58 protein-coding genes (2 of these 58 running past the window's edge) are annotated in these 53,710 nt (G+C 62.3%); 31 read left to right on the plus strand and 27 right to left on the minus strand.

Translation table 11 applies throughout. The annotated features are described in order from the left end of the window. Window positions 1-205: the 5' portion of a hypothetical protein gene (locus LOKVESSMR4R_RS13295; protein WP_157898227.1), read on the minus strand. It extends 59 nt beyond the left edge of the window; 205 of the gene's 264 nt are visible here — the first part of the coding sequence; its start codon is at window positions 203-205; the stop codon falls past the left edge of the window. A 25-nt stretch (window positions 206-230) separates the two neighbouring features. Beyond that, window positions 231-1,004 carry an alpha/beta hydrolase gene (locus LOKVESSMR4R_RS13300; protein ID WP_087209211.1) on the minus strand — a complete coding sequence of 258 codons (774 nt, stop codon included), beginning with the start codon at window positions 1,002-1,004 and terminating at the stop codon, window positions 231-233. Between the two features lie 67 nt (window positions 1,005-1,071). Here LOKVESSMR4R_RS13300 and LOKVESSMR4R_RS13305 point away from each other — a divergent pair, with 67 nt between their 5' ends. Beyond that, window positions 1,072-2,550: an NAD-dependent succinate-semialdehyde dehydrogenase gene (locus LOKVESSMR4R_RS13305; RefSeq protein WP_087209213.1), complete on the plus strand. Its 1,479-nt coding sequence runs from the start codon at window positions 1,072-1,074 to the stop codon at window positions 2,548-2,550. A gap of 82 nt (window positions 2,551-2,632) precedes the next feature. On the opposite strand, the gene LOKVESSMR4R_RS13310 is transcribed toward LOKVESSMR4R_RS13305, so the two are convergent. The 3 genes from LOKVESSMR4R_RS13310 to LOKVESSMR4R_RS13320 all read right to left on the minus strand — a co-directional run bounded on the left by LOKVESSMR4R_RS13310 (window position 2,633) and on the right by LOKVESSMR4R_RS13320 (window position 4,905). Further along, window positions 2,633-3,643: a serine hydrolase domain-containing protein gene (locus LOKVESSMR4R_RS13310; RefSeq protein ID WP_204248676.1), complete on the minus strand. Its 1,011-nt coding sequence runs from the start codon at window positions 3,641-3,643 to the stop codon at window positions 2,633-2,635. Window positions 3,644-3,804: 161 nt separating this feature from the next. Then, window positions 3,805-4,197: a VOC family protein gene (locus LOKVESSMR4R_RS13315; RefSeq protein ID WP_237331788.1), complete on the minus strand. Its 393-nt coding sequence runs from the start codon at window positions 4,195-4,197 to the stop codon at window positions 3,805-3,807. Between the two features lie 120 nt (window positions 4,198-4,317). Then, window positions 4,318-4,905, minus strand: a complete 588-nt coding sequence (locus LOKVESSMR4R_RS13320) for a DUF1285 domain-containing protein (protein WP_087209216.1) — start codon at window positions 4,903-4,905, stop codon at window positions 4,318-4,320. Window positions 4,906-4,974: 69 nt separating this feature from the next. On the opposite strand from LOKVESSMR4R_RS13320, the gene LOKVESSMR4R_RS13325 reads away from it, so the two are divergent. The 4 genes from LOKVESSMR4R_RS13325 to LOKVESSMR4R_RS13340 all read left to right on the plus strand — a co-directional run bounded on the left by LOKVESSMR4R_RS13325 (window position 4,975) and on the right by LOKVESSMR4R_RS13340 (window position 11,762). Continuing rightward, window positions 4,975-5,982: an AAA family ATPase gene (locus tag LOKVESSMR4R_RS13325; protein ID WP_087209218.1), complete on the plus strand. Its 1,008-nt coding sequence runs from the start codon at window positions 4,975-4,977 to the stop codon at window positions 5,980-5,982. Next, complete coding sequence (locus tag LOKVESSMR4R_RS13330; RefSeq protein WP_087209221.1) at window positions 5,979-6,848, plus strand: DUF58 domain-containing protein; 870 nt, start codon at window positions 5,979-5,981, stop codon at window positions 6,846-6,848. The genes LOKVESSMR4R_RS13325 and LOKVESSMR4R_RS13330 overlap by 4 nt, the downstream gene beginning before the upstream one ends. Beyond that, window positions 6,848-9,601 carry a DUF4159 domain-containing protein gene (locus tag LOKVESSMR4R_RS13335; RefSeq protein ID WP_087209224.1) on the plus strand — a complete coding sequence of 918 codons (2,754 nt, stop codon included), beginning with the start codon at window positions 6,848-6,850 and terminating at the stop codon, window positions 9,599-9,601. Before LOKVESSMR4R_RS13330 ends, LOKVESSMR4R_RS13335 begins: the two co-directional genes overlap by 1 nt. A 91-nt stretch (window positions 9,602-9,692) precedes the next feature. After that, window positions 9,693-11,762: a hypothetical protein gene (locus LOKVESSMR4R_RS13340; RefSeq protein WP_087209226.1), complete on the plus strand. Its 2,070-nt coding sequence runs from the start codon at window positions 9,693-9,695 to the stop codon at window positions 11,760-11,762. Between the two features lie 51 nt (window positions 11,763-11,813). Here the strand turns inward: LOKVESSMR4R_RS13340 and LOKVESSMR4R_RS13345 are convergent, their stop codons facing one another. Then, a complete protein-coding gene (locus tag LOKVESSMR4R_RS13345; RefSeq protein WP_087209230.1) occupies window positions 11,814-12,506 on the minus strand; it encodes a DUF599 domain-containing protein in 693 nt (230 codons plus the stop codon). Window positions 12,507-12,597: 91 nt separating this feature from the next. Here LOKVESSMR4R_RS13345 and LOKVESSMR4R_RS13350 point away from each other — a divergent pair, with 91 nt between their 5' ends. From LOKVESSMR4R_RS13350 to LOKVESSMR4R_RS13370, 5 genes are all read left to right on the plus strand, one after another. Next, window positions 12,598-14,031: an FAD-linked oxidase C-terminal domain-containing protein gene (locus tag LOKVESSMR4R_RS13350; protein ID WP_087209232.1), complete on the plus strand. Its 1,434-nt coding sequence runs from the start codon at window positions 12,598-12,600 to the stop codon at window positions 14,029-14,031. A gap of 67 nt (window positions 14,032-14,098) precedes the next feature. Then, window positions 14,099-15,193, plus strand: a complete 1,095-nt coding sequence (locus tag LOKVESSMR4R_RS13355) for an FAD-binding protein (RefSeq protein ID WP_087209235.1) — start codon at window positions 14,099-14,101, stop codon at window positions 15,191-15,193. Next, the gene (glcF, locus tag LOKVESSMR4R_RS13360; protein ID WP_087209238.1) at window positions 15,193-16,512 is read left to right on the plus strand and encodes a glycolate oxidase subunit GlcF; all 1,320 of its coding nucleotides are present in this window, start codon (window positions 15,193-15,195) and stop codon (window positions 16,510-16,512) included. Before LOKVESSMR4R_RS13355 ends, glcF begins: the two co-directional genes overlap by 1 nt. Before the next feature lie 55 nt (window positions 16,513-16,567). After that, window positions 16,568-17,374 carry a trypsin-like serine peptidase gene (locus LOKVESSMR4R_RS13365; protein WP_237331789.1) on the plus strand — a complete coding sequence of 269 codons (807 nt, stop codon included), beginning with the start codon at window positions 16,568-16,570 and terminating at the stop codon, window positions 17,372-17,374. A gap of 129 nt (window positions 17,375-17,503) precedes the next feature. After that, window positions 17,504-17,971, plus strand: coding sequence for an Hsp20 family protein (locus LOKVESSMR4R_RS13370; protein ID WP_087213217.1), 468 nt, complete (start codon window positions 17,504-17,506; stop codon window positions 17,969-17,971). Between the two features lie 88 nt (window positions 17,972-18,059). On the opposite strand, the gene polA is transcribed toward LOKVESSMR4R_RS13370, so the two are convergent. Further along, on the minus strand, window positions 18,060-20,870 hold the full coding sequence (polA, locus tag LOKVESSMR4R_RS13375) for a DNA polymerase I (protein ID WP_087209241.1): 2,811 nt from the start codon (window positions 20,868-20,870) through the stop codon (window positions 18,060-18,062). Window positions 20,871-20,906: 36 nt separating this feature from the next. Here polA and LOKVESSMR4R_RS13380 point away from each other — a divergent pair, with 36 nt between their 5' ends. Further along, window positions 20,907-21,365 carry a hypothetical protein gene (locus tag LOKVESSMR4R_RS13380; protein ID WP_157898228.1) on the plus strand — a complete coding sequence of 153 codons (459 nt, stop codon included), beginning with the start codon at window positions 20,907-20,909 and terminating at the stop codon, window positions 21,363-21,365. Here the strand turns inward: LOKVESSMR4R_RS13380 and LOKVESSMR4R_RS13385 are convergent. Beyond that, the gene (locus LOKVESSMR4R_RS13385; protein WP_087213220.1) at window positions 21,362-21,541 is read right to left on the minus strand and encodes a zinc-finger domain-containing protein; all 180 of its coding nucleotides are present in this window, start codon (window positions 21,539-21,541) and stop codon (window positions 21,362-21,364) included. The two genes, LOKVESSMR4R_RS13380 and LOKVESSMR4R_RS13385, sit on opposite strands and share 4 nt — an antisense overlap. 86 nt (window positions 21,542-21,627) lie before the next feature. Between LOKVESSMR4R_RS13385 and LOKVESSMR4R_RS13390 the strand changes: the two genes are divergently transcribed. Next, on the plus strand, window positions 21,628-22,551 hold the full coding sequence (locus LOKVESSMR4R_RS13390) for an ABC transporter ATP-binding protein (RefSeq protein WP_087209247.1): 924 nt from the start codon (window positions 21,628-21,630) through the stop codon (window positions 22,549-22,551). Window positions 22,552-22,605: 54 nt separating this feature from the next. Here LOKVESSMR4R_RS13390 and LOKVESSMR4R_RS13395 read toward each other — a convergent pair whose 3' ends face one another. Further along, a complete protein-coding gene (locus tag LOKVESSMR4R_RS13395) occupies window positions 22,606-22,968 on the minus strand; it encodes an HIT domain-containing protein (RefSeq protein ID WP_087209250.1) in 363 nt (120 codons plus the stop codon). 9 nt (window positions 22,969-22,977) lie between these two features. Beyond that, a complete protein-coding gene (locus LOKVESSMR4R_RS13400; protein ID WP_087213222.1) occupies window positions 22,978-24,555 on the minus strand; it encodes a DUF5928 domain-containing protein in 1,578 nt (525 codons plus the stop codon). Between the two features lie 144 nt (window positions 24,556-24,699). Here LOKVESSMR4R_RS13400 and LOKVESSMR4R_RS13405 point away from each other — a divergent pair, with 144 nt between their 5' ends. Both LOKVESSMR4R_RS13405 and LOKVESSMR4R_RS13410 read left to right on the plus strand, forming a co-directional pair. Further along, window positions 24,700-25,497, plus strand: coding sequence for a sulfotransferase family protein (locus LOKVESSMR4R_RS13405; RefSeq protein WP_087213225.1), 798 nt, complete (start codon window positions 24,700-24,702; stop codon window positions 25,495-25,497). Between the two features lie 302 nt (window positions 25,498-25,799). After that, a complete protein-coding gene (locus LOKVESSMR4R_RS13410) occupies window positions 25,800-26,525 on the plus strand; it encodes a hypothetical protein (RefSeq protein WP_087209253.1) in 726 nt (241 codons plus the stop codon). On the opposite strand, the gene LOKVESSMR4R_RS13415 is transcribed toward LOKVESSMR4R_RS13410, so the two are convergent. Beyond that, complete coding sequence (locus LOKVESSMR4R_RS13415) at window positions 26,491-27,483, minus strand: adenosine kinase (RefSeq protein WP_087209257.1); 993 nt, start codon at window positions 27,481-27,483, stop codon at window positions 26,491-26,493. The genes LOKVESSMR4R_RS13410 and LOKVESSMR4R_RS13415 overlap by 35 nt on opposite strands. Next, window positions 27,480-28,124 (minus strand): endonuclease III, encoded by a 645-nt coding sequence (nth, locus tag LOKVESSMR4R_RS13420; protein ID WP_087213229.1) that lies wholly within the window; start codon window positions 28,122-28,124, stop codon window positions 27,480-27,482. Before nth ends, LOKVESSMR4R_RS13415 begins: the two co-directional genes overlap by 4 nt. A gap of 94 nt (window positions 28,125-28,218) precedes the next feature. Between nth and LOKVESSMR4R_RS13425 the strand changes: the two genes are divergently transcribed. The 3 genes from LOKVESSMR4R_RS13425 (at window position 28,219) to LOKVESSMR4R_RS13435 (ending at window position 30,717) form a co-directional block, all read left to right on the plus strand. Continuing rightward, entirely contained in the window at window positions 28,219-29,094 is an 876-nt protein-coding gene (locus LOKVESSMR4R_RS13425; RefSeq protein ID WP_087209260.1) for a methylated-DNA--[protein]-cysteine S-methyltransferase, read from the plus strand. An 89-nt stretch (window positions 29,095-29,183) separates the two neighbouring features. Continuing rightward, the gene (locus LOKVESSMR4R_RS13430) at window positions 29,184-29,840 is read left to right on the plus strand and encodes an OmpA family protein (RefSeq protein WP_087209263.1); all 657 of its coding nucleotides are present in this window, start codon (window positions 29,184-29,186) and stop codon (window positions 29,838-29,840) included. A 109-nt stretch (window positions 29,841-29,949) separates the two neighbouring features. Further along, window positions 29,950-30,717 carry a FadR/GntR family transcriptional regulator gene (locus LOKVESSMR4R_RS13435; RefSeq protein WP_087209266.1) on the plus strand — a complete coding sequence of 256 codons (768 nt, stop codon included), beginning with the start codon at window positions 29,950-29,952 and terminating at the stop codon, window positions 30,715-30,717. A 102-nt stretch (window positions 30,718-30,819) separates the two neighbouring features. On the opposite strand, the gene LOKVESSMR4R_RS13440 is transcribed toward LOKVESSMR4R_RS13435, so the two are convergent. From LOKVESSMR4R_RS13440 to LOKVESSMR4R_RS13460, 5 genes are all read right to left on the minus strand, one after another. After that, window positions 30,820-31,377, minus strand: a complete 558-nt coding sequence (locus tag LOKVESSMR4R_RS13440; protein ID WP_087209269.1) for a F0F1 ATP synthase subunit B — start codon at window positions 31,375-31,377, stop codon at window positions 30,820-30,822. A 3-nt stretch (window positions 31,378-31,380) separates the two neighbouring features. Further along, on the minus strand, window positions 31,381-31,926 hold the full coding sequence (locus LOKVESSMR4R_RS13445) for a F0F1 ATP synthase subunit B' (RefSeq protein WP_087209272.1): 546 nt from the start codon (window positions 31,924-31,926) through the stop codon (window positions 31,381-31,383). An 81-nt stretch (window positions 31,927-32,007) separates the two neighbouring features. After that, a complete protein-coding gene (locus LOKVESSMR4R_RS13450) occupies window positions 32,008-32,232 on the minus strand; it encodes a F0F1 ATP synthase subunit C (RefSeq protein ID WP_007206947.1) in 225 nt (74 codons plus the stop codon). A gap of 60 nt (window positions 32,233-32,292) precedes the next feature. Then, window positions 32,293-33,045, minus strand: coding sequence for a F0F1 ATP synthase subunit A (locus LOKVESSMR4R_RS13455; protein ID WP_087213232.1), 753 nt, complete (start codon window positions 33,043-33,045; stop codon window positions 32,293-32,295). Beyond that, the gene (locus tag LOKVESSMR4R_RS13460) at window positions 33,035-33,370 is read right to left on the minus strand and encodes an AtpZ/AtpI family protein (protein ID WP_087209275.1); all 336 of its coding nucleotides are present in this window, start codon (window positions 33,368-33,370) and stop codon (window positions 33,035-33,037) included. The genes LOKVESSMR4R_RS13455 and LOKVESSMR4R_RS13460 overlap by 11 nt, the downstream gene beginning before the upstream one ends. 207 nt (window positions 33,371-33,577) lie before the next feature. Here LOKVESSMR4R_RS13460 and LOKVESSMR4R_RS13465 point away from each other — a divergent pair, with 207 nt between their 5' ends. Then, on the plus strand, window positions 33,578-33,934 hold the full coding sequence (locus tag LOKVESSMR4R_RS13465) for an ArsR/SmtB family transcription factor (RefSeq protein ID WP_087209278.1): 357 nt from the start codon (window positions 33,578-33,580) through the stop codon (window positions 33,932-33,934). On the opposite strand, the gene LOKVESSMR4R_RS13470 is transcribed toward LOKVESSMR4R_RS13465, so the two are convergent. Then, window positions 33,894-34,772 carry a DMT family transporter gene (locus LOKVESSMR4R_RS13470; protein WP_087209282.1) on the minus strand — a complete coding sequence of 293 codons (879 nt, stop codon included), beginning with the start codon at window positions 34,770-34,772 and terminating at the stop codon, window positions 33,894-33,896. The two genes, LOKVESSMR4R_RS13465 and LOKVESSMR4R_RS13470, sit on opposite strands and share 41 nt — an antisense overlap. Then, window positions 34,769-35,641 carry a LysR family transcriptional regulator gene (locus tag LOKVESSMR4R_RS13475; RefSeq protein ID WP_087209284.1) on the minus strand — a complete coding sequence of 291 codons (873 nt, stop codon included), beginning with the start codon at window positions 35,639-35,641 and terminating at the stop codon, window positions 34,769-34,771. Before LOKVESSMR4R_RS13475 ends, LOKVESSMR4R_RS13470 begins: the two co-directional genes overlap by 4 nt. Before the next feature lie 113 nt (window positions 35,642-35,754). Here LOKVESSMR4R_RS13475 and LOKVESSMR4R_RS13480 point away from each other — a divergent pair, with 113 nt between their 5' ends. The 11 genes from LOKVESSMR4R_RS13480 to LOKVESSMR4R_RS20790 all read left to right on the plus strand — a co-directional run bounded on the left by LOKVESSMR4R_RS13480 (window position 35,755) and on the right by LOKVESSMR4R_RS20790 (window position 43,947). Continuing rightward, on the plus strand, window positions 35,755-36,126 hold the full coding sequence (locus tag LOKVESSMR4R_RS13480) for a hypothetical protein (protein ID WP_087209287.1): 372 nt from the start codon (window positions 35,755-35,757) through the stop codon (window positions 36,124-36,126). 172 nt (window positions 36,127-36,298) lie between these two features. Continuing rightward, window positions 36,299-37,786, plus strand: coding sequence for a signal recognition particle protein (ffh, locus tag LOKVESSMR4R_RS13485; RefSeq protein WP_087209290.1), 1,488 nt, complete (start codon window positions 36,299-36,301; stop codon window positions 37,784-37,786). Continuing rightward, window positions 37,783-38,343 (plus strand): GNAT family N-acetyltransferase, encoded by a 561-nt coding sequence (locus LOKVESSMR4R_RS13490; RefSeq protein WP_087209293.1) that lies wholly within the window; start codon window positions 37,783-37,785, stop codon window positions 38,341-38,343. The genes ffh and LOKVESSMR4R_RS13490 overlap by 4 nt, the downstream gene beginning before the upstream one ends. After that, window positions 38,336-38,632 carry a chorismate mutase gene (locus LOKVESSMR4R_RS13495; RefSeq protein ID WP_087209296.1) on the plus strand — a complete coding sequence of 99 codons (297 nt, stop codon included), beginning with the start codon at window positions 38,336-38,338 and terminating at the stop codon, window positions 38,630-38,632. The genes LOKVESSMR4R_RS13490 and LOKVESSMR4R_RS13495 overlap by 8 nt, the downstream gene beginning before the upstream one ends. A 49-nt stretch (window positions 38,633-38,681) precedes the next feature. After that, complete coding sequence (gene rpsP / locus LOKVESSMR4R_RS13500; protein WP_204248677.1) at window positions 38,682-39,068, plus strand: 30S ribosomal protein S16; 387 nt, start codon at window positions 38,682-38,684, stop codon at window positions 39,066-39,068. Between the two features lie 192 nt (window positions 39,069-39,260). Beyond that, complete coding sequence (rimM, locus tag LOKVESSMR4R_RS13505; RefSeq protein WP_087209302.1) at window positions 39,261-39,776, plus strand: ribosome maturation factor RimM; 516 nt, start codon at window positions 39,261-39,263, stop codon at window positions 39,774-39,776. Beyond that, on the plus strand, window positions 39,769-40,569 hold the full coding sequence (trmD, locus tag LOKVESSMR4R_RS13510) for a tRNA (guanosine(37)-N1)-methyltransferase TrmD (protein WP_087209307.1): 801 nt from the start codon (window positions 39,769-39,771) through the stop codon (window positions 40,567-40,569). The genes rimM and trmD overlap by 8 nt, the downstream gene beginning before the upstream one ends. A 248-nt stretch (window positions 40,570-40,817) precedes the next feature. After that, window positions 40,818-41,201 carry a 50S ribosomal protein L19 gene (gene rplS, locus LOKVESSMR4R_RS13515; RefSeq protein ID WP_019954536.1) on the plus strand — a complete coding sequence of 128 codons (384 nt, stop codon included), beginning with the start codon at window positions 40,818-40,820 and terminating at the stop codon, window positions 41,199-41,201. Window positions 41,202-41,212: 11 nt separating this feature from the next. After that, on the plus strand, window positions 41,213-41,434 hold the full coding sequence (rpmE, locus tag LOKVESSMR4R_RS13520; RefSeq protein WP_087209310.1) for a 50S ribosomal protein L31: 222 nt from the start codon (window positions 41,213-41,215) through the stop codon (window positions 41,432-41,434). 133 nt (window positions 41,435-41,567) lie between these two features. Next, a complete protein-coding gene (locus tag LOKVESSMR4R_RS13525; protein WP_162290733.1) occupies window positions 41,568-43,370 on the plus strand; it encodes a methyl-accepting chemotaxis protein in 1,803 nt (600 codons plus the stop codon). A 298-nt stretch (window positions 43,371-43,668) separates the two neighbouring features. Next, window positions 43,669-43,947 (plus strand): DUF3291 domain-containing protein, encoded by a 279-nt coding sequence (locus tag LOKVESSMR4R_RS20790; RefSeq protein ID WP_087209320.1) that lies wholly within the window; start codon window positions 43,669-43,671, stop codon window positions 43,945-43,947. On the opposite strand, the gene LOKVESSMR4R_RS13535 is transcribed toward LOKVESSMR4R_RS20790, so the two are convergent. Further along, window positions 43,944-45,284: a DEAD/DEAH box helicase gene (locus LOKVESSMR4R_RS13535; protein WP_087209324.1), complete on the minus strand. Its 1,341-nt coding sequence runs from the start codon at window positions 45,282-45,284 to the stop codon at window positions 43,944-43,946. The genes LOKVESSMR4R_RS20790 and LOKVESSMR4R_RS13535 overlap by 4 nt on opposite strands. A gap of 398 nt (window positions 45,285-45,682) precedes the next feature. On the opposite strand from LOKVESSMR4R_RS13535, the gene LOKVESSMR4R_RS13540 reads away from it, so the two are divergent. After that, entirely contained in the window at window positions 45,683-46,492 is an 810-nt protein-coding gene (locus tag LOKVESSMR4R_RS13540) for a division plane positioning ATPase MipZ (RefSeq protein WP_087209328.1), read from the plus strand. Between the two features lie 3 nt (window positions 46,493-46,495). On the opposite strand, the gene LOKVESSMR4R_RS13545 is transcribed toward LOKVESSMR4R_RS13540, so the two are convergent. The 6 genes from LOKVESSMR4R_RS13545 to leuC all read right to left on the minus strand — a co-directional run bounded on the left by LOKVESSMR4R_RS13545 (window position 46,496) and on the right by leuC (window position 52,708). Continuing rightward, a complete protein-coding gene (locus LOKVESSMR4R_RS13545) occupies window positions 46,496-47,473 on the minus strand; it encodes a DMT family transporter (RefSeq protein ID WP_087209332.1) in 978 nt (325 codons plus the stop codon). Further along, window positions 47,473-48,576 carry a 3-isopropylmalate dehydrogenase gene (gene leuB, locus LOKVESSMR4R_RS13550; RefSeq protein ID WP_087209337.1) on the minus strand — a complete coding sequence of 368 codons (1,104 nt, stop codon included), beginning with the start codon at window positions 48,574-48,576 and terminating at the stop codon, window positions 47,473-47,475. The genes LOKVESSMR4R_RS13545 and leuB overlap by 1 nt, the downstream gene beginning before the upstream one ends. Before the next feature lie 84 nt (window positions 48,577-48,660). Beyond that, window positions 48,661-49,602 carry an endonuclease/exonuclease/phosphatase family protein gene (locus LOKVESSMR4R_RS13555; RefSeq protein WP_237331791.1) on the minus strand — a complete coding sequence of 314 codons (942 nt, stop codon included), beginning with the start codon at window positions 49,600-49,602 and terminating at the stop codon, window positions 48,661-48,663. 38 nt (window positions 49,603-49,640) lie between these two features. Next, the gene (locus LOKVESSMR4R_RS13560) at window positions 49,641-50,453 is read right to left on the minus strand and encodes a hypothetical protein (RefSeq protein WP_087213236.1); all 813 of its coding nucleotides are present in this window, start codon (window positions 50,451-50,453) and stop codon (window positions 49,641-49,643) included. Window positions 50,454-50,699: 246 nt separating this feature from the next. Further along, complete coding sequence (gene leuD / locus LOKVESSMR4R_RS13565; RefSeq protein ID WP_087209339.1) at window positions 50,700-51,305, minus strand: 3-isopropylmalate dehydratase small subunit; 606 nt, start codon at window positions 51,303-51,305, stop codon at window positions 50,700-50,702. Continuing rightward, complete coding sequence (gene leuC / locus LOKVESSMR4R_RS13570; RefSeq protein WP_087209343.1) at window positions 51,305-52,708, minus strand: 3-isopropylmalate dehydratase large subunit; 1,404 nt, start codon at window positions 52,706-52,708, stop codon at window positions 51,305-51,307. The genes leuD and leuC overlap by 1 nt, the downstream gene beginning before the upstream one ends. A gap of 296 nt (window positions 52,709-53,004) precedes the next feature. On the opposite strand from leuC, the gene LOKVESSMR4R_RS13580 reads away from it, so the two are divergent. Next, the gene (locus LOKVESSMR4R_RS13580) at window positions 53,005-53,319 is read left to right on the plus strand and encodes a hypothetical protein (RefSeq protein WP_087209349.1); all 315 of its coding nucleotides are present in this window, start codon (window positions 53,005-53,007) and stop codon (window positions 53,317-53,319) included. A gap of 69 nt (window positions 53,320-53,388) precedes the next feature. On the opposite strand, the gene ureG is transcribed toward LOKVESSMR4R_RS13580, so the two are convergent. Further along, window positions 53,389-53,710, minus strand: the 3' portion of a protein-coding gene (gene ureG, locus LOKVESSMR4R_RS13585; protein WP_237331792.1) for an urease accessory protein UreG. Its footprint extends 287 nt past the window's final position; only the last 322 of its 609 coding nucleotides appear in the window; the start codon falls outside the window, past its right edge; its stop codon occupies window positions 53,389-53,391.

Consider the following 53,710-nt stretch of genomic DNA (forward strand, 5'->3'; position numbering starts at 1 on the left):
AGACCGCATGGGCCGGGTTCACATTGTCGGGGAACTTGGGCCTCTTATAGGCGCGCCAGGCGCAAGAGGAAAGATCAAAAATCCGCGCCGCCACCATGTCGGCCATCGCCCTGACAAAGCATTGTCGGGCGGGCACTGTCAGGCGGGCGCTGCCGGCCTGGCTCTTGCGGCTTCTTTTTTCCAAAAATACTCCTGCCAGAGGCATTCGCATTCCAGCGGAATGTGAAGCGTCACGCCAGCACAGCGCGGGTCAGGTCGCTGTCGGGCAGCGCCAGCGCCTCAATCACGTCAAAATGATGCCGCCCCGGCTCCCTCACCAGCGGGGCCGCCCAAACCTGCGCCAACAGCGCGGCCTGTGCCAGAAAAACAGGCCGTTCCGCGCCGCCGACCCAGATGGTCGCAGGACAAGACGGCGCAGGCAGATGCACCGGGCTTTCGGTCTGCGCGATGGCCGGGGTGATCTGCAGCTGCGCATTCATCGAGGTGCGCATCAAAGGGGCCAGATCGGCGACCGGCGAAACCGGCACGACCGATGCAACGCGCTGCTGCCACGCCGCCTCGGGGCGCGGCGCCATGGCGCGGGCCACCAATTGCGCACCCGCCGAATGCCCGACCAGCCGGACAGGCCCCGGCACGCGGCGCGCGATCACATCGATGGCGCGCTGGATCTGCGCGCCGATCTGCGCAATACCGACCTTGGGGCAAAGATCATAAGACGGCATCGCCACCGCCCAGCCCTGCGCCAGCGGTCCCGCCGCCAGATGCGACCAGAAGGATTTGTCAAACCGCAGCCAATAGCCGCCATGCACAAAGATCACGACCCCGCGCGCCAACCTGTCGGGGTGGAACAAATCGAACCGCAGCCGGTCGGTCTCGCCATAATCCAGATCAAGCTCGCAGCGTGCAATGCTGCGAAAGGCGGCAGCCTGCGCCGCCCAGCGGTCGGGATAATCCGCGCCACCCGGAATATGCGCCGCATTCGCATAAGCATCGTCAAGATCCATCGGCCAGCCCCCCTTTACCTTTGCCCCATGCCAAGGCCACATTAGGCGAAAGTCAAAGGAGACTACCATGCGCGATGATACGACCAACCTGAAATCCTTGCTGCGCCGCCCCGATCTGGTTTGTGACGCGGCCTTCGTGGCCGGCGAATGGCGGCAGGCCGCCAGCGGCAAGACCTTTCGCGTGACCAATCCGGCACGCGGCGATGTGATCGCGGAATTGCCCGATCTCAGCCGCGCCGAAGTTGCCCAAGCCATTGATGCCGCACAAAAAGCCCAGAAACCATGGGCCGCGCTGGCGGCCAAGGAACGCGCGAAAGTGCTGCGCAAATGGTATGATCTGATGATCGAGAACCAGGAAGATCTGGCCATCATCATGACATCGGAACAGGGCAAACCCCTGACCGAGGCGCGCGGCGAAGTCGCCTATGGCGCATCCTTCGTGGAATGGTTCGGCGAAGAGGCCAAGCGCGTCTATGGCCAGACAATCCCCGGCCATATGGCCGATAAACGCATCACCGTCATCAAACAGCCCATCGGGGTGGCGGCGGGAATCACGCCCTGGAACTTCCCCAATGCGATGATTGCGCGGAAAGTCGCTCCTGCACTGGCTGCTGGCTGCGCTTTCGTGGTGCGGCCTGCCTCGCTGACGCCTTTGTCCGCGCTTGCCATGGCCAAACTGGCCGAAGAGGCGGGCGTGCCCAAGGGGCTGTTCTCGGTTGTGACCTCGACCTCGTCATCCGAGGTCGGCAAGGAATTCTGCGAAAACCCCATCGTGCGCAAACTGACCTTTACGGGATCCACCGAAGTGGGGCGCATCCTTTTGAAACAAGCCGCCGATCAGGTGATGAAATGTTCCATGGAACTGGGCGGCAACGCGCCTTTCATCGTGTTCGATGACGCCGATCTGGATGCCGCCGTCGAAGGGGCGATTGCCTGCAAATTCCGCAATAACGGGCAGACCTGCGTCTGCGCCAACCGGATCTATGTGCAAAAAGGGGTCTATGACGCCTTTGCCGCCAAGCTGAAAGTCGCGGTCGAAAAGCTGCGGGTGGGCGACGGGCTGTCCGAGGGCACCACATTGGGGCCGCTGATCGAACCGGCGGCGGTCAAGAAGGTGCAGGAACATCTCGACGATGCTTTGTCCAAAGGCGGCAAGGTTCTGACAGGCGGCAAGCCGCATGATCTGGGCGGGCAGTTCTTTGAACCGACCATCGTGACCCATGCGACCAAGGATATGCTGGTCAGCACGGATGAAACCTTTGGCCCCTTTGCGCCCTTGTTCATGTTCGAGGATGAAGACGACGTGATCTTTCAGGCCAATGACACGATCTTTGGTCTGGCGTCCTATTTCTATGCCAAGGACCTCAGCCGCGTGACCAAGGTGGCCGAGGCGTTGGAATATGGCATCGTCGGCGTGAATACCGGCATCATCTCGACCGAGGTGGCACCGTTTGGCGGCATCAAGCAATCGGGTCTGGGGCGCGAAGGATCATCGCATGGCATCGATGATTACATGGAGATGAAATATATCTGCACCAGCGTGTAAGACCGGGGGATGGGTGAAACCACCCATCCTACGCCAGCGGATCAACCGGTAGGATGGGTGATTTCACCCATCTTTCCCCGCATTACGCCATCTGACTGCGCGCAAGCAGGATTACATCGCCTTCGATCAACCGCATGATATCGCCGAAATGCCCACCGGACCGCGCGGGCTGCGTCGGATCCGAGGTCAGCGCCAGCGTCAGTTCCAGCGCGGGCATGGTGCAGATCACCTGCCCCCCATAGCCACGCGCCAGCGCGTAATCGACACCCTCTGCCTGCCCCAGAAACCAGCCATACCCATAGCCAAGGCCGGAAAACTGCGACCGCGTGCGCGGTTCCAGCGACCGCGCGACCCAATCGGCAGACAGCACCTGCGCGCCGCCGAACTGCCCGCCCATGCGGTACATCTCGCCGAACCGCGCCATAGCGTCCAAGCTCAGCGCCATCTCGTTGCCGCCCAGATACCGCCCCTGCGGATCGCGGGTCCAGGCGGGGATCTCGATCCCCAAAGGCTGGCCCAGCCGCGCGCGTGCAAGATCCAGCAAGGACCGCCCCGACACCTCGGACAACACCGCGCCAAGGATGTGAAACGACCCCGTGGAATAAAGCATCTGTGCGCCCGGTTCCGCCACGAAAGGCCGCGACAAAGCATTGGCAACCCAGTTACGGCTATTCACCCAAGCGCCGTAATTGCTGCCCGAGGTCCGCTCCAGCCCCGCCTGCATGGTCACGAGGTTTTCGATGGTGATGCCCGCCACACGCGGATCGGCGGCCGCAGGGATCAGCTTCGGCGCCACCTCGCCCAAACTCGCGTCCAGCGAAGGCAATTCACCGCGATCCAGCGCCGCCCCCGTCAAGGCCGCGACGATGGTCTTGGACACCGATTTGACAGGCACCGCAGCGCCCAACGACGGCCCGCGAAACGCCTGCGACAAAACCTCTGCCCCCGACTGGCGGATCACGATGGCACGGCACTGGTCCAAGCTGCGCACACGGTCAGCCACGGCGGCCCAAGGGTCCGATTGTGCAACCAGCGGCGTCCCCAACGTGGCCGCAGCCCCCAACAAAACAGCGCGGCGTCCCAGCATCGGCATGGCAAATCCTTTTGTTACTGAGTGCAAGGATAGGACAGCGCACGGAAGGTGACAGTTACATTTGCGTGTGTGGGGGGATGAGGCGACACCCCATCGCAGGATAGCCTTGGCCAAGGTCTGCTATGCGGGACTTTACCGATGTTGCACCAGCTTCGAAGCCCTCAATCATCTGGGTCGTAACAGACGGCTTGCAGCTTGTTGCCATCAGGATCGCGCACATAAGCGGCGTAGTAATTGTCGCCGTAATGCGGTCTCGGACCCGGCTTGCCCGCACAGCTTCCGCCTAAACGCAGGGCAGACTCATGAAAACGGTGCACGGCTTCCTTTGTCTGCGCGACAAATGCAACATGGGTGCCGTTCCCCCATGTTGCGGGAAGGCCGTTTTCCGGCGGGTATAGATAAATCGTTGGCATTTCGGCCTTTTGATAGGCTGGCGGTTTGCCTGCAGGCTTGGGCAGGCGCGCAAAACCAAGCACGCCCAGAACCTCGTCATAAAAGCGCCCGGCGCGCTCCACGTCATTGGTCCCGAGCGTGATGTGGCTGATGATGGACATGATTACCTCTCCGCATTCCGCGATGAGAATAAATCATGAACATGTAATCACCAACACTTTTCCAACCGATACGCCTGATACCTGCAAACTGAGCGCGCAGCAAAGATCAGGCCTCCGCCCCTACCCCAACTCCGCCGATGGAATAATCGCGAAGAAGGCCCCCCTAGACCGCACCCCGAACCAATGCTCGCCCGCGTGTTCGGCATGTTCGCCCAGATCGACCAGCCGGTAAAACGACTTGCGGTCGATCAGCGCTTCAAGGTTCGCGCGGACCAGCACATAGGGCGATGGCTCTCCGGTTTGCGGGTCACGCTCGACGCGGATCGGGTTGTCGGGGCCTGCGGTCACGGTATCGCCGACATTGGTGGTAAAGATCAGCCCGTCACCGTCGCGGTCCACATCCACCGCCACGAAAGGCGCGTCATCCACGGTGATGCCCACCTTTTCGACCGGCGTTACCAGCACATAATCATCCCCGTCGCGGCGCAGGATGGTGGAAAACAGCCGCACCAGCGCGGGCCGCCCGATGGGTGTGCCCATGTAAAACCACGTCCCGTCCCGCGCGATCCGCATGTCGATATCCCCGCAATGCGGCGGGTTCCACAGATGGACCGGCGGCAATCCGCCCTTGGGGCCGGTTTTTTGCGCAGCAAGCACGCTTTGGGCCAAACCTTCGGCGCTGGGGGCAACAATCTTTTGTGTGGTCATTCTTTTGCCATTGGGATCATCAGGATTATCTGTTCTCTTGCAGCATATAGGTAATCCAAGGGGAAAGTCATGGCCGACGACGCCGATCTTGTCGCACAGATAGACGCATTGGGTGCGAAACTGGGTGCCGCGCGCGACAGTATCGCGGCCCGTTTCATCGGCCAGCGCCGTGTCGTGGACCTGACCCTGTCGGCGCTGATCTGCGGTGGCCATGCGGTGCTGGTCGGCCTGCCCGGCCTTGGCAAGACGCGGCTGGTGGATGCTTTGTCCACGGTGATGGGGCTGGATGGCAACCGAATCCAGTTCACCCCCGATCTGATGCCTGCGGATATTCTGGGCTCCGAAGTGCTGGAAACCGCCGCCGATGGCAGCCGCGCGTTCCGGTTCATCGAAGGGCCGGTTTTCTGCCAGTTGCTGATGGCCGATGAGATCAACCGCGCCAGCCCGCGCACGCAATCGGCGCTGTTGCAGGCGATGCAGGAAAAAGAGGTCACAATCGCCGGCCAGCACCGCCCGCTTGGCCTGCCGTTCCATGTGCTGGCCACGCAAAACCCGCTGGAACAGGAAGGCACCTATCCGCTGCCAGAGGCGCAGCTGGACCGGTTTCTTGTGCAGATCGACGTGCCCTACCCCGACCGGCAGACCGAAAAGGACATCCTGATCGCCACCACCGGCACCGAGGATGCACAGTCTGTCGCCGTCTTCACCGCCGCCGAATTGCTGGCCGCCCAAGCGCTGCTGCGCCGGATGCCGGTGGGCGAAAACATCCTTGATATGATCCTTGATCTGGTGCGCGCCTGCCGCCCCGATGACGCCACCGCCCCCGAGGTGATCCGCCAGAACGTCAGCTGGGGCCCCGGCCCGCGCGCAGCGCAGGCGCTGATGCTGACGGTGCGGGCCTCGGCCTTGCTCGACGGACGCTTGGTCCCATCGGCCGAAGACGTGCGCAACATGGCCGTGCCGGTGCTGGAACACCGTATGGCGCTGTCCTTTGCCGCCCGCGCGCGGGGCGAGGATATCCAATCCGTCATCACCACAGTCGCAAGCCAGATCACGCAGGTCGCAGCGGCGGCATGACAACGCCGCTGACGCTCCGGTCGCAGGCGGAAACGCTTGCCGCGCATCTGCCGCCCCTGCTGGCCGAGGCAGAGCATCTGGCCGCGACCGTCCTGCTGGGCGAACATGGGCGCAGGCGGGCAGGCACCGGCGACACGTTCTGGCAATACCGCCCCGCCCAAAATCACGATGCCGCGCGCAACATTGATTGGCGCCGGTCCGCGCGGTCGGATGCGCGGTTCGTGCAGGACAAGGAATGGCAGATCGCGCAATCGGTGGTCTTTTGGGTCGATCAGGGCGCGGCGATGGGGTTCCATTCTGGCGATCATCCGACCAAGGGGGCGCGCGCGCGCATCCTTGCCATGGCGCTGGCGGTGCTGCTGATCCGGGGCGGTGAACGGGTCGGGCTGACCGGCCTGCGCCTGCCACCCCGGCGCGGCAGCGCGCAGCTGCAACAGATGGCGCAGATCCTGTCCGAACAGGCCACAACCGATCATGCAGCCCCCGCGCTGACCGGCATGCTGGCGCATTCCCGCGCGCTGTTTGTCAGCGATTTTCTGGGCGATCTCGACGGGCTGCGCGCAGCACTGACCCGCGCCGCAGATCGCGGCGTCAAAGGGGCGCTGCTGCAAGTCCTCGACCCGCAGGAAGAGGCGTTTCCGTTTGACGGGCGCACGATCTTTCAATCCATGACCGGCAGCGTCAGCCATGAAACCCTGCGCGCCCGCGATCTCAAATCGCGCTATCTGGACAGGCTGGCCGCGCGCAAGGATGCGCTGGCGCAACTGGCCCGCGTGACCGGCTGGCAGTTTCACACGCATCATACCGGGCAATCGGCGACACAGGCGCTGCTGTGGCTATATGGCGCGCTGGAAAGGCGGCGCTGATGTTCATGCTTGGACCCGTCGGATTTGCGGCCCCGATGCTGCTGCTTGGCCTGATCGCGCTGCCGATCCTGTGGATCTTGCTGCGCGCGGTCCCGCCTGCCCCGGTACGGCGGCGGTTTCCGGGTGTGGCGCTGCTGCTGGGTCTGACCGATGCCGAAAGCCAGTCCGACCGCACGCCGTGGTGGCTGCTATTGCTGCGCCTGTCGGCGGTTGCGGCCATCATCATCGGTTTCGCCGGTCCGGTGCTGAACCCCCAGCAGGCCCGCGAGGGGCGCGGCGATCTGGTGATCGCGCTGGATGGCACTTGGGCAGGCGCGCCCGATTGGCAGGCGAGGATCGACCGTGTCGCGGCCCTGCTGACCGAGGCCGCCGCCAATGAACGCCGCGTCGCGGTGGTCACGCTGACCGACCTGCCCTTGGCCGAACCGCTGCCCTTTGCCGCGCCCAGCGCATGGCGCGAACGGCTGGCAAGCTTGCAACCCAAGCCCTGGCAGCCTGTCGATGCGGCGGCCTATTTCGCGGATCAGGGCGGGTTTGAGACCTATTGGATCAGCGATGGGCTTGATTATCCGGGCCGCGCCGACCTGCTGGCCACCTTCGAGAGCGCAGGCAATGTGACCCTATTCCAGACCCCGCGTCAGGTGACTGCCCTGCGCCCTGCACGGTTCGAGGATGGCACGGTCCGCGTCAGCGCTGCCCGCACCCCGATTGGTGCGCCAAGCGAGACGACCGTCACCGCCATCGGCCTTGATCCGGCTGGCGTGGAACGGGCGCTGGCCTCTGTGCCGCTGGCGTTTGAAGCGGGACAAGAGGTGGCGGAAACCACGCTCGACCTGCCGCCGGAATTGCGCAACCGGATCACGCGGTTCGAATTGACCGGCACACGTTCCGCCGCCGCGGTCAGCCTGGGCGATGATGCTTTGCGGCGGCGCGAGGTCGCGCTGATCGCAGGGCGCGGCGACCGCGAAGGGCTGGATTTGCTTTCGCAGCTTTTCTACCTGCGCGAGGCGCTGGCCCCCACCGCTGACCTGATCGACGGTGATCTGGCCGATGTGCTGCTGGCCAATCCCGATGTGATCGTGCTGGCCGATGTCGCGATCCTGACCGATATCGAGGCGCAGGGCATCGCCGATTGGGTCGATCAGGGCGGGCTACTGTTACGTTTTGCGGGGCCGCGTCTGGCGGCCTCGGACGTGGGTCGCCGGAGTGAGGACCCGTTGCTGCCGGTGCGTCTGCGCGCAGGTGGCCGCAGCGTCGGCGGCGCGATGAGCTGGGGCGAACCCAAGGCGCTGGCCCCCTTTGCCCCCGATACACCGTTCTTTGGTCTGACCATCCCCGAGGATGTGACCGTCACCAGCCAGGTCATGGCGCAGCCCGACCCGACGCTGGCCGACCGCGTGATCGCGCAGCTGGCCGATGGCACGCCGCTGGTCACGCGCAAATTCAGCGGGGACGGGCAGGTCGTGCTGGTCCATGTGACCGCGAATGCCGAATGGTCGAGCCTGCCTTTGTCAGGGCTTTTCGTGCAGATGCTGGAACGGCTGGCCGTGTCCACCCGCCCGGCCAGGCCAGAGGCCACCGAACTCGCAGGGACGATATGGCAGCCGCAGAGCCTGCTGGATGGTTACGGGCGTTTGCAGGACGGGCGCGATCTGGCCGGTGTCGCGGGCGAGGTGCTGGCGACCGGCGTCACTGGCCCGCAATTGCACCCGGGGCTTTACGCCGCGCGCGACCGCCAGATCGCGGTCAATGTGATCGGGCCGGACAGGCTGCTGACCCCCGCCGCCTGGCCAGCGCGGATCGCCGTCGAAGGTATGACCGCCCTGCGCGCCACGGCCCTGAAAGGCTGGCTGCTGGGCGCGGCTTTGGCGCTGTTGCTGGTCGATATCATCGCGTCACTGGCCCTGGGCGGCCGGTTGCGCGGGCCGCGCGCGGATGTCGCCTTGGCGGTGATGCTGGCGCTGGCCCTTGCCCCCAAAGCCCAGGCGCAAAACGCCGAGGATTTCGCGTTGCAGGCCACATCCGAGGTGGTGCTGGCCCATGTGCTGACCGGTGATCCACGCATTGACGAGGTGACCGCCGCCGGCCTTGCCGGCCTGTCCCAGACCTTGTTCCGGCGCACCTCGATCGAACCGGCGGCACCGATGGCGGTGGATATCGAAACCGATGAGCTGGCGTTTTTTCCGTTTCTTTACTGGCCGATCACCGCCGATCAGCCGCTGCCCAGCCGCGAGGCCTATGGCAAGCTGAACCGCTATCTGCGCAGCGGCGGGATGATCCTGTTCGACACCCGCGACGCCGATACCGCACGCTTCGGGTCCGGCTCGCCCGAAGGGGCGCGGTTGCAGGCGATTGCCCGCTCGCTGGATATTCCGCCCCTGGCCCCGATCCCGCCCGATCATGTGCTGACCCGCACATTCTATCTGTTGCAGGATTTTCCGGGCCGCTATGCCAGCCGCGATGTCTGGGTCGAGGCCGCACCCCCGGATGCCGCGCAGGTCGATGGCATGCCGTTTCGCAATCTGAATGACGGGGTGACGCCGGTGGTGATCGGCGGCAATGATTGGGCGCGCGCCTGGGCCGTGACCGCGACTGGCGCGCCGATGTTTCCGGTCGGGCGCGGCGCGGCCGGTGAACGCCAACGCGAGATCGCGCTGCGGTTTGGCGTCAATCTGATCATGCATGTGCTGACCGGAAATTATAAATCCGATCAGGTCCATGTGCCTGATTTGCTGGATCGGTTGGGCCAATGAGAATGCGGCGGATCCTGACCTGTCAGATGTCACGACATCTGACGCCTCCGGCGGGGATATTTAAGCTCGGAAGATGCGGGGAGTTTGGCGCATGACCGGCATGGTGATCTTTGATCCGCTGATCCCGCTGGTGGCGGTTTACGCGCTGGCGGGGCTTGTGGCGCTGGCGGTTGTGTTGGCGGCCTGGCGCCGCTTGCCCGGCTGGTGGCTGCGCGCATTGGCGGGGCTGGCCTTGCTGGCGGCCATGGCCAACCCGTCCTTGCAGCGCGAGGACCGCGCCCCGCTCAGCGATATCGTCATGGTCGTCCTCGATGAAAGTGCCAGCCAGCGCATCGCGGGCCGCCCTGACCAGAATGCCCAAGCCCTGGCGCATATCACCGCCGCATTGGACCGCCAGCCGAATACTGAAATGCGTCTGGTCAGGCTTGGCGATGCGCCGGGCGATCAAGGCACGACCTTGATGACCAGGCTTGCGCAGGCTTTGGCCGAAGAGCCGCAGGGCCGGATTGCCGGGATCATCGTGATTTCGGACGGCCGCCTGCATGATATGGACAAGGCCCCCGCCCTGCCCGCGCCGCTGCATCTGCTGCTGACCGGGGAACCTGACGATTGGGACCGCAGGCTGGTGGTGTCCAATGCCCCCGCCTTTGCCATTCTGGGCGAGACTTTCAACCTGACCCTGCGGATCGAGGATCAGGGCGCCGCACCGGCCACCCAGACCGTGGATCTGTCGATCTCTATTGACGGGGAACCGCCGCTGACCCTGCCTGTCCCGCTGGGCCGCGATATCGAGCTGCCGGTGCAGCTGGCCCATGCGGGTATGAATGTGTTGCAATTCACCATTCCGACCACTGCGGGTGAATTGACCGACCGCAATAATGCCGCCGTCATCCAGATCAACGGCGTGCGCGACCGGTTGAGCGTCTTGCTGGTGTCGGGCGAGCCGCATCCGGGCGAGCGGACCTGGCGCAACCTGTTGAAATCCGACGCGGCGGTGGATCTGGTGCATTTCACCATCCTGCGCCCGCCCGAGAAACAGGACGGCGTGCCGGTCAATGAATTGTCGCTGATCGCCTTTCCCACCCGCGAGCTATTCTTGGAAAAGATCGATGATTTCGACCTGATCATCTTTGACCGTTACCGCCGGCGCGGTATTCTGCCCAATGCCTATTTCGACAATATCCGCAATTATGTCGAACAGGGCGGGGCGGTGCTGATTTCTTCAGGGCCGGAATATGGCGCGGCGGATAGTATCTATCGCTCGCCTCTGGGGGCGGTGCTGCCGGGTGCGCCGACCGCGCGCGTGTTCGAGCAAGGCTTTGTGCCGCAGATCACCGATCTGGGCGCGCGCCATCCGGTGACCGCGGGGCTGGATGCGCTGGCGCCCCCTGCCGCCGAGGGCGATGGTCCGGGCTGGGGCCGCTGGTTCCGGCTGGTTGATGTGCTGGTCCCGCAGGCGGCATCTGTTGTCATGTCGGGGCTGGATGACCGCCCCTTGCTGGTGTTGAACCGGGTTGGCGAGGGTCGTGTGGCGCTGATGGCCTCGGATCATTCCTGGCTCTGGGATCGCGGCTATGAAGGCGGCGGGCCGCAGTTGGAATTGCTGCGCCGTCTGGCGCATTGGATGATGCGCGAACCCGAGCTGGAGGAAGAGGCCCTGTTCGTCGCCCCTGTCGGCCAGCAGATGCGGATCATCCGCCGCACCCTGTCTGACACTGCCGGTGACGTGACCATCACCCATCCCGACGGGACCGAAACACGCGTGCCATTGACCGAGATATCCCCCGGCCGGTTCGAGACGCTTTGGGATGCGCCTGAAATCGGGCTCTACCGGCTGGATGACGGCGAAGAACAGGCCGTCATCGCGCTTGGCCCTGCGGCACCGCGCGAATTCGAACAGACGATCGCGACCGGTGACGTGCTGGCGCCCCTGATCGCAGCGCAGCGTGGCGGCATCATGCCGGTGTCAGAAGGACCTGTGGATATTCGTGCCATGCGCCCCGGCCGCCCTGCCGCCGGGCGCGGCTGGATCGGGATCACCCCGCGCGGCGCATTCCAGACCGCTGATATCAAGATCACGCCCCTGGTGCCGGCCTGGCTATTCCTGCTGCTGGCCGCGATGTTGAGCCTGGGGGCCTGGCTGCGCGAAGGCCGCCGTTAAAGCGTTGCAGGACAGGCCTGCACAGAATCTGGCGGCCTGGTCCGAGACAATCTAATCATTCATCAGCACATTGCGCGGCAATGATGCGAATTCGCGCGACCAGATGATCCCCGCAACGATCAATGTCGCCAGGATCAGCGCGCCCGGTCCCGCAAGCCAGGCCAAGGCAGCCAGCGCGAAATACATCGACCGCAGGCCACGGTTGAAATTCAGCGCGGCGCGGATGTTCAGCTCTGCCGCCTGGGCTGCGCGCGGATAGGCCACCGGATCGGCCGGGTCGTTGGGCACCGAGGCCATGACCACCGCGCAATAGCCGAACACCCGGTTGGACCAGACGAATTTCAAAAAGCCATTGGTCAGGAACAGCGCGACCAGCGCCAGTTTCAGCTGCCAGATCAGCACGGGAACCTGTGTATCCGTCACCTCTGCCGCGACGCCCCGCAGGCTTTCGGTATTGCCCAGCAAGGCCAGCACGCCGCCGATGGCAAAAAGGCTGGTCGAGGCAAAGAACGCCGTGCCTTCGCGCAGACCGGCCAGGATCTGGCTGTCAAAGATGCGCGGGTCACGGGTCACAAAGACCTTCATCCAGTCGCGTCGCCGTTCCGACATCAGCACCGTCACCGACGGACGCCGCAGGCCGGGATGTTCGATCCGCCAGCCAATGCCACACCAGACCAGCACGATCAGCGCCGCTGCTACCGCGTCAAACTGGTTGAGTAACCCAAGGTGATCAAGCAAAGTCATGTGAAATCCATAGCCGGTCCAGTTCAAACTTGCCAGAAGGCAAAATTGGTCATATAATCTTACCAGTCATACCCAGGGGGGAGCGCGCTCCATGCAAATGCCATTACCCAATGCCGGCGTCTTGTCGCGCAAGGACCAGATTGTCGCCCGCCTTGCGGCCGTGCTGCCGGCCGATGCGCTGATGTCGGATATCGCGGAAACCCGCGCCTATGAATGTGATGCGCTGACCGCCTATCGCTGTCCGCCTTTGGCCGTGGTCTTGCCCTCGACGACCGAACAGGTCGCGGCGGTGCTGAAGATCTGCCATGACATGGGCGTGCCTGTGGTGCCGCGCGGGTCTGGCACCTCGCTGGCGGGCGGCGCGCTACCGACGGCTGATTGCGTGATCCTTGGCGTGGCGCGCATGACCCAGGTGATCGAGACGAATTACCCCGACCGCTATATCCGCCTGCAGACCGGCCGCACCAACCTGTCGGTCACCGGCGCTGTCGAGGCGGACGGGTTTTTCTATGCTCCCGATCCGTCCAGCCAGCTGGCCTGTGCCATCGCGGGCAATATCGCGATGAATTCGGGCGGCGCGCATTGTCTGAAATATGGCGTGACCACGAATAACCTGCTGGGTGTGACCCTGGTCACGATGGATGGCACCGTAATGGAGATCGGCGGCGCGCATATGGATGCGGGCGGGCTGGATCTGCTGGGCGTGATCTGCGGGTCCGAGGGTCAATTGGGCGTCGTCACCGAGGCGACCCTGCGCATCCTGCCCAAGCCCGAAGGCGCGCGCCCCGTGCTGATGGGCTATGACAGTTCCGAAGTTGCCGGACAGGTTGTCACCGATATCATCAAGGCAGGCATCCTGCCGGTCGCCATCGAGTTCATGGACCGCCCCTGTATCGAGGCGACCGAGGCTTTCGCCAAGGCTGGCTATCCGATCTGCGAGGCGCTGCTGATCGTCGAGGTCGAAGGATCCCCCGCCGAGATCGACGCCCAGCTGGCGCTGATCATGCAGATCGCCCGCAGCCACAACCCCGTCGAGCTGCGCGAGGCCAAGGATGCCGACGAGGCTGGCCGGATCTGGCTGGGCCGCAAATCCGCCTTTGGCGCAATGGGTCAGATCAATGATTACATGTGTCTGGATGGCACGATCCCGGTGTCCGCGCTGCCTTATGTGCTGCGCCGGATCGGCGAGATGTCCAAGGAATATGGCTTGGGCGTTGGCAATGTCTTTCATGCAGGCGATGGAAATATGCATCCGCTGATCCTGTTTGACGCCAATAAGCCCGGCGATCTGGAACTCTGCGAGGCATTCGGCGCCGATATCCTGCGGCTTTGTGTCGAGGTCGGCGGCTGTCTGACCGGCGAACATGGTGTGGGGATCGAAAAGCGTGACCTGATGCATGTGCAATTCGCCCCCGCCGATCTGGAAGCGCAGATGGCGGTCAAGGATGTGTTCGATCCCGCATGGTTGCTGAATGCCGCCAAGGTGTTTCCGCTGGATAGCTCTGCCCCAAGACGCGCGGCGTGAGGGGGCTTTGCCCCCGCCCCGGACCCTGTCCGGGTCTCCCCCAGGATATTTATACTCGGAAGATGATATGACACCCCAGAACGAGCAAGAGCTTGCCCGCATGGTGGCCGAGGCCGATGGCCCGCTGCGGATCATGGGCGGCGGCACGCGGCCTATCGGGCGCAGCACCGGTGCTGCGCTGTCGCTGGCAGGCATGGCGGGGATCACGCTTTATGAACCCGGCGCGCTGACGCTGGTGGCCAAGGCGGGCACGCCTTTGGCCGAGGTGCAGGCGCGGCTGGCGGCCGAAAACCAGCGCTTGGCGTTCGAGCCGATGGATCATCGCGCGCTGCTTGGCACCGAGGGCGATCCGACCATCGGCGGCATGGTCGCGGCCAATGTGTCAGGGCCACGGCGCATTTCAGTGGGGGCCTGCCGCGATTTCATGCTGGGTGTGCGCTTTGTCGATGGTGCGGGCAATATCATCAAGAACGGCGGCCGCGTGATGAAGAATGTCACCGGCTATGATCTGGTCAAGCTGCTGACCGGGTCTTATGGCACTTTGGGTGTGCTGACCGAAGTGTCGTTGAAGGTCCTGCCGGATGTGGAAACGCAAGTGACGCTGGTGCTGGAGGGGCTGGATGATCCCAGGGCCGTGGCCGCGATGGCGGCTGCCATGTCCTCGCCTTTCGAGGTGACGGGGGCGGCGCATGATCCCGCATCAGGGCGCACCCTGTTGCGGCTGGAAGGCTTTGCCGCGTCGGTTGCCTATCGCGCCCAGGCGCTGGCGTGGGTGCTTGCCCCGTTCGGGGCCGTGGCCGTGATGGATGATCACGCCGCATCGGCCGCGCTTTGGGCCGCGATCCGCGATGTGACCGCCTTTGCCGGGCAGCAGGGCTGTGTCTGGCGGCTGTCGGTCAAGGCATCGGATGCGCCCGCGCTGGTCGCCAAGGCGGGTGCAAGCGCGGTGATCTATGATTGGGCGGGCGGCTTGGTCTGGCTTTTGGCTGATGGCGATCTGCGCGCGCGGCTTGGGGATTTTGCGGGCCATGCCACGCTGATCCGGGGGCAGGCCGATGTGCCGGTGTTCCAGCCGGAACCGGCGCCTGTTGCCGCGCTGAGCACCGCATTGCGCGCGAAATTCGATCCGCGCGGCATATTCAATCCGGGGATGATGGGCTGATGCAAACGACATTCACACCAGAGCAGCTGGCCGAGCCCGGCACGGCGCGCGCCAACCAGATCCTGCGGACCTGCGTGCATTGCGGGTTCTGCACCGCGACCTGCCCGACCTATCAGGTGCTGGGCGATGAGCTCGACAGCCCGCGGGGCCGGATCTACCTGATCAAGGATATGCTCGAAAACGAGCGTGTGCCCGATGCCAAGACGGTCAAGCATATCGACCGTTGCCTGTCGTGCCTGGCCTGTATGACGACCTGTCCCTCTGGTGTGCATTACATGCATCTGGTCGATCATGCCCGCGCCTATATCGAAAAGAATTACGACCGGCCCTGGTCGGACCGTGCCTTGCGCTGGATTCTGGCGCAGGTGCTGCCCTATCCGATGCGGTTCCGCCTGGCGCTGCTGGGGGCCAAGATCGGGCGGCCCTTTGCGCGGTTCATGCCCGACCCCCGTCTGCGCGCGATGCTGGAAATGGCGCCAAAGGTCATCCCGCCGGTCAGCCGCAATGATGATCCGCAGACCTTTGCCGTCGCTGACAAGAAAATGCGCGTCGCCTTGATGACCGGCTGTGCGCAAAAGGCACTGAACACGGATATCAACGATGCCACGATCCGCTTGCTCACCCGTTTCGGGGCCGAGGTGGTCGTGGCCGAAGGCGCGGGCTGTTGCGGGGCCTTGACCCATCACATGGGCAAAGAGGCCGAAAGCCATGCCGCCGCCGCCGCCAATATCCGCGCCTGGGTGCGCGAGATGGATCAGGGCGGGCTTGATGCGATCGTGATCAACACATCGGGCTGCGGCACGACGGTCAAGGATTACGGCCATATGTTCCGCAATGACCCGCTGGCCGCCGATGCCGCGCGGGTTGCCGCCATCGCGATGGATGTCTCCGAAGTGTTGATGAAGCTTGACCTGCCCGCAGGGGCCGACAAAGGCACCAAGGTCGCCTATCACGCCGCCTGTTCGCTGCAACATGGCCAGAAGATCAAGACCTATCCCAAGGATTTGCTGAAAAAGGCCGGTTTCACCGTGCTGGAACCGGCCGACAGCCATTTGTGCTGTGGGTCCGCAGGCACCTATAATCTGATGCAGCCCGAGATTTCCAAGCAATTGAAGGCGCGCAAGGTCACCACATTGGAGGCGCTGGTCCCCGATATCATCGCCGCGGGCAATATCGGCTGCATGATGCAGATCGGCAGCGCCACCGCCGTGCCGATCGTGCATACGGTCGAGCTGCTGGATTGGGCGACCGGTGGGCCGCAGCCGCCTGCGCTGCTTGCATCGGGCAATTCCGCGCCACAGGTGCCGATCCTGCGCTAGCGCCGTGACGCGGCCCCGTATATCATCCATCTGCGGGCCGCGAACGGGAGACAGGATGCGCCATTTCATCGTCACGCTGTTCATGGCGCTGACCGGCACCATTGCGCTGGCGCAGGAATCGGCGCTGGTCACCTTGCAAACGCGCCAGGCAAGCCAGGGCTGGGAAGCTGTCGGGCGGCTGGACATCGCGGGGAAAGGCTTTTGCACGGCGGCCCTGATCCGCGAGCGCCTGATCCTGACGGCGGCGCATTGTCTTTATGACAGTGACGGGTCGCTGGTGGCGGCAGAGCGGTTTTCCTTTCGGGCCGGATTGCGGGACGGGCGCGCGGCCGCGACCCGCGGGGTGATCCGGGCCGTGGCGCATCCGGATTATATCCATACGGGCGGCGCGACCCGCCCTGCGGCCGTGGCGATGGATATCGCCGTGCTGGAACTGGATTTGCCGATCCGAGAAACCCGCCTGCGCCCCTATCTGATCGCGGATCGTCCGCTGGCGGGGGACGAGGTCGGTGTTGTCTCTTACAGGCGCGGGCGCGAAGATGTGCCAAGCCTGCAAGAGGTCTGCAATGTGCTGGGCCGCCAGACCGGCGTAATTATCATGACCTGCGATGTCGATTACGGATCAAGCGGATCGCCGGTCTTTATCATGCGCGATGGTGAGACGCGGATCGCCTCTGTCGTCTCGGCGATGGCGCAGGTCGGCGGCGAGAAAGTCTCGCTTGGCACCTCGCTTGAGGCACCGCTGCGCAGGCTGATGGCGCATTTCGCATCCCAGGGACCGGCGCGTCCGGGCGGCAGCCAGCGGATCATGTCCCAGGGTGCGCGCAACGACACAGGCGCCAAATTCGTCACTGTCGATTAGGGTCTTGAAACCCATCTGATCCTTTCCCAAATCTTCACCAGCAGGGTGCCAATGACGGGCCCTGCGACAAGGGCCTGTCCGGTTTTGGAAGGCCACAGATTGTTATCGCTTGATGAAAAGGATGACCCTATGCGTAGTTTCGATTTGACCCCGCTGTATCGTGCAACCGTCGGTTTTGACCAGATCGCCGACCTGCTGGACCGTGCTTTGGCCAGTGATATGGGCCAGACCAGCTATCCCCCTTATAATATCGAAAAGACCGCTGATGACGGCTGGCGTATTTCCATCGCCGTGGCCGGTTTCGCCGAAGATGAGCTGGCCATCGAGGTGAAGGACCGCGCGCTGCATGTCACCGCGCGCAAGGACGCTGATGACAGTGAGCGCAAGTTCCTGCATCGCGGCATTGCCACCCGTGCGTTTGAACGCCGCTTCCATCTGGCCGATCATGTGCAGGTCACCGGTGCCTTGCATGAAAACGGCATGCTGCATATCGATCTGGTGCGCGATGTGCCCGAGGCGCTGAAACCGCGCCGGATCGCGATTGCGCCTGCACAGAAATCGCAGGCCAATCTGGTCACCGCAAATTCGGTGAACTGATCCGCCGCTGGCGCGACGGAGCGCGCCGCGCGGGAGTATTTTTGGAAAAAAGAAGGTGCAGGCGCGGGGGGTGACCCTCGCGCCTTTTTTAATGCGCGGTGGCCCAGTTCGGGCCTTGGCCCGCATCCACCGCCAATTTGACATCGAGTTTGACCGCAGGATCGCTGGCGGTTTCCATCACCTGCCGCGCCACGCCGATCAGGTCCTCGGCGGCGCTGGCATCGACCTCGAACAACAGCTCGTCATGCACTTGCAGCAGCATTTTGGCGGGCAGGTCCTTGATCGCGGCGGGCATGCGGATCATCGCGCGCCGGATCACATCGGCGGCGGTGCCTTGGATCGGCGCATTGATCGCGGCCCGTTTGGCGAAACCGGCTTGCGGGCCTTTGGTGTTGATCTCGGGCGTGTTGATCCGCCGGCCAAACAGCGTTTGCACATAGCCGTGGTCGCGCGCAAAGGCGATTGTGTCATCCATATATTGCCGGATGCCCGGGAAGCGTTCGAAATAGCGGTCGATGAAGCCTTGGGCATCGCTGCGCGGGATCCGTAGGTTGCGCGCAAGGCCAAAGCCCGAAATCCCGTAGATCACCCCGAAATTGATCGCCTTGGCCTGGCGGCGGATCTCGGGCGTCATCTGGTCCAGCGGCACGTCGAACATTTCGGACGCCGTCATTGCATGGATGTCGATCCCGTCCAGAAACGCCTGTTTCAGCGCGTCGATCCCCGCGATATGCGCAAGGATGCGCAATTCGATCTGGCTGTAATCAAGGCTGACGATCACATTGCCCGGCGCCGCGACGAAAGCTTCGCGGATGCGCCGCCCTTCGTCTGATCGCACGGGGATGTTTTGCAGGTTCGGATCGGTCGAGGCCAGCCGCCCCGTGATCGCGCCTGCGATGGAATAGGATGTATGCACGCGCCCTGTATCGGGGTTGATATGGTCCTGCAGCGCGTCGGTATAGGTCGATTTCAGTTTCGCCAATTGCCGCCAGTCAAGGATGCGCCGTGGCAGGTCGTGGATCGTGGCGAGGTCTTCGAGCACGTCCGCCCCGGTGGAATAGGCACCGGTTTTACCTTTGGCCGGGGTCTTGCCATCGGGCATGGCCAGCCCCAATTCATCGAACAGGATTTCACCCAATTGCTTGGGCGAGCCCACGTTGAACGGGCGGCCTGCCATTTTCTGGATCTCGTCTTCCAGCCCCGCCATCTTTTGCGCGAAAGCATTGGACATCCGCGACAGCGTATCGCGGTCGACCATGATGCCGTGCATTTCCATCTGCGCCAGCACCGGCACCAGCGGCCGTTCCAGCGTTTCATAGACGGTGGTCACGCGGTTCACATGCAATTGCGGTTTGAGCATCTGCCAGAGGCGCAGGGTGACATCGGCATCCTCGGCGGCGTATTTTACCGCATCGGCGACCGGCACCCGGTCAAAGGTCACGGCGGATTTGCCGGTGCCCAGCAGCGGCTTGATCGGGATTGGCACGTGCCCCAGATAGCGTTCGGACAGCGTGTCCATGCCGTGATTATGCAGGCCCGCATGCAGCGCATAGGACATCAGCATCGTGTCATCGATGGGGGCGACATCGATCCCCAGCAACGCAAAGATCTTGGCGTCATATTTCATATTCTGCCCGATCTTGAGGATGCTTGCATCCTCCAGCACGGGTTTGAGCATGGCGAGGCATTGCGCCATATCCATCTGCCCCTCGGCCCGCGCATCAGAGCCGAACAGGTCATCCGCCCCCGCCTTATGCGCCAGCGGGATATAGCAGGCCTGCCCCGCCGCCACGCAAAGCGAGATGCCGACCAGATCGGCGCGCATTTCGTCAAGGTTGGTGGTTTCGGTGTCGATGGCGACATGGCCCGCCTCGACGATCCGGTCGATCCAGACCTGCAGGGCAGCGGCATCGCGGACGCATTCATAGCTGTCGGCATCGAAAGGCACGGCCTCGGTTGGGGCAATGTCCGTCGCGGGGGCCGGCGCCTCGATCACGGGGGCGGCAACGCCGAGCTTATCGGCGATCCGTTTGGACACCGTTCGGAATTCCATCTTGGCCAGAAAGGCCAGCAGCGTGTCAGGGTCGGGTATGCGGATTTCCAGGTCGTCCAGACCGAAATCAAGCGCCATATCGCAGTCAAGCTGGACCAGTTTCTTGGATAATTCGATCTGCACGCGGTGGTTCACCAGCGTTTCGCGGCGCTTGGGTTGCGTGATCTCGCCCGCGCGGTCCAGCAGGCTTTCCAGATCGCCGAATGCATTGATCAGCAGGGCGGCAGTTTTGATCCCGATGCCCGGCGCGCCCGGCACGTTATCAACCGAATCGCCCGCAAGCGCCTGCACATCGACGACGCGGTCGGGATAGACGCCGAATTTTTCAAACACCCCGTCGCGGTCGATGCGTTTGTTCTTCATCGGGTCGAGCATTTCGACGCCATCGCCAACCAGCTGCATCAGGTCCTTGTCGGAACTGACGATGGTGACACGGCCCCCCGCGCGGCGCGCGCGGTGGGCAAGGGTGGCGATGATATCATCGGCCTCGAACCCCTCGACTTCCTCGCAGGCGATGTTGAAGGCGCGGGTCGCATCGCGCGTGAGCGGGATCTGCGGGCGCAATTCCTCGGGCATGGCCTCGCGGTTGGCTTTGTATTGGTCATACATGTCATTGCGGAACGTGTGGCTGCCCTTGTCAAAGATCACGGCGACATGGGTGGCCGCATCCGCGCCGGAATTATTTTCGACATAACGTTGCAACATGTTCACAAAACCGCTGACCGCGCCGACCGGCAGACCATCGGACTTGCGCGTCAGCGGCGGAAGCGCATGATAGGCGCGAAAGATGAAGGCCGATCCGTCGATCAGATGCAGGTGACAGCCTTTGCCGAATGTTTGCGCCATCGTTATGGTCCTTTTCTCTGGTTACAAGGTTTTGCCATGATCCGTCTCATCCTTCCAGCCATCATTGCCGCCAGCAGCGCCGCAGCGCAGGACAGCAGCATTTGCCGCAACCTCCCTTTCAGCGCCAAGAATTGCGTGCGCGTGCTGGCCTGTATCGGCGATCAGGGGGTGACATTCGACGGGCAGGCGCGCGGCTGGGATGCCGGAGCCGTCACCGGCCAGATGTCGGATGGGACCAGTTGCAGCGGTGTCTGGGATTCAAACGGGCCGATGGGCACGGGGCTGGCGCGGCTCGGCTGCTCTGACGGCACCGATATGGATGTGATCTACTACAATCAGGACAATATCACGGGCACTGTCATCGGTCAGGGCCAAACCAGCACCGGCCATGCAATCCGCGTCTGGTCGGGCGAGAACGTGCTGCAATTCCTGACACCGCAGGGGGCCTATGGCGCGTCCCTGCCCTGCGTGCAGGGCGACATCCCGATCAGCTAGACCTTGCCTTCGAAATCCTTGTGGACCAGCTTGGCATCGCAATAGGGGCATTCGATCCAGCCGCGGCCTTCGGGGATCTGCAGCCAGACCCGGGGATGGCCCAGCGCGCCTTCGCCGCCGTCGCAGGACACGCGCCAGTCTTGAACGATGCGGGTCTCGGGGGCGGGTGTGGTCATCTGCATAGCCTGTCTGATTGCCGCGGGGCGCTGCCCGCCTTATGTGTCATCCTATACCGCAGCCGTGGCAAAGGGGAAAGACCAGCATGACCGACAACGCCATCGAAATCAGTGGCCTGCGCAAAACCTATGCCGCCACGGCCCGCGCGCCCGCGCATGAGGCGCTGAAAGGCATCGACCTGACCATCCCGCGCGGGGCGATCTTTGGCCTTTTGGGGCCGAACGGGGCGGGCAAATCGACGCTGATCAACATTCTGGCGGGGCTGGTGGTGAAATCGGCCGGGTCGGTGAAAATCTGGGGCTTCGATCAGGACAAGAACCCGCGCCAGTCGCGCGCGGCCATCGGGATCATGCCGCAGGAACCGAATCTCGATCCGTTCTTCACGCCGGCAGGATCACTGGATGTGCAGGCAGGGCTTTACGGCGTGCCGAAAGCACAGCGCAGAACGGCCGAAATCCTCGATCTGATCGGGCTGACCGACAAGGCCGATGCCTATGCCCGCTCGCTTTCGGGGGGGATGCGGCGGCGGCTGCTCTTGGGCAAAGCGCTGGTGCATAGCCCGCAGATCCTTGTGCTCGATGAACCGACCGCCGGGGTCGATATCGCGCTGCGCAACATGCTGTGGGACAATGTACGCGCGCTGAACCAACAGGGCATGACCATCATCCTGACGACGCATTACCTGCAAGAAGCGCAGGAAATGTGCGACGAGATCGCGATCATCAACCACGGCGCGGTGGTGACGCGCGACAGCACGGCAAACCTGCTCGGACGGCTGGACAGCAAGACGCTGGTGATTACGCCGACACAGGCGGCCGCCCTGCCCGCTTTGCCCGACGGTATCACCGGACAGGCACATGACGACGGGCGGCTCAGCTTTACCTATAGCGCCGGCATCACCCAAGCCGATGCGATCCTGTCACTGGTCCGCGACGCGGGCATCACCATCAAGGATGTGCAAAGCCGCGAGGCTGATCTGGAAGACGTGTTCCTGTCACTGACCTCCTGACATCTTCCGAGCCCAAATATCCCTGCCAGAGGCCAGCCCGTCGCAGACGGGCTGTCAGCCTTGCAGCATCCGGCCCAACTGGCGCCCACCGATGATATGCAGATGGTAATGCGGCACATCCTGCACGCCGTGGCTGCGCGCATTGGCAATGGCGCGGAACCCTTGGTCCACATCGGTCAGACGGCAGACCTCGGCCACGGCCTGCATGAACCCCACCTGTTCGGCAGGTGACGCATCGCGCGCGAAATGGTCCAGGCTGACATAGGCCCCCTTGGGGATCACCAGCACATGGACGGGGGCCTGCGGGTTGATATCGTTGAACGCCAGCGCATGATCGTTTTCATAGATTGTCTGATTGGGGATCTCCCCGCGCAGAATTTTGGCAAAGATATTCTGGTCGTCATATTCAAAAGTCATCTTTTATCCTCAATCGACAAACAGGTGCGGCGTGCGGGCCAATTCCAGCGCAACGGCCTCCTCGACGCCCAGAAACGCGGCGATCGCAGCCGCATTCTCGGCCTCGGTCGCTGTTTCGCGCAGACGGGAGGTTTGCTTGAAACCGGCATCGCGGATCGCATCACCTTCATGGATCATGTCACGGCGAATCGTGGGCAGCAAGCGCGCGAAAGTCGCGGGCGAGCTCTGCGGCCCGGCCAACCCGACGCGGATCGCATGGCCGATCAGGTAATCGTCACAGAGGCTGCACTCGATTTCCAGCATCCGGACATCCGCGCGGTCGGCCTGAAATGCCGTGATCAGATCAAGGCTGGATGTATCCAGACAGATCACCACCCGATCCGTCCCCGCATGATCATAAAGCATCCGCATAAAGGCACCGTGGTTCCGGCCGCGTTTGGCCAGCGACCTTTCGATCCCGCCCATATCGGGCAAGGGCGTCTGGGCTTCGTTGAACAGGTAATCAAAGGCCGCAATATCGGTATTCTGGCGGATCGCGGCGGTCAGCCGCTTGGCGACATGCCATTTCTTGCACAGGATGATCAGCAGGCTACGCCCCACCCCGATCGCCATTTCCGCCTCCCAGAATCGCGGTGCGAACCGGCGCCCGCTGCGCCCGCGCGCGGTCAGAAAGCTGAACAGCGTGCGGCCTTCGTTGGAAATGGTGAAATCCGCCTGCCCCGAGGCATAAAGCGCACCCAGCCGCTTTTTCAGGCCATGCGCCTCTGCGCTGATCTTGCGCGCGAACAAAGCATCCTGGCCCAGCAAGAAATCGGCATGGTCGTTGTAAAAGGACACCGGCATCCCGTAATCGCTGAACATCAGAAAGGTCAGGGTGCGGCTCTCGATCTCGCGGCCGGGCACCAAATGGCGGACCAGGGTCTGGAAAAAAGTCTCATCGGGAATCCAGGTGGTGCGAAAGAACCGGATCACGTCCGGGCGCTGGCGGGTGAAGGCCAGCACCGCCTCGACGCTGCGGCGACGCAGGCACCACCATTGGCTGCCGATCATGACATTGATGCCAGATGGCAGCGCGCGGGTGATGTTGAACCGCTTCTGCAAGGCAAAAGCCGCATAAAACCGGCGTTTCTGGCTGCGCTCGTTGAAATAATGACGATAGATCAGCCGTTCTTCGCGAAACCCGGTCTTGATCCAATCGGTATCAAAGAAATCGAAACTCTCGATGAAATCCTTGTCATGCATATCCAGAAAGCGATGCGCATAATCGGCCGATTTGATCGGCATGCAATCGCCTGACAGCATGTAGAAATGGGTGGCTTGGGCAAAAGCGGCCAATGCGGCCTGCAAGCCGCGCAACGTCGCCTCGACCAGGCTCCATTCGCCCCAGCCGCACCGGACCCGGCGGGTCACGAAAGTGACATTGGGATGATCCGCCAACGCCCCCGTGATCTTGCGGTAATCGGCAGCTGCGGCAGAGGCATCGAAATGGATCGCCACATAATCACCGGCAGCGGTCAGCCGCGCCACCTGGTCCAGGATGGCATCGGGGTCTTTGTGGCAAAGCAGGATAAAGGCGACACGTGCCATGATATTCATTCATTCCGCGAGTGGCTTTGTCGCGTTCTACCGCAAAGAGACATTGAAGTGACAGGGTTTCTTTGCCTTTATGCCCCAAGCGGGATCAACTTGCCGCAAAGGAGCATCGTATTGGCCAATTTCCCCGGTATCTGGATGACCACCAGCGAAAGCATGGTCTACCGCGTCGTGCCGAAATGCGCCTGTTCGACCATCGGACAGATCATGTATTATTCCGATCACGGTCGCTTCTTTGATGGCGATATCCATGATGCAAAGTCAGGCCTGCACAAATGGGCCCTCGAGGACAGCCAGCAGCCGATCCGCGACAATGTGCTGGCGCATAAAAGCTTTGCCTTCACCTGTGTGCGCAACCCCTATACCCGGATCCTGTCGTCCTTCTTCGACAAGATCTGCGGCGTGCAGCGCAGCGGGAATTACTACCGGGGCAATCTGGTCCCGCAATTGATCCAGAAATATGGCATCGACGTGGGCGATCCGGCCGACGGATTTGCCTTTGACCAGATCAAGAGCTTCCGGCGGTTCCTGCTTTTCGCTCGCGACACGATCCGCTGGCGCAAACCGATGGAACCCGACATCCATTGGTCCGCCATGTCGGGCCATGTCGCGACCTATATCGCCAACGGCGGGCGCTACGATCATATCTTCTGGACCGAGAGGTTCGACGAAGGCATGCAGGTCGTGCTGGACCGGACCGACCGGCCCCATGCGATCGACCTTGCCACGATCCCGCGCTTCAACGAAAGCGAGGGGCACGGGCCAAAACGGCTGCATCCGGTGGCGGATTACTTTGACGATCTGTCGATGCATCTGGTCTATGAAATCTACAAACGTGATTTCCGGCTCTTCAAATACGATTTCGAAAATCCGGGCAACAAGATGCCATTGGGCGAGATCGACCTGGACGAAGTGCATGCCAAGCTAGGGCGGTAGGGGGCTGTCTGCCCCCTCGGCGCTGACGCGCCTCACCCCCGAGGATATTTTTGCTCGGAAGATGCGGCTTAATGCGATTTTAAGGTTAATACGCCATCCTGCCTTTGCGGGACAGGCAGGGATGCCGATGACCGCCGACGAAGATGCCGCCACCTTTTGCGCAGCGCCGGGCGACTGACGCATCGGGTGGCGGTTATCCCGCCATCTTCCGAGCCCAAATATCCCCGCCGGAGGCATCAAAGTTTTTCTCGACATCGCTTGATGCTGGGTTATCTGCCACGGGGTCGGGTGCTGCAGGGAAAATGATGATGACGGTTGTTCTGGTGCTGGGCAGTGGCCCCAATGTCGTCGAAACCCGTGACTGGCCGCGCGATCCATTCGACCGCATCGTGGCGATCAACAACGCCTGGGCGGTGCGTCCCGATTGGGATGATCTGATCCATCCTGATGATTTTCCGGCAGCGCGCATGCCGCGCGCCCTGGCGCCGGGGCAGCGGATCATCCGGGCCGCTGATTATGTGCCTTTGCAGAATAGATTTGGCGGTTTCGTCTATGCCGGCGGCACCATGGCCTTTACCGCAGGCTATTGGGCTTTGGCCGCGTTGCAGCCGCGCGTCATCGCGGTCATGGGCTGCGATATGGTCTATCCCGCGCAAAGCCAGACGCATTTCTATGGGACCGGTACCGCCGATCCGTTGCGTGCCGATGTCACGCTACGCTCGCTCGAGGCGAAATCGGCGCGGTTCATGCTGATGGCCGCCGCAGGCGGCTGCGCTGTCGTCAACCTGTCGCAGGATGAAAGCCGGCTGGTCTTTCCCCGCAGCACCGCCTCTGCCGCCGCCACTGCCCGCCCGCAACCCTATGACCACGCCGAGGCTGCGGCCGCACTGGCCGAAGAAGCGCGGCTGGGATATCTTGTCCCTTCGGGCAAATATTGGAAAGAGGAGGCGCGTTTCGACCCCCTGGCAATCGACGCGCTGGACCGGCGCTGGCTTAAAGCAGCCGGTGTTTTGCAAACAAGTCCTTGAGATCCGTCTCTGGCCGCGCGCCGATATGGCTGATCACCTCGGAGGCGGCGAGATTGCCCATCTTGCCGCAGCTTTCCAGATCGAACCCTTCGGTCAACCCCCAGAGAAACCCTGCCGCGAACAGATCACCGGCCCCTGTCGCATCGACGATATCGGTGGGCACGGCGGGCACATGCCAGCGCGCGCCAGCAGACAGGATATGCACGCCATTGCCGCTGTCGGTGCAGGCGACCGTTTCTACATCCGCCGCAGCCTGGGCCAGGGCGACCTCGAAATCACTGGTCTGATACATCGACAGCATTTCCGCGCGGTTGCAGAACAACAGATCGACATGGTCGCGCAGCATCGCGGCAAAGGCATCGCGGTGCCGGGCGATACAGAACGGGTCGGACAGGGTGATCGACACGCGCCCGCCCGCACCCTTGCAGGCCGCGATGGCCTTGGCAAAGGCGGCATGGCTGTCAGGCCCGTCGAAACGGTAACCTTCCAGATAGATCCAACCGGCCTCGGCCATCTGGGCCTCGTCGATATCGTCGGGGGACAAAAACTCTGTGACGCCCAGATAGGTGTTCATCGACCGCTCGCCATCGGGTGTGACGATGACGATGCAGCGCCCGGTTTCGGCCACTTCGGTCTTTGGTGCCATGCGGGTGGTGTAATCGGCCCCCTGCGCGCGCAGGTCATGGGCAAAGATCGCGCCCAGCTGGTCATCCTTGACCTTGCCGACATAGGCGGTCCGCCCGCCCAGATGCGCGATCCCCGCGATGGTATTGGCGGCCGATCCGCCGCTGATTTCCTTGGCAGGCCCGATCCGGTCGTAAAGATCCACCGCGCGGTCCATGTCGATCAGCTGCATGATGCCCTTTTGCACCCCGGCCTGATCCAGAAAGCCGTCATCGGCCCGCGCCAGAACATCCACCATGGCATTGCCGATGCCGATCACCTGATACTTTTTCATAGGGTCTTTTCCTCATACAGACAGAGATCGCGGATCAGACAGACACCGCATTTGGGGTTGCGTGCGACACAGATATAGCGCCCGTGCAGGATCATCCAATGATGCGCATGCAGCTGGAAATCCGCGGGGATGTGATCTTCGATGGCGCGTTCGACCGCATCGACATCGCGCCCCGGCGCGACACCGCTGCGATTGCCAAAGCGAAAGATATGCGTATCCACCGCCTGCGCGGGCTGGCCCCACCACATGTTCAGCACGACATTGGCGGTCTTGCGCCCCACGCCGGGCAAAGATTGCAGGGCGGCGCGGGAATTGGGGACCTCGCCGCCGAAATCATCGACAAGGATCTGGCTCATCTTGATCACATTCTTGGCTTTCTGGCGATAAAGCCCGATGGTCTTGATATGCTCGGTCACGCCGTCCAGCCCGAGATCCAGCATCTTTTGCGGCGTATCGGCCACGGCGAACAGGCCGCGCGTGGCCTTGTTCACGCCTTTGTCGGTCGCTTGGGCCGACAGGGCCACCGCCACGACCAGCGTATAGGCGTTCACATGGTCAAGCTCGCCTTTGGGTTCCGGCTCGGCGGCCTGAAAGCGCGCAAAGATCGCGCGGATGGAATGATAATCAAGCTGCTTTGCCATTGTGCCGGTATGCAACGCCCATTGCGGCTGGGCAAGCGCGGTATGCGCAATAATCGGGTCGCGGGGCGCAGGTGAAAGCACTAGGATCAGGGCCATGGATCAGAGCGACACATATCATTACCAACTGATGCGCCGCGCCATCGCCTTGATTGATGACGCCGATGATGCGCCCCTGTCGCTTGCCGATCTTGCGGCCAGGCTGCAAATGAGCCCCGCGCATTTCCAGCGCCTGTTTTCGGCATGGGTCGGCGTGTCGCCGAAACGCTATCAGCAATATCTGACCCTGACGCATGCCAAGACCCTGTTGCGTGACCGGTTCACCACGCTGGACACGGCCCATGCCACCGGGCTGTCGGGGTCGGGCCGGTTGCATGATCTGTTCCTGCGCTGGGAAGCGATGAGCCCCGGCGATTACGCCCGCAATGGTGCGGGGCTGACGGTTTTCTGGGGCTGGTTCGACAGCGCCTTTGGTCCGGCGCTGGTGATGGGCACCGATCGCGGGATCTGCGGTCTGGCCTTTGCCGCCGAAACCGGGGCCGAGGCCGCGATGGTGGATCTGTGTAGCCGCTGGCCGGACGCCGCATTTGTCGAAAACCCCGCCGCCTTGCGCGACTGGGCCGAGGCAGCACTTGGGATGACCGGCGCGGCCCGGCTGCATATCATCGGCGCGCCTTTCCAGCTTAAGGTCTGGGAGGCTCTGCTGACCATTCCCTCGGGCCATGTCACGACCTATTCCCAGATCGCCTGCGCCATCGGCAACCCCAAGGCTGTGCGCGCGGTCGGCACGGCGGTGGGGCGCAATCCGGTCAGCTGGTTGATCCCCTGTCACCGCGCCTTGCGCAAATCGGGGGCATTGGGCGGCTATCACTGGGGTCTGCCGGTCAAACGGGCCATGCTGGCATGGGAAGCCGCGCGTCTTGACGCAGGCGCACCGATGGGCGGAAAAACACTGGAACCAAAAGCACTGTGAAACCGTTATTGGATAGCAATGTATTTGCCGTCATAAGGCAAAGAGTAAACCGCGCGATTTGCGCATGCTAAAGTAGTGGAAACCTTGTCATGATCCTATCCAAATTCCCGCTGGCAATTGCCGCGTCGTCCATGCTGCTGGTTGCCGCCTGTGATCCCGGTGCCCCGAACCAAAGCCAGAACACGCGGCAGGGTGCCGTGATCGGCGCGCTGGGCGGTGCTGCGGCTGGTGCCTTGATCGGCAATGATGGCACCGTGCGCGACCGCAACCGCGCTGCATTGGTGGGCGCTGCCTTGGGGGCCGGGGTCGGTGCCGGGATCGGCAACAACCTTGACCGGCAGGCCGAAGAATTGCGCCGCGCCCTGCGCAGCGATGTGGGCGTGTCCAATAACGGCAATAACCTTGTGGTCGTGCTGTCGCAGGATCTGCTGTTCGCCACCAATAGCACCCAGGTCTCGGCGCAATCGCAAAATGATCTGATGATCGTGGCGCGGTCCCTGAACAATTACCCCGATTCAACGGTCAATGTGATCGGCCATACCGATAATGTCGGCTCTGCCGCCTTTAACCAGGACCTGTCGGAACGCCGCGCGCAATCGGTGGCCAGCGTCCTGCGCGGTGGCGGGGTATCTTCGGCGCGGATCCGGTCAATCGGGGCGGGGCTGAACCAGCCGATCGCATCCAATGCCACAGCCGAAGGCCGCCAGCTGAACCGCCGCGTGGAAATCATCATCACGCCGAATTAAGCCTGCGATCCTTGATCTGAAAAGGGGCTGCAATCTGCGGCCCCTTTTTATTTGAACACATCACGCAGAGTGTGATCAAATGATCGGATAGAAACGTGAAAGACATATCATGCCGTTCGAGCCGGTTCTTCAGGCAAAACTATCCCAAGGCGTCGTCCACCAGATCGAAGGTCTGATCCTGCGCGGCATCCTGCGCCCCGGAGAGCGGCTGCCATCCGAACGCGAGCTGAGCGAGACGATGAATGTGTCGCGCCCCTCGCTGCGCGAGGCTTTGGCCGATCTGCAAAACCGTGGCCTGCTGATCTCACGCGCGGGGGCGGGTGTGTTCGTGGCCGATGTGCTCGGCTCGGCCTTTGCGCCCGCGCTGGTCACGCTCTTTGCCTCGCATGACGAGGCCGTATTCGATTACATCAGTTTTCGCCGCGACATGGAGGGGCTGGCCGCCAGCCGCGCCGCCCATCTGGGCACCGATACCGATCTGAAGGTGATCGATGCCATCTTTCAAAAGATGGAAACCGCCCATCAGAAACGCAACCCCGAAGAAGAGGCGCATCTTGACGCCGGCTTTCATCTGGCGATCATCGAGGCCAGCCATAACATCATCATGCTGCATATGATGCGGTCGATGTATGACCTGCTGCGCGAAGGCGTGTTTTACAATCGCAGCGTCATGTTCAAGCAGCGCACAACGCGCGATGCTTTGCTGGACCAGCACCGCCAGATCAATATCGGATTGCAGGCGCGCGATCCCGGTGCGGCCCGTGCGGCGGTCGAGGCGCATCTTGATTATGTCGAGCAATCCCTGTCGAACCAGCAAAAGGCGGACCGCAACGAAGCTTTCGCGCTCAAACGGTTCCAGCACGAATTGCGGCGCTGACCGGGGCGCGCGGCGGGTCTTGGCGCGCAAGCCTGCCCCCAAATGCAAAAGCCCGGATGCATCGCTGCATCCGGGCTTTTGCGTGTCACCTGAAAACTGGGCTTAATGCAGCTTGTCACCGACAGTGGCAATCGCATCATCAATCAGCGCGCCTGCGGATTTGGCGTTCATCTGCCCGGCCAGCACATCCTTTGCCACCGCCACGGCAACGACCACGGCCTGATCGCGGACATCCTTGATCGCGGCGGCCTGCGCGGATGCAATCAATTCCTCGGCAGCCAACATGCGGCGGCTGATGGATTTGGCGATCTCATCCTTGGCGGCACTGGCCGCATCGGTCGCTTCTTGCTTGGCAGCGGCGACGATCCGGTCCGCCTGGAGCTGGACGTCCTTTTGCTTGCGCTCGTAAGAGGCCAGCAGCGCCATTGCTTCTTCGCGCAAAGCCTTGGCTTCGTCGAGTTCGGCGCTGATATTGGCCGCGCGCTTGTCCAGCATCCCCGCGACCAGCGCAGGCACTTTGTAATACAGCAAGATGCCGATGAAGATCACAAAGGCGATCAGGACCACGAAATCGGTGTTGCGCAGCGAGACGAACGGATAATCCGCCGCCAGCGCAGGCGATGCCGTGGCAGCCAAAAGGGCAGTGACCAGAAAACGCATGACTTATCCTTTCATCCGCGCGTTGACCGCGGCGGTGATTGTCTTGGCGTCGGCAGTACCACCCAGCGCCAGCACCAATTCCTTGGCGGTCTCGGTGGCAACCTCGGTGATATTCTTGATGGCGCTGTCGCGGATCGCGCCGATGGCTGCTTCGCTTTCTGCGGCCTTGGCGGCGATGGCGGCATCGACCTTTTGCAATTCGACGTCAACCTCGGCCTGAATTTCAGCCTTGGCCTTGGCGATGATCTCTTGCGCTTTGGCGCGTGCATCGGTCAGGGCCTGTTCATAGGCGGTTTCGGCTTCGGCTGCCTTGTTCTTGAGATCTTCGGCAGCGGCGATGTCATTGGTGATCGTGCCCGACCGTTCGGCCAGAACCGCACCGATCCGTGGCAGCGCGATACGCGACAGCACGAAGAAAATCGCGATCAATGTGACGACCAGCCAGAAAATCTGGTTCGGCATCCATTCGGCGCAAAGCTGCGGCATCCCCAGGGCATAACCCCCGGCATCGACGCAAGCCCCTGCGATAGTGTTTGTCTGTGTGGCCATGATGGTCCCCGAATACCTTGCAGGTTTACCGACCGACGCGTATCAGACGCGCCGGTCAGCCGTAAGGATATGGGTTGCCTTTTAGACGGCGAACATCAGCAGAAGCGACACGAGGAATGCGAAGATCCCCAGCGCTTCGGCGAATGCCAGACCGATGAACAGCGTGGCTGTCTGGCCAGCAGCGGCAGATGGGTTGCGCAGTGCGCCTGCCAGGTAGTTGCCGGCAACATTGCCAACACCGATCGCGGCAAAGCCGGACCCGATTGCAGCCAGACCAGCGCCGATATGTGCGAGTTCGCCTTCCATGTGAATTCTCCTTACGATTGGAAGTTGAGACGTAGGATGGGTGATGTCACCCATCCGGTGTTAGTGATGCGGGTGAAGTGCGTCCTTGAGATAGACACAGATCAGGATCGTGAAAACATAGGCCTGGATGCCGGCGACCAGCACTTCAAGCCCATAGATAGCGATGATGCCGATGATCGCAGCCGGGCTGGCCACGGCCAAAGCCGCGAAACCGGCAAAGACCTTCAGCACGACATGGCCTGCCGCGATATTGCCGCCCAGACGAATGGACAGGCTGACCGGGCGCACGAGGTAGGAAATCACCTCGATCACCGCGATGATCGGGCGCAGGAACAAGGGCGCATCGGACATCCAGAACAATTTCAGGAAAGAGGCGCCATGTTTGACGAAGCCCAGAATGGTGATCGCGACGAAAGCCCCGAAACCCAGCGTCGCGGTGACCGCGATCATCGAGGTCGGGCTATAGGACATCGGGATCAGCGCCAGGTAATTGGCAAACAGGATGAACACGAACAAGGTCATGATATAGGGGAAATACTTGACCCCGTCCTTGCCGGTGATGTCCTCGATCATCTTGTAGATGAACCCATACATCAATTCGCCGATCGACTGGACACGCGACGGGATGATCGCCCGCCCCCGGCTGCCCAGCACGAAGAGCGCGAAGATCGCCAGCAGCGTGATCCCCATCCAGACAGTGACATTGGTCACCGTATACCAATTGACCACGCCATCCCCGAAAGCGGGTTTGACGATGAACTGGTCCAGCGGATGGAAGACAAGACCACCTTGGGTTTCTGGTTCAGTCGCCACTTGCGTCACCCTTTTCCTGTGCAGCGCGTTGCTGCTTCAACTGAACCTCTGCCGCCGAGCGCATCATTGTCTGCACACCTGCGGCGAGGCCTAAAAATATGAACAGCACCAGAAACACCGGCATGGTCCCAAACAGGGTATCCAGGCCGTATCCGATACCAAAGCCGATCCCCAGACCGGCCACCAATTCCACCACCATCCGCCAGGCAAGCTGCGCTTGCGAATAATGTTCTTCCGCATGGTCCTTGACCTTGGCCGGTGTCTTGAGCGCCGCAATCTTCGCTTCGAGCGCCTTCAGGCGATCTGCGTCCTGCGGTTCCGTCATCACATTGGCCCCTTTGGAAGGTTGCGCAGGGTTTAGGGCGCGGCACGCAGAGAGTCAAGCCGCGACAACACCGCATCAACCATCTGTTTTGATTGAGTATTTTTGGAAAAAAGAAGCTGCAAGAAGGGTCCGGTGCCGCCGTTTCGCTCCAGATCGATATTCAACCGGATGGTTGACGTTTCATGGGCTGATCGCGTAAGCGCAGGCATGAGCGCCTTATTGGACATCACCTTTGCCGCCCTTGCGGATCCGACGCGCCGCGCGATCCTGTCGATGCTGCTGGAAGATGACATGGCCGTCACCGATGTGGCCGAGCCATTTGCCATGTCGCTGGCCGCGATTTCGAAACATCTGGGCGTGCTGACCGCCGCGGGCCTGATCAGCCAGGAAAAGCGTGGCCGCGTGAAATGGTGCAAGCTGGAACCCGATGCTTTGCGCGCGGCCTCGGTCTGGATGGCGGGGTTCGGACAGATGGAACCCGTCGATCTGGATGCGTTCGAGGCGTTTCTGGACCGCGAATTGGCTAGTCTTCCCGCAGAAGCAGAACCAGCGCCACAATCGTGATCCCGAGCCCTGCCATCACGATGCCGGGCGGCATCATCGCCCCCAAGGCGACCCCCCAGATGATCACCCAGCTGGGCACCAGATAGGTATAGGCCATGACCTTGCTGCTGGGCAGACGCATCGTGGCGAATTGCAGCAGCGTGAAGGTGGCCGCGCTGGCAAAGATGGCTGTGTAAAGGATCGTGATCCAGACCATGCCGGGCAAGGCTGTCCAATCGGTTGCGCGCAGATCGCTCCAGCCAAAGGCGGTCAACAGCAGCGCCCCCGCCAGCAGCACCCCGAAGCTGAAGACCAGCGCAGGTTCCCCCCGGTTCAGCCGTCGCACCAGCGGCGTATAGACCGCATGGGCCAGGCAGCCCCCCAGATAGATCACCTCTCCGCGTCCGATCTCGAAACGCAACAACGCAGAGAGATCGGCCCGGAAGATCACCCAAAGCGCGCCGCTCCCCCCGATCAGCAATGCCAGCAGGATGCGCGGCGTGAACCGCTGGCCCAGCAAAAGCCAGCCGAACAGCCCCGCCATCAGCGGCGTCAGGGTAAAGACCGCCGCCGCACTGACCGGGGCTGCGGTTTTCAACCCTTCGAACATCGCGACGAAATAGCTGGTCAGGAAGGCCGCCAGCAGCGGATAGCGCCAAAGCGCCGCCATCGCCCCGCGCGTCACAGCACCGGTGGCCAGCAAAGCCACCCCCAGGATCAGCGCCGCGATCCAGAACCGCACCGCGTTAAGCGCGATGGGGGCGATGTCATTGGCCGCCAGCGACCCCAGGGCGAAAGACCCCGCCACCAGCGTGGCAAAGCACAGCATCGCCAGATGCCCGGCCTGCGCCGGTGTCATGCCAGCGTCTTCATATGGTCCTTGAGAAACCGCAGAAAGGCCTGCACCTTGGTGGTGCGGTGCAGATCGACATGGGTGACCAGCCACAGGGGCGCTGCCCATTCGTCAAGGCTGGGGATCACCTCGGTCAAGCCACGCGCCGCGCATTCTTGTTGCATGACAAAGCCGATCCCCGCCCCTGCAAGGATCGCATCCAGCATGTTGCGCGGGTCCGAGGCGCGATACATCAATGCGCTGTCAGGCACCCGGTGGCGCAGCCAACGTTCAAACGGGGCGCGGGATTTTTCATCATCACTGATCACAAAGCGGTGGCGCGGCAGGTCCGCCTCGCCATCCGGCAGGCCGTAGCGGTCGATATAGGCCGCCGAGGCCACCAACGACACGCGCTGCGCGATAAAGGGCTGCACCACATTGTCGGGCTCTTCGGGCATCGTGCCGGCGCGGATCGCGACATGCGCCTCGCCATATTCAAGCCGGAACACCCGGTCGCCTGTCCGGTAGCGGATGCGCAATTCGGGATATTGCGCCTGAAAGGCCACCATCACCGGGGTCAGCCGGTGCGACAGCATGTCCAGCGAGGTGATCACCAGATCGCCCGACACACCTTCGCCCTGCCCCTTGATCCGTCCGGCCAGCTGGGTGAATTGGTCATCCGTCGCCTGCGCCACCTGCAACAGGTCCTGCCCGGCCTCGGTCGCGGTATAGCCGCGCGCATGGCGCTGGAACAATTTCACCCCCAGCCGCTGTTCCAGCGCGTCGATATGGCGGATGACAGTCGCATGATGGACGCCCAATTCCTCGGCCGCACCGCTGACCGTGCCTTTGCGCGCGACCTGAAAGGCGGTGCGGATTTCGTCCCAGTTATCCATCTTGGTTCCGTGCGCTGATAAACAGTTCACCCTGAAAATCACGCAAATCGTTCGTCCGCGCAAGAGTAAACACGCAGGCTTGATATTCTCGGGCGCGGCCTAATTGATGGATCATGACACAGCCCGCCCTTTTGGCCGCCCTGCGCGCCGCCCTGACCCTTGCCTTTCTTTACTTTGGCCTGCGCAAGTTGACCGGCCATAGCGCCGATATCGCCATCTATGAGGCGATCGGCTTTGGCCAGTTTCCACGTTATGTCACCGGCTCGGTCGAGGTGCTGGGCGCGGCCCTGCTATGGTGGCGCGGCTGGGAAGGCATCGCGGGGCTGCTGCTGCTGGCCACGATGATCACCGGGCTGTCGGCCCTGCTGATCTGGGTCGGACCACCCTATCTGCATATGCTGGCGCTGATGGCGGGCACCGCCAGCGTGGCCTATGCCTATCGCGCAGAAACGCTGGACAGGGTCACGCAGCTGCGGGGCAGTTGACTCGGGGCCTTGCGCGGCATAAACGGCCCTTATTCCGGATTGCCTCAGCTGTCCGGTCCCCGCATTCAGGGGATCGCCCTCCGTCAGCGCGTTGCGCCCACGGGGGCATTCCTGCTTTGGTCTGTCTGGTAAAGGACAGGCCGCAACCGAAACGACAAAAGGGCCCTGGCCTATGTTTGAAAATCTTTCCGAACGCCTGTCAGGTGTTTTCGACAAGCTGACCAAGCAAGGTGCGCTGTCCGAAGATGATGTCAAAACCGCCCTGCGCGAAGTCCGCATCGCCCTGCTCGAGGCTGATGTCTCGCTGCCCGTGGCACGCGATTTTGTGGCGACGGTGCAGGCCAAGGCGACCGGTCAGGCCGTCACCAAGTCGATCACGCCGGGCCAGCAGGTCGTCAAGATCGTGCATGATGAATTGCAGCGCGTTCTGACGGGCGACGAAGACCCTGGCGCGCTGAAAATCGACAACCCGCCTGCGCCCATTCTGATGGTCGGTCTGCAAGGGTCGGGCAAAACCACCACGACAGCCAAGCTTGCCAAGCGTTTGAAAGAACGCGACGGCAAGAAGGTGCTGATGGCCTCGCTGGATACCAACCGGCCGGCCGCGATGGAACAGCTGGCCATTCTGGGGATGCAGATCGGCGTCGATACGCTGCCCATCGTCGCGGGCGAAACCCCCGTCCAGATCGCCAAACGCGCCAAGGTGCAGGCGTCTTTGGGGGGCTATGATGTCTATATGCTCGACACGGCAGGCCGGCTGCATATCGACGCCGAACTGATCGCACAGGCGGCCGCCGTGCGCGATGTCGCCAATCCGCGCGAAACGCTGCTGGTCGTCGATGGCCTGACCGGGCAGGACGCGGTGAACGTCGCGCAGGAATTCGACGACAAGATCGGCGTGACCGGCGTGGTGCTGACGCGGATGGATGGCGATGGGCGCGGCGGTGCGGCGCTGTCGATGCGCGCGATCACCGGCAAACCCATTCGCTTTGTCGGCCTTGGCGAAAAGATGGACGCCATCGAAACCTTCGAGCCACAGCGCATCGCAGGCCGTATCCTGGGCATGGGCGATATCGTGGCCCTTGTCGAAAAGGCGCAGGAAACAATAGAGGCCGAACAGGCCGCGCGCATGATGAAACGGTTCCAGCAGGGCCGGTTCAACATGAACGACCTCAAGATGCAGCTGGAACAGATGCTCAAGATGGGCGGCATGGAAGGCATGATGGGGATGATGCCGGGTGCCGCCAAAATGGGCAAACAGATGGCCGCGGCAGGCATGGATGACGGTATCCTGAAACGCCAGATCGCGCTGATCAATTCGATGACCAAGAAAGAACGCGCCAACCCCGATCTGCTGGCCGCCAGCCGCAAGAAACGGATCGCAGCTGGTGCCGGGCTGGAAGTCTCCGAGCTGAACAAGCTGATCAAACAGCACCGGCAGATGGCCGATATGATGAAAAAGATGGGCAAGGGCGGCATGCTGAAACAGGCCATGAAAGGCATGTTCGGCAAAGGCGGCACCCCCGATATGCCCGACATGAACGACCCCAAGGCCATGGCCGAGGCTGCCAAGGCGCTGCAAGGGCGCGGCGGCCTGCCCGGCTTGGGCGGCGGCATGCAATTGCCCTCTGGCCTGTCGGGTTTTGGCAAAAAGAAATGACATCTTCCGAGCCGAAATATCCCCGCCGGAGGCTTCAGGTTTGCCAAAACCTGAAAACCGACCGCTTGACCCTGCGCCGCCCCGGGGCGGATGACTGGCCCGCATTTCATGGCTTCATGATGTCGGACCGCGCGACCGCTTTTGACGGGCATCAGGATCTGGGCAAGGCCTGGCGCAGCTTCGCCGCCGAACTCGGCCATTGGGAGATTTTCGGCTATGGCATGTGGGCGGTCACCCGTCATGACGACGACACCGCCCTTGGCCTCATCGGGCCATGGACACCCCCTGATTGGCCCGAAACCGAGATCGGCTGGATGATCCTGTCCGACAAGGCCCAAGGCACCGGCATCGCGACCGAGGCAGCGCGCGCCGCAATCGCGCATGCCTATGACAGCCTCGGCTGGGACAGTGCCGTCAGCTATATCGCGCCGGATAATGCCCGCTCGATCCGGCTGGCCGAAAAGCTTGGCGCGACACGCGACGCCGCGGCGCGCGGGCCAAAGCCCGACACGCTGGTCTACCGCCATCCAAATCCGAAAGGACAGGCCCATGTCTGACGCCATCACCCGCGCCGCACAGATCCTCAAAGAGCATCGCGCCAGCATCGACCGGTTGGATGCGATCCTTGTCTATACTTTGGGCGAGCGTTTCAAACACACACAGGCCGTGGGGCGGCTGAAAGCCGAACACGCCCTGCCCCCGTCCGATCCGGCGCGCGAAGCTGCCCAGATCGCACGGCTGACCCAGCTTGCGGAACAGGCCGATCTCGACCCTGAATTCGCCAAGAAATTCCTGAACTTCATCATTCAGGAAGTGATCCAGCATCACAAACAACACCAATCGTAAGGCGGGGTTCACCCCGCCACCCCCAAAGACATCTTAAAGGAGAAACACAATGTCTATGAAAATCCGGCTCGCCCGTGGCGGTTCCAAGAAGCGCCCACATTACGCAATCGTCGCAGCCGACAGCCGCATGCCGCGCGATGGCCGTTTCATCGAGAAACTGGGCACCTATGCGCCGATGCTGCCCAAAGACAGCGAAGACCGCGTCAAGATGGACATGGACCGCGTCCAGCATTGGCTGGGTCAAGGCGCCCAGCCCACCGACCGCGTGGCCCGTATGCTCGAAGCCGCTGGCGTGATGCCGAAAAAAGACCGTGCCAACCTGAAAAAAGGCACCCCCGGCAAGGCCGCCCAGAAGCGCGCCGAAGAAAAAGCCGCCAAGGCCGCCGCAGCTGAGACACCCGCCAGCGCGCCTGCCGAAGACGCTGCCGCCGAATAAGCGGACCGTGGCCCGGGTCAAGACCCGGGCTACGCCCAAACACGCAGATGTTTCGCTTGCTCCGCCTCGTCATCCTTGTGCTGGTCGCCTTCCTGGCGGGCATGATATATGAACGGCAAGGCCAGCAAGAGATCTGCGAAAACGGTGGCGGCTTATGGGTGTCCAATATCTGTCTAGCTGCGGAGATGATCAATGACTGACCGCGTTATCGTAGGCATGATCGGCGGCTCTTTCGGGGTCAAGGGCGAGCTGCGGCTGAAATCCTTCTGCGCCGATCCCGCCGCCATCGCCGATTACACCCCGCTTTATACCGAAAACGGCGACAGCATCGCGCAGGTGGTGCTGACGGGCCAGCTCAAGGGCGGGTTCACCGCGCGGCTGTCGGGTGTTGTGACCAAAGAAGATGCCGATGCGCTGCGCAACGTCGCTCTTTATGCTGACCGCGCGGCGATGCCCTCGCTGCCGGATGACGAATATTATTATGCCGATCTGATCGGGCTTGCCGTGCTCGACACCGGCGGTGCCGCCTTGGGCAAGATCAAATCCGTCGTCGATCACGGCGCGGGCGCGCTGCTGGAACTGCATGTGCCCGGCCAGTCCGACACGGTGCTGCTTCCTTTCACCCGCGCGGCCGTGCCAACGGTCGATCTGGCCGCCGGACGGATCATCGCGGACCCGCCTGCCGGGCTCTTTGCGACCGATGAGTGACAGACCCTCCCGCGCGATCGGGCGCAAATCCATCAGCGCGACATTGAAACCGCGCGAATTGATGACCGATACGCCGCTGCTGGCGGGCGCATGGACGGCGCAGATCATCACTTTGTTCCCGCAGGCCTTTCCCGGCGTGCTGGGCGAAAGCCTGACGGGGCGCGCGCTGCAAGACGGGCTGTGGCAATTGCAGACCTATGATCTGCGCGCGCATGGCATCGGCAAGCATCGCAATGTCGATGACACGCCCGCCGGCGGCGGTGCGGGGATGGTGCTACGCCCCGATGTGCTGGAATCCGCGATCCATGAGGCCCGCAGCGCGGCCAAGGGCATCATGCCGCTGGTCTATCTGTCGCCGCGCGGGCGCCGGTTCGATCAGACCATGGCGCGCAACTGGGCGCGGATGGATGGGGTGACCCTGCTTTGCGGTCGCTTCGAAGGCGTCGATGAACGCGTGATCGACCATTTCGGCATCACCGAGGTGTCGCTTGGTGATTTCGTCCTGACCGGCGGTGAGATCGCGGCGCAGGCGATGATCGACGCCACCGTGCGGCTGTTGCCCGGGGTGTTGGGCAATGCCGATAGTGCTGTCGAGGAAAGCCATTCCCAGGGCCTGCTGGAACATCCGCAATATACCAAACCCGCCGCATGGCAGGGCCGCGCCATCCCCGAGGTGCTGATGTCGGGCAATCACGCAAAAATCGCGGCTTGGCGGCGGGCCATGTCCGAACAGATCACCGAACAGCGCCGGCCCGATCTTTGGGCGGCCTATAAGGCCAAAGACGACACTTGATCGCAGCGCCCCTTGGGCCTATACGACGCGAGCTTGGGTCGGTTCCGATTCCGGGCCATTTGTTTATGGATCATCGGATCACGGGCGGCCCTTGCGTTGGGGCAGATCCTGCCGATTGGACGGACGGATGCAATAAAGACGATGACGCAATCTCTGACGGGCGGTGCGCCGGACCCGATAACGATCAGAGCTCTTCGTCATGGCAACAACATTGCGGACCACCGCAAGCATCATAAGGAGCGTTTCAGATGAACCTGATCGCACAGATCGAAGCGGAGCAGATCGCTGCGCTGGGGAAAACCATCCCCGATTTCAAAGCGGGTGACACCATCCGCGTCGGTTACAAAGTGACCGAAGGCACACGCACCCGTGTGCAGGCCTACGAAGGCGTCTGCATCGCCCGCAAGAACGGATCGGGCATCGCCGGTTCCTTCACCGTGCGCAAGATTTCCTTTGGCGAAGGCGTGGAACGCGTATTCCCGCTGCATTCGACCAATATCGACAGCATCGAAGTTGTCCGTCGCGGCAAGGTCCGTCGCGCCAAGCTGTATTACCTGCGCGCACGTCGCGGGAAATCCGCACGCATCGCCGAAGTCACCAACTACAAGGCGCCTACCGGCGCTCAGGCATAAGGACGGGTCCCATGAAAAAAGACATTCACCCCGATTACCACGTCATCGACGTGAAATTCACCGATGGCACCGTCGTGCAGATGAAATCCACCTGGGGCAAGGAAGGTGACCAGATGTCGCTGGAAATCGACCCTTCCGTGCATCCCGCATGGACCGGTGGCGGCACCCGCCTGATGGATGCCGGCGGCCGCGTGTCCAAGTTCAAGAACAAATACGCCGGTCTGGGCTTCTAAGCCACTTTCCCGCGCGATTGTTTCAAGGGCCATATGCAAGCGCATATGGCCCTTTGTCATTTCATGGCGACGCTTAAGCCTTTGTTGGCGATTCGGATGTAGACGTCAGAGGTCTTTTTATCCGGGGGGTGCGATGAAATATTCCGTTAATCTTTCGCTCAAACTACGCCTTGCCATCATGATGACGCTGATCATGCTGGTGGTCTGCGCCGTGCTGGTGTCAATCTCGGCGCGCCAGACGCAGAATGCCATGCTGACGGATGTCCAGAACCGGCAGGACCTGTCATTGCGGATCATCGCCTCGGTCTTTCAATCGGCCTTTGACGGGTTGACGGTCAGCTATGGCCCCGATGGGCAGATCAGCCGTGCCAGCTGGACCGACATTCCCAGCTTTGACACGCATGACCTGATTGACCAGGTCGGCCGTGTTTCGGGCGAAACCGCGACATTCTTTCTTTGGGACCCGGTGGAAAGCGACTTTCGACGCATGACCACCAATATCATCAAACCGGACGGCGAACGCGCGGTCGGCACCTATCTGGGGCGCAATAACCAGGTCTATGCCGCCGTCCTGCAGGGCCAGACATATCGGGGCGAGGCGATCATTCTGGGCAAGCCCTATCTGACGGTCTATCTGCCGGTTTATGGGGTCGGCGATGATATCATCGGGATCCTTTATGTCGGGGTTGAACGGACGGATATCGATGCCGCGATCGCGGATAGGCTGGTGACGATGCTGACGGCATCGGCGGTCGTGATCTTGCTTGGTTTGGCGATGGTCGTGATGATGGCGATGCGGCTGACGCGCCCGATCACCCAGATTTCGAATGCCATCGCCGATATCGCGGGCGGCGATCTGAACACGATTGTCCCCCATGCCGCGATGCGGGATGAAGTTGGCGAAATCGCCCGCCGCGTGACCGATTTCAAGGCGGGCCTGCAACGCAACCACCAGCTGGAAGCCGCAAGCCGGCAAGCCCATGAAGAACAGACAAAGGTTATGGGCCTGCTACGCACGGGTCTGGCCAATCTTGCCCGGCTGGATCTGACACATCAGATCATCTCGTCCAGCGCTGACCCTTTTCCGCCCGCCTATGAGGCGCTGCGCGAGGATTTCAACGCCGTGGTCACGAACCTGGCGACACGGGTATCGGACATGACCGGGATCGCCCAGGAAGTGACGACCGCCAGCACAGGGATCGCCTCGATGTCGGATTCGCTGGCGCGCCGGGTCGAAACCCAGGCGGCGACGCTGGCGGAATCCTCGGCGACGTTGCAAAATCTCAGCGAGAGCGGAAAGGCCATCGCGGCCAAAGCTGCCGAAGCGGATGAAATGGCGCAGCGCAGCCTGAGCCTGTCCAACCAAAGCCGCCAGGTCCTGGACGAAGCGACACGGGCCATCCAAGAGATCGAGGAATCATCCGGCCAGATCAACCAGATCATTTCCGTGATCGAAGACATCGCCTTTCAGACGAATCTGCTGGCCCTGAACGCCGGGGTCGAGGCTGCGCGCGCAGGGGATGCAGGCAAGGGCTTTGCCGTCGTGGCCTCGGAGGTGCGGGCCTTGTCGATGCGCGCCACGCAATCGGCCCGCGAAATCCGGACGCTGATCACCGCAAGCCGGACCAAGATCAGCGAAGGCACGGTGCTGGTCCAGAACACCGGAACGTCCCTTAGCCAGGTGCTGGCGCAGGTCGAACAGATGGGCGTGACGATCCAGGCGATTGCCGCATCGGTCAAGGATCAGGCGCTTGGTCAAACCGAAGTCAGCGTTGGTGTCCAGCAGCTGGATCACATGACCCAGGAAAACGCGGCCCTGGGCGAAGAAGCGAATGCCGCCAGTAGCACGCTCAGCGACGAGGCGCAGCGCCTTGCGGCAACCTTGCGCCAGTTCCACACACCGCAGCCAGCCAGCAGAACAGAGCGCGCAGCATGACAGGCCTTTGGGTCCATGGCATGGGATGCGCGCCACCCATCGCGGGCCTTCCGCCCCCCCAACATGCCGGGGTCGGGGCTTTGAGACGCGCAAACCCGGTATCATCGCGCTCTGCCCGTCGATGATCAGGCGGGGCCGCCTGTCGCAATGCGCGGGTCTGGGGTTCGTTATCCCGTAAGGTGGATCATGATCCACCCTACGCGCCGCCCTTTTCTGGCAGTGCTGCGTATCTGGGCCCGTTGACCGCTGGCGCAATCTTGCGGCGAAAACCCATGGTGATCCGCAATTTCGCGCCAAGCTGAAACTCTGGCAAGAGGTCGAAAGCGTGGAAAGATTTGCCTTTGGCACCATGCACAAACACTTCTACGACCGCTGCCACGCGTGGTTCGCAGTGCCGGGCGCGCAGCATTTTGTCATGTGGCGGGTCGCTGACGGCACAAGGCCCAGATTGCAAGCGGCGCGGTTACGCCTTGAGGATGACCGCAGCACGGGGCCAAGCGCGCCCATCACGGATCATCGGCCCCTGCCAGACTTGAAAAAGCCCCGGCCTTTGCGCCGGGGCTTTTGTCTTATTTAGGCTGCGGATTTGCCGCGCGACCGGCCAGCGCCACCGCCGGCACCTTGCCTGCGACCGCCTTGGGGCTTGCCAGAAAAACCACCAGGCTTGCCACCCGCCCGCGGTGCGGCAGAGCGATTACCGCCGCCGCCACCGCCACCACCGCCGCCGCCACCGCGACGGCCGCCACCACCGCCACCATTGGGGCGCTTTTTCTGGCCGGGCATGATTTCCCATGGACGGCCCGATGCGACGGGGATCGCTTCTTTCATCGCTTTTTCGATATCTTGCAATTCGATCATCTCATCGGGGGCGACCAAAGCGATGGCCGAGCCTTCGGCACCCGCGCGCGCCGTGCGGCCAATGCGGTGGACATAGTTTTCCGCCACATTGGGCAGGTCATAATTATAGACATGCCGCACGCCCGGAATATCGATGCCGCGGGCGGCGACATCGGTTGCCACCAGCACGCGAACCTTGCCGGCCTTGAAGGCCTCGATCGCGCGTTCGCGCTGGCCTTGGGATTTATTGCCGTGGATAGAGGCCGCCGCGAAACCCTTGGCTTCCAGCGTTTTGTAAAGCTTCTCGCAGCCATGTTTGGTGCGCCCAAAGACCAGCGCCAATTCGTCGCGATGCTTGTCCAGCAATTCCACCAGCAGGTCGGTTTTCGCCGCCTGTGCCACGAAATGCACCGATTGGGCGATTTTCTTGACGGCCTGGCCGGGGGGGTTGACCTGCACGCGCACCGCATCGGTCAAAAACGCATCCGCCAGTTCCGACATCAGTTTTGGCATGGTCGCCGAGAACATCATCGTCTGACGGTCCTTGGCCAAGAGCGGGGCGATCCGGCGCAGCGCATGGATGAAGCCCATGTCCAGCATCTGATCTGCCTCGTCCAGCACCAGATAGATTGTTTCGTCCAGCCGCACCGCGCGGCGGTCAAGCAGGTCGATCAACCGCCCAGGCGTGGCGACCAGCAGGTCAACGCCACCTGCCAGACGTTTGGTCTGCGCCACGATACCCGCCCCGCCGACGACCAAAGCAACCTTCAGATGGCTGCCCTTGGTATAGGCGGTCAGGTTGTCGGCGATCTGTTTGGCCAGCTCGCGCGTTGGGGCCAGCACCAGGCCGCGCACGGCTTTGGGGTTGGGTTTTACACCCGCCTTCATCAGCGCATGGATCATCGGCAGGCCAAAGGCCGCGGTTTTGCCGGTGCCGGTCTGGGCCAGCCCCATCACGTCGCGGCCGTTCATCGCATGCGGGATCGCCTGCGTCTGGATCGGGGTTGGGTCGGTGATGCCCTGTTCCTTGAGAACGGCAATCAATCGGGGCGCAAGGCCCAGCATGTCAAAATCCATCGTGGATATCCTGTGTTTTCAGCGGACCAACGGCCCGCGCATATGGGTGTGACCCATGGGCGAACCCCAAAGGCCAAAGCAGACGTTGCGCCATATGCTGACTGCCTGAACCGCATTGTCCGGGCGCCGATCTGGCGCGGGACCCCTGCGTGATCTGGGAACCTGAAATTCAACGGATGCCTTGCGGATGTGATCCCGCTCTGCTCACGCGGCAGCTTGCATCGGTTAGCCCGCACATGATCGGTTGCGCGCCTGTTGTCAAGCGGCACGTCAGACGCCGCCGCCCCGCGCGCGGGCCCCGGCGATGCAAAAACCATGCAAATACGCGATGCTGCGCTTTTCCTTGCCGCTGCCACATCATATAGTCACGCGACAGTGACCAGAACAAGGAGTCCCGCGTGGCGCATATTATCGTTATCGGCAACGAAAAAGGCGGCGCAGGCAAGTCCACGGTCTCCATGCATGTTGCGACAGCGCTTGCACGGCAGGGCCATAAGGTCGGCGTTCTGGATCTTGACCTGCGGCAGCGCACCTTGGCCCGGTATCTGAGCAACCGCACAGAATTCGTGGCCAAATCCGGCCTTGATCTGGCCACGCCGGTCTATCACGATCTGCCAGAGATCGACGAGACCGGGTTGAAGCCCGGCGAAAACGCTTTCGATCATCGTCTGTCGATGGCGGTGGCCCGGCTGGAACAGGATTGCGATTTCATCCTGATCGACTGCCCCGGATCGCATACAAGGCTGAGCCAGGTGGCGCATAGCCTGGCCGATACGCTGATCACGCCGCTGAACGACAGTTTCGTCGATTTCGACCTGCTGGCCCATGTTGACAGCGATGGCGAGGACATCACCGGCCCCTCGATCTATTCCGAAATGGTCTGGAGCGCCCGGCAATTGCGCGCCCAAGCCGGGCTGAAACCCATCGATTGGATCGTTGTGCGCAACCGCATGGGGGCGCAGGCCATGGTCAACAAGGAAAAGATGCAGCGCGTCATCGAAAAGCTGGCAAAACGGATCGGGTTTCGCACCGCCCCCGGTTTCAACGAACGGGTGATTTTCCGCGAGTTATTCCCACGCGGGCTGACCCTGCTGGACCTGCGTGACACCGGGGTGAAAAGCATGAACATCTCGAATGTCGCGGCACGGCAGGAATTGCGCGACCTGATCAAGGCGCTGGACCTGCCGGGCGTCAAGGCGAATTTCTGACCGCTAATCGGGGGCCTTTTGCTGCCCCGGCAGGGTCTTGCCCGAAATCCGCATCAACATGCTGATCCGCGGGATGATCCCGGTTTCGGACCGCGACCGCGTGCGCAGCACCGGCATGTTTTCAGAGGCGCCACTGCGGCTTTCGCGCAGGACGATATAAAGGCCGCTGGCGATGATGATACTGGCGCCAATCGCGGTGTTCAGGTCGATCAATTCGTCAAAGAACAAAAAGCCAAAGATGCTGGCCCAGATGATCTGGCTATATTGCATGGGCGCGATGATCGCAGCCTCGCCCGCCTGATAGGCCGAGATGATCATGCGGCTTGCGATCCATGCAAAGACCGCGATGATGCCCAATAGCCCCAGATGTTCAATCGGCATGGGTTCATAAACGAAAGGCAGCGCCGCCGCCATCACCACAAAGTTCAACACCATCGGGTAAAGCAGCATGACCACGGGCCGTTCCTCGGACCCGATCTTGCGCACGATGATCGAGGCGACAGACCCGCCAACCGCCGCCAGCAAGGCCGCCAGATGCCCCAGCGACAATTCCGTTGACCCCGGCCGCAGCACGACCAGCACGCCGATCAGCCCCACGATCACCGCTGCCCAGCGCCGGATACGCACAGTTTCACCCAGCACGGGGATCGCCAGCACCGTGATCAACAAGGGCGAGGCGAACAGGATCGTATAGACCTGCGCCAAGGGCAGCACCGAAAAGGCATAAAAGGCCGTGAAACCGGTGATCACCGTCGCCACCGCGCGCGTCAGCATCCACCAAGGATGCGCCGGGACCAGCGTGCCCGGCTTGCTGTCGCGCATCAATGTGAATGTCGCCAGCGGAAAGCTGAGCAGCACCGAAAAGAACACGATCTGGACCGGCGAATAAATCCCGCCAAGGATCTTTACCACCACGTCATGCGTGGCAAAAACGCCAAAGGCGGCCAGCGCAATCAGCGCGCCCTTGGCGTTCGGCGTCATCACAGGCTTGCGTCAAGCGCGCTGAGGATCGCGTCGCCCATTTGCGTGGTGGACAAGGGCACCCCGCCTTCGGGGCCCATCAGATCAGCGGTGCGCGCGCCATCGGCCAGCACCTTTTCAATGGCGGCTTCCAGCCGGTCAGCCTCGGCGCCTTGGTCAAAGGAATAGCGCAGCGCCATGGCAAAGGACAGGATACAGGCGATCGGGTTCGCCTTGCCCTGACCCGCGATATCGGGGGCAGAGCCATGCACCGGTTCATACATCGCCTTGGGCCGCCCGTTGGCCATCGGCAGACCCAGCGAGGCGGACGGCAACATGCCCAGACTGCCGGTCAGCATCGCCGCGCAATCGGACAGGATGTCGCCGAACAGGTTGTCGGTATAGATCACGTCGAACTGTTTTGGCGCGCGTACCAGCTGCATCGCGCCATTATCGGCATACATATGCGACAGCGCGACCTGAGGATAATCACGGTGCACCTCGGTCACGACATCGCGCCACAGGATGCCGCTTTCCATGACATTGGCCTTTTCCATGGAACACAGCTTTTTGTTGCGCTTCATCGCCAGTTCAAACGCTGCGCGCGCGCCGCGTTCAATCTCGGCCTCGGTATAGCGCTGGGTGTTGATGCCCACGCGCATATTGTCTTCCATATGGATGCCGCGCGGTTCGCCGAAATAGACGCCAGAGGTCAATTCGCGCACGATCATGATATCAAGGCCCGCGACGATATCTTTTTTCAAAGACGAGAAATCGGCCAGCGCGTCGAAACATTGCGCCGGGCGCAGATTGGCGAACAGGTCCATTTCCTTGCGCAGGCGCAGCAGACCGCGTTCGGGTTTGACGCTGAAATCAAGGTTGTCATAGGCCGGGCCACCCACGGCCCCCAGCAGTACGGCGTCCACCTCTTGGGCGCGCGCCATCGTGTCATCATGCAGCGGCACACCGTGTTTGTCATAGGCGGCACCGCCGACCAGATCCTCGGACACGTCGAATGCCAGATCGCGTTTCGCACCGAACCAGCCGATGATGCGCTTGACCTCGTCCATGACCTCGGGGCCGATGCCGTCACCGGCGAGGATCAGAAGGGAAGGGTTGGCCATGGGGTATTTCCTTGCAAAATAATGTTGCCTTGGCGTAACGCGCGCCGCGAAAAGGTTCAAGACACCACTGCGCGGCAGCCGGGCCTAGCGGGCGATATCGACCCAGACAAGATGATGCGCCCCCGCCACAGCCGGCCCATCAGCCGCAGGCCACAGGACACCCGCATCCATGACCCGCCAACCCCGCGACGGCAGCACATAGCTGACGCGCAATTTGCCCAGCCCGATATCGCGCCAATCGGCGGTGGGCTGTCCGGGCAAAGGATCCTGCAACAGCGGATGTGCCAGAAAGCCCGCCATCGCCGCCCTGTCGCCATCGCCTGCTTGCGGATCAAGATTGGCATTGCCGGTGATGACAAAATCCTCCGGCATGGGTCCAAAATCGCCCGCCAGCACCTGTTCCCATAGCCGCAATTCATCCCGGTTGCGCCGGATATTGCGCCGTTCCGGCCCGTCAAAGGCGGGCGGGCTGGCCGCATATGCCATGACCGCGAAAGGCTGTCCGCCGGGCGGCAGGACCGGCACGATCCAATGGCCGGTGGTGGACAGCCGCTGCACATCCAGCACGGCAGGGGCAAAGAAAGGCGCGCCATCCAGCATCGGCAGATCCGCCCCGGCCAGGTCGCGCCATAACAGCCCGGACAGATCGGTGACCCCGCCTGCATCAATCGGCAGGCGCGACAGGATCGCCATGCCACCATGGCCATTGAACAGACCGTAGCCTTGGGCATCACGCGGTTCTGCACGCCGGCCATTGCGGTCGATATCCTGCCCGGTCGGCATGCCGGTATTGGGCCGCGCGGCGAAAAGATAGGGATAAGGCGGATCGAACAGCGCCGCAAAGGCCCGCAGCGCGATGGAATCGAGGTCATAATCGAAATCCGTCAGCACCAGCAGATCGGGGGCAGCCTGCGCGATGATGGCGACATTGGCCGCGATCTGGGGATCATCGCCGCGCAGGATATCGCGCAGCAGCAATCCCGGCCCCGTCCGGTTCAGCGGCGCGGCATAGGTTGCGATCCGCAAAGCATCGGCCGCCGCGGCAAATGGCCAAAGCGCGAGGATCAGTAGCCAGAAAGCGCCGAAACGGCGGCGCGGTGGCGCACCTTGTCGCGCTGCATCTGGATCATGTCCGCGACCCGTGTCAGCGCGACACCCCGCATCACGATACTTGCAGGCAGAAACGCCCATGCCGCCACCGTCCAGATCAAACTATGCGGGTTGTCCAAATTGATCGGCGCCGCAAAGAGCGCCGCCAGCTTGACCACCACAGGCGCCAAGAATGGCAGCAGAAACCCTAATATGATGTTAATGCGCCCATCCCGTTGCAGCCGCAGCACCACATCGCCGCCCGCGGTCGGATCAAAGGTCGGCAGGTTGACCCAGACATTGAACGCCCCGCCCCGCCGTGGCCAGCGCTGCAGCCGCAACAGCACGATGAACCACACGATGGAAAACAACCCGATCAGATAGCTCAGGCCCGCCGCATCGCGCAGCCGGTCTAAAAGCGCGGGATCGCTGTCCGCAGGCATCATCAACACCATCAGCCGGACCGGAGAATAAGGAAAATCAATGGCCTGACCGATGGCGGCGCCGGTGGTCTCGAACATGGCGGTCAAGGGAGACGGGTTGTCATAGCCGCGAAAGATCATCGACAGGCAAAGCACCGTGGCGAACAAAGCCGAAAACCGGGTGCGATTGAACGGCGGCGCATCGCGGAATTCCACAAGGCTGGGGCTGGCGGCGCTATATTCGACCAAGGTGAACAGCGCCGCGAAAATCGCCACCAGCACAACGACCTGTGTCGCGTCATTGCCGCTGCCGATCAGCAGCGCCGAGGGCATGACGACAAGCATCACAACAAGGATTGCCCGCATCATTGCGGCTGGCAGGCGTCGGAACACTGCATCCACTCCCATGATCACAAGGGCCGAGGCCGCGATCATTTTTCGCTGTGGTTGATTTCGCATGATTATCGCTGCAACCGCAAGTGGTTGGCGTGGATTCACAAAGCGGGCGGCAGGATTAGCCGCTGATTGATGCGGCATTGCAACCTTTGCACAGGCCCCCAAAACGCGAAAAGCCGCATCCGAAGATGCGGCTTTGCTGCGATGGTGGCGCGGTCAGACCCAGGGGCGCGCGGCGCTTGCCCGTGTCTCGAAACCGGCGATGGCATCGGCCTTTTCCAGCGTCAGGCCGATATCATCCAACCCGTTCATCAGGCAATGTTTCTTGAAGGCATCAACCTCGAAATGGAAGGTTTCACCATCCGAGGATGTGATGGTCTGCGCCTCCAGATCAACCTCGATCCGCGCGTTCGCGCCTTTTTCGGCATCCTTCATCAGCACATCAACCTGTTCCTGCGGCAGCGCGATGGGCAGAATGCCGTTCTTGAAGCAATTGTTGTAAAAGATATCGGCATAGCTGGGCGCGATCACGCAGGTGATCCCGAAATCGGCAATCGCCCAAGGCGCATGTTCGCGGCTGGACCCGCAGCCGAAATTCTCGCCCGCGACAAGGATCTGGGCCGCGCGATATTGCGGCTGGTTCAGCACGAAATCGGCGATCTCGTTGCCGTCTTGATCATAGCGCATCTCGTCGAACAGATGCACCCCGAGGCCAGAGCGTTTGATCGTTTTCAAAAACTGCTTGGGGATGATCATATCGGTGTCGATATTGACCAGCGGCATGGGGGCGGCAATGCCCGAAAGCTTGGTGAACTTTTGCATTACATCATCTCCCGCACATCGGTCAGTTTGCCTGTGATCGCCGCTGCCGCCGCCATCGCGGGCGACATCAGATGGGTGCGACCACCACGGCCTTGGCGGCCTTCGAAATTGCGGTTGGATGTGGCGGCACAGCGTTCGCCGGGGGCCAGCTGGTCGGGGTTCATCGCCAGACACATCGAACAGCCCGCAAGGCGCCATTCAAAACCGGCATCGATGAAGATCTGCGCCAGACCTTCCTCTTCGGCCTGCGCACGGACCAGACCCGATCCGGGGACGACCATGGCGCGCACCCCGTCTTTTTTCTTTTTGCCTTTCAGGATCGCGGCGGCAGCGCGCAGATCCTCGATCCGGCCATTGGTGCAGGACCCGATGAACACCGTGTCGATGGCGATATCGGTCAGCTTGGTCCCCGGCGTCAGCGCCATGTAATCCAGCGAGCGTTGCGCCGCACCGACCTTGCCACCCGTGAAACTGTCAGCGGCAGGCACGGTCGCGGTGATCGGCAGCACATCCTCGGGCGAGGTGCCCCAGGTCACGACAGGTGCGATATCTTCGCCGCGCAGGGTGATGACCTTGTCAAAATGCGCGCCTTCATCGGTGAACAGGGTCTTCCAATAGGCGACCGCCGCTTCCCATTGCGCGCCTTTGGGGGCATGGGGGCGGCCTTTGCAATATGCGAAGGTCTTTTCGTCAGGCGCGATGATGCCTGCGCGTGCGCCGCCTTCGATCGCCATGTTGCAGACGGTCATCCGCCCTTCCATGGACAGATCGCGGATCGCTTCGCCGCAATATTCGATGACATGGCCGTTGCCGCCGGCGGTGCCGGTCGCGCCGATGATCGACAGGGTGATGTCCTTGGCGGTCACACCGGGGGCAAGTTTGCCGGTGATTTCGACCTTCATATTCTTGGATTTCTTCTGGATCAGCGTCTGCGTGGCCAGCACATGTTCGACCTCGGAGGTGCCGATCCCATGCGCCAGCGCGCCGAATGCGCCATGCGTCGCGGTATGGCTGTCGCCGCAGACGACGGTCATGCCGGGCAGGGTCCAGCCCTGTTCGGGGCCAACGATATGCACGATGCCTTGGCGGACGTCCGAGACCGGATAATAATGGATGCCGAAATCCTTGGCATTGGTGTCCAGCGCATCAACCTGAATGCGCGATTCCTCGTTCATGCCGCCATTGGCGCGGTCCAGCGTGGTGGGCACGTTATGGTCCGGCACGGCGATGGTCTTGTCGGGGGCATGCACCTTGCGACCGGCCAGGCGCAGACCTTCAAAGGCTTGCGGGCTGGTGACTTCGTGGACCAGATGCCGGTCGATATAGAGCAGGCAGGTGCCGTCTTCGGCCTCATGCGCGACATGCGCATCCCAGATTTTATCATAAAGCGTTTTGGGGGACATTGTCCTCTCCCGTATCAAAATTCAGATGTTGGCAGGCGTGCGGAAACAGGGGGGGCCTTAGCCCCGCGCAAGGATTGTGCAACTCGCGCCAAAAAAGCGCCAGGGCAGGCGCGCGCGGTCATCCATGTCGAAAACCTTTTTCATGACGCTTCAGATACACGCTGGCCTGCCGTCCCGCAAGGGCCGCGCGCGATGATGCGGGCGCGCCCCTATTGCAGCCCGTATTGCAATAGCGCGTTCGCTGCATAGATCAGGACATATCAGGAAAGGCCAAGAAAGGCCAGGAAAGGACCGTCATGCAATTCCAACTGAACACCGATTCCACCATCCAGGGCGACACGCGCCTGTCCGATGTGGCCGAAACCATTGTCACCGGCGCCTTGGGTCATCTGACCGACCGGCTGACCCGCATCGAGGTGCATATCGCCGATGTGAATGCCGCCAAAGGCGGATCGGATGATATCCGCTGCACGATCGAGGGCCGCCCCGAAGGCATGCAGCCACAGACCATCACCCATCATGATGCCAATGTCGAAGCCGCCTTGCGTGGCGGGGCCAAGAAGCTGCGCGCGCTGCTGGACAGCGAGTTCGGCAAATTGGGCCGGCGTTGATTTTCCCCTGCGGCGCAGGGGAACGCGCCGCGGGGGATATTTCGGCTCGGAAGATGGGCAAAGCTGGCGTTATAGCCCGCCAAGACTGCGGATCAGCGCCACCACATCATCGACGCCGGTGCCCTGTTTCAAGCTGGCGAAAACCACCGGCAGCGCGCCGCGCATCCGCGCCGCATCCGCCGCCATGATATCAAGCGATGCGCCCACATGGGGCGCCAGATCGGTCTTGTTCACGACCAGGATATCGGACCGCGTGATCGCGGGGCCGCCTTTGCGGGGGATGTCTTCGCCTGCGGCCGTGTCGATCACATAGATCGTCAGATCCGCCAGTTCCGGGCTATAGGTCGCCGAAAGGTTGTCGCCGCCGCTTTCGATCAGGATCAGGTCCAGA

It is taken from the genome of Yoonia vestfoldensis, from assembly GCF_002158905.1.
Lineage (GTDB): Bacteria > Pseudomonadota > Alphaproteobacteria > Rhodobacterales > Rhodobacteraceae > Yoonia > Yoonia vestfoldensis_B.

Excerpts from the sequence above, each read along its gene's own strand:
- LOKVESSMR4R_RS13300 (WP_087209211.1), bottom strand. The coding sequence starts at position 1,004 with ATGGATCTTGACGATGCTTATGCGAATGCGGCGCATATTCCGGGTGGC.
- LOKVESSMR4R_RS13305 (WP_087209213.1), top strand. The coding sequence starts at position 1,072 with ATGCGCGATGATACGACCAACCTGAAATCCTTGCTGCGCCGCCCCGAT.
- LOKVESSMR4R_RS13310 (WP_204248676.1), bottom strand. The coding sequence starts at position 3,643 with ATGCCGATGCTGGGACGCCGCGCTGTTTTGTTGGGGGCTGCGGCCACG.
- LOKVESSMR4R_RS13315 (WP_237331788.1), bottom strand. The coding sequence starts at position 4,197 with ATGTCCATCATCAGCCACATCACGCTCGGGACCAATGACGTGGAGCGC.
- LOKVESSMR4R_RS13320 (WP_087209216.1), bottom strand. The coding sequence starts at position 4,905 with ATGACCACACAAAAGATTGTTGCCCCCAGCGCCGAAGGTTTGGCCCAA.
- LOKVESSMR4R_RS13325 (WP_087209218.1), top strand. The coding sequence starts at position 4,975 with ATGGCCGACGACGCCGATCTTGTCGCACAGATAGACGCATTGGGTGCG.
- LOKVESSMR4R_RS13330 (WP_087209221.1), top strand. The coding sequence starts at position 5,979 with ATGACAACGCCGCTGACGCTCCGGTCGCAGGCGGAAACGCTTGCCGCG.
- LOKVESSMR4R_RS13335 (WP_087209224.1), top strand. The coding sequence starts at position 6,848 with ATGTTCATGCTTGGACCCGTCGGATTTGCGGCCCCGATGCTGCTGCTT.
- LOKVESSMR4R_RS13340 (WP_087209226.1), top strand. The coding sequence starts at position 9,693 with ATGACCGGCATGGTGATCTTTGATCCGCTGATCCCGCTGGTGGCGGTT.
- LOKVESSMR4R_RS13345 (WP_087209230.1), bottom strand. The coding sequence starts at position 12,506 with ATGACTTTGCTTGATCACCTTGGGTTACTCAACCAGTTTGACGCGGTA.
- LOKVESSMR4R_RS13350 (WP_087209232.1), top strand. The coding sequence starts at position 12,598 with ATGCAAATGCCATTACCCAATGCCGGCGTCTTGTCGCGCAAGGACCAG.
- LOKVESSMR4R_RS13355 (WP_087209235.1), top strand. The coding sequence starts at position 14,099 with ATGACACCCCAGAACGAGCAAGAGCTTGCCCGCATGGTGGCCGAGGCC.
- glcF (WP_087209238.1), top strand. The coding sequence starts at position 15,193 with ATGCAAACGACATTCACACCAGAGCAGCTGGCCGAGCCCGGCACGGCG.
- LOKVESSMR4R_RS13365 (WP_237331789.1), top strand. The coding sequence starts at position 16,568 with ATGCGCCATTTCATCGTCACGCTGTTCATGGCGCTGACCGGCACCATT.
- LOKVESSMR4R_RS13370 (WP_087213217.1), top strand. The coding sequence starts at position 17,504 with ATGCGTAGTTTCGATTTGACCCCGCTGTATCGTGCAACCGTCGGTTTT.
- polA (WP_087209241.1), bottom strand. The coding sequence starts at position 20,870 with ATGGCGCAAACATTCGGCAAAGGCTGTCACCTGCATCTGATCGACGGA.
- LOKVESSMR4R_RS13380 (WP_157898228.1), top strand. The coding sequence starts at position 20,907 with ATGATCCGTCTCATCCTTCCAGCCATCATTGCCGCCAGCAGCGCCGCA.
- LOKVESSMR4R_RS13385 (WP_087213220.1), bottom strand. The coding sequence starts at position 21,541 with ATGACCACACCCGCCCCCGAGACCCGCATCGTTCAAGACTGGCGCGTG.
- LOKVESSMR4R_RS13390 (WP_087209247.1), top strand. The coding sequence starts at position 21,628 with ATGACCGACAACGCCATCGAAATCAGTGGCCTGCGCAAAACCTATGCC.
- LOKVESSMR4R_RS13395 (WP_087209250.1), bottom strand. The coding sequence starts at position 22,968 with ATGACTTTTGAATATGACGACCAGAATATCTTTGCCAAAATTCTGCGC.
- LOKVESSMR4R_RS13400 (WP_087213222.1), bottom strand. The coding sequence starts at position 24,555 with ATGGCACGTGTCGCCTTTATCCTGCTTTGCCACAAAGACCCCGATGCC.
- LOKVESSMR4R_RS13405 (WP_087213225.1), top strand. The coding sequence starts at position 24,700 with ATGACCACCAGCGAAAGCATGGTCTACCGCGTCGTGCCGAAATGCGCC.
- LOKVESSMR4R_RS13410 (WP_087209253.1), top strand. The coding sequence starts at position 25,800 with ATGATGATGACGGTTGTTCTGGTGCTGGGCAGTGGCCCCAATGTCGTC.
- LOKVESSMR4R_RS13415 (WP_087209257.1), bottom strand. The coding sequence starts at position 27,483 with ATGAAAAAGTATCAGGTGATCGGCATCGGCAATGCCATGGTGGATGTT.
- nth (WP_087213229.1), bottom strand. The coding sequence starts at position 28,124 with ATGGCAAAGCAGCTTGATTATCATTCCATCCGCGCGATCTTTGCGCGC.
- LOKVESSMR4R_RS13425 (WP_087209260.1), top strand. The coding sequence starts at position 28,219 with ATGGATCAGAGCGACACATATCATTACCAACTGATGCGCCGCGCCATC.
- LOKVESSMR4R_RS13430 (WP_087209263.1), top strand. The coding sequence starts at position 29,184 with ATGATCCTATCCAAATTCCCGCTGGCAATTGCCGCGTCGTCCATGCTG.
- LOKVESSMR4R_RS13435 (WP_087209266.1), top strand. The coding sequence starts at position 29,950 with ATGCCGTTCGAGCCGGTTCTTCAGGCAAAACTATCCCAAGGCGTCGTC.
- LOKVESSMR4R_RS13440 (WP_087209269.1), bottom strand. The coding sequence starts at position 31,377 with ATGCGTTTTCTGGTCACTGCCCTTTTGGCTGCCACGGCATCGCCTGCG.
- LOKVESSMR4R_RS13445 (WP_087209272.1), bottom strand. The coding sequence starts at position 31,926 with ATGGCCACACAGACAAACACTATCGCAGGGGCTTGCGTCGATGCCGGG.
- LOKVESSMR4R_RS13450 (WP_007206947.1), bottom strand. The coding sequence starts at position 32,232 with ATGGAAGGCGAACTCGCACATATCGGCGCTGGTCTGGCTGCAATCGGG.
- LOKVESSMR4R_RS13460 (WP_087209275.1), bottom strand. The coding sequence starts at position 33,370 with ATGACGGAACCGCAGGACGCAGATCGCCTGAAGGCGCTCGAAGCGAAG.
- LOKVESSMR4R_RS13465 (WP_087209278.1), top strand. The coding sequence starts at position 33,578 with ATGAGCGCCTTATTGGACATCACCTTTGCCGCCCTTGCGGATCCGACG.
- LOKVESSMR4R_RS13470 (WP_087209282.1), bottom strand. The coding sequence starts at position 34,772 with ATGACACCGGCGCAGGCCGGGCATCTGGCGATGCTGTGCTTTGCCACG.
- LOKVESSMR4R_RS13475 (WP_087209284.1), bottom strand. The coding sequence starts at position 35,641 with ATGGATAACTGGGACGAAATCCGCACCGCCTTTCAGGTCGCGCGCAAA.
- LOKVESSMR4R_RS13480 (WP_087209287.1), top strand. The coding sequence starts at position 35,755 with ATGACACAGCCCGCCCTTTTGGCCGCCCTGCGCGCCGCCCTGACCCTT.
- ffh (WP_087209290.1), top strand. The coding sequence starts at position 36,299 with ATGTTTGAAAATCTTTCCGAACGCCTGTCAGGTGTTTTCGACAAGCTG.
- LOKVESSMR4R_RS13490 (WP_087209293.1), top strand. The coding sequence starts at position 37,783 with ATGACATCTTCCGAGCCGAAATATCCCCGCCGGAGGCTTCAGGTTTGC.
- LOKVESSMR4R_RS13495 (WP_087209296.1), top strand. The coding sequence starts at position 38,336 with ATGTCTGACGCCATCACCCGCGCCGCACAGATCCTCAAAGAGCATCGC.
- rpsP (WP_204248677.1), top strand. The coding sequence starts at position 38,682 with ATGTCTATGAAAATCCGGCTCGCCCGTGGCGGTTCCAAGAAGCGCCCA.
- rimM (WP_087209302.1), top strand. The coding sequence starts at position 39,261 with ATGACTGACCGCGTTATCGTAGGCATGATCGGCGGCTCTTTCGGGGTC.
- trmD (WP_087209307.1), top strand. The coding sequence starts at position 39,769 with ATGAGTGACAGACCCTCCCGCGCGATCGGGCGCAAATCCATCAGCGCG.
- rplS (WP_019954536.1), top strand. The coding sequence starts at position 40,818 with ATGAACCTGATCGCACAGATCGAAGCGGAGCAGATCGCTGCGCTGGGG.
- rpmE (WP_087209310.1), top strand. The coding sequence starts at position 41,213 with ATGAAAAAAGACATTCACCCCGATTACCACGTCATCGACGTGAAATTC.
- LOKVESSMR4R_RS13525 (WP_162290733.1), top strand. The coding sequence starts at position 41,568 with ATGAAATATTCCGTTAATCTTTCGCTCAAACTACGCCTTGCCATCATG.
- LOKVESSMR4R_RS13535 (WP_087209324.1), bottom strand. The coding sequence starts at position 45,284 with ATGGATTTTGACATGCTGGGCCTTGCGCCCCGATTGATTGCCGTTCTC.
- LOKVESSMR4R_RS13545 (WP_087209332.1), bottom strand. The coding sequence starts at position 47,473 with ATGACGCCGAACGCCAAGGGCGCGCTGATTGCGCTGGCCGCCTTTGGC.
- leuB (WP_087209337.1), bottom strand. The coding sequence starts at position 48,576 with ATGGCCAACCCTTCCCTTCTGATCCTCGCCGGTGACGGCATCGGCCCC.
- LOKVESSMR4R_RS13560 (WP_087213236.1), bottom strand. The coding sequence starts at position 50,453 with ATGCGGGCAATCCTTGTTGTGATGCTTGTCGTCATGCCCTCGGCGCTG.
- leuD (WP_087209339.1), bottom strand. The coding sequence starts at position 51,305 with ATGCAAAAGTTCACCAAGCTTTCGGGCATTGCCGCCCCCATGCCGCTG.
- leuC (WP_087209343.1), bottom strand. The coding sequence starts at position 52,708 with ATGTCCCCCAAAACGCTTTATGATAAAATCTGGGATGCGCATGTCGCG.
- LOKVESSMR4R_RS13580 (WP_087209349.1), top strand. The coding sequence starts at position 53,005 with ATGCAATTCCAACTGAACACCGATTCCACCATCCAGGGCGACACGCGC.